The following is a 42,244-nucleotide window of genomic DNA, read 5'->3' on the forward strand; positions in this document are numbered from 1 at the left end:
CGTGACCGGCAAGACACGCTTTAGGGTGAGCCCTGTGACGAGGGGGATCATGGGGGAGCGCTGGGCGAAGGGCCCGCGTGCGGTGCTGCGCGCCCTGCGCGAGGACCTGCTGACGGCGGACCCGGAAGGACTGCCGGGTGCCCGGGCCCCGCGCTGGCTCGACTGGCGGCCCGCGCTCGTGGTGCCGCTGATGCTGATCGCCGGGACGCTGGTCATCCTGGGCACCGAGGAGTACGGCGAGGACTACGGACTGGGCGACGGGCTGGGCCTGCTGCTCGCCTCCGTCCAGGCTGCGGCGCTCATCGCCGGGCTGTACTTCCCCGTCCCGGCCTGGTGGGCGGCGACACTCGTCATGATCATGGCCACGCAGCCGGTGGCCGACGGCGCCGTCGCCCCGCACTCCTGGATACCGGGCCCGCTCCCGGCCCACGCGGGGGTGCCGTACCCCTGGACGTCCGGCGGGCTGGTGGTGCAGGCGGGCGTGCTGTTCCTGCTCGCCCTGCGGGTGCGGCTGCGGGCCGCGGCCACGGCACTGGTCCTCACCCTCCTGGCGGGCCTCCTTCTGCTGCTGGACGCCGTGGGCTCCGGATACCACCTCGGGAGTGTCAGCCTGGCCGTGCCGGTCCTCGTGGGCACGACCGTGCTCGGCTCGGCCCTGCGCGGCCGCCAGGTGGCCCGTACCGAACTGGTCGCCCAGGCGGAGCTCACCGCCGGGGAACGGGCCCGGCGCACCCTGCTGGAGGAGCGCCACCGGATCGCGCGCGAGCTGCACGACGTGGTCGCCCACCACATGTCGGTCATCTCCATCCAGGCGCAGGTCGCCCCGCACCTCGTCGCCGACCCGTCCGACGAGCTGCGCGAGAACCTCGCCGGCATCCGGCAGAACGCCGTCGAGGCCCTCACCGAACTCCGCCGCGTCCTCGGCGTCCTGCGCTCCGAGGAGGCCCTCGCCGAGGGCGCGCGCCACGCCCCGCAGCCGACCCTCGCCCAGCTGGACGAGCTCGTCGCGGGCGTGCGCGGCGCCGGTGTCACCGTCACGGCCCGCACCACCGGAACCCCGCGTCCGCTGCCGCCGGGCGTCGAGCTGTCGGCGTTCCGTATCGTGCAGGAGGCGCTCAGCAACGTGATGCGGCACGCGCCCGGGGCGGAGGTGCGCGTGGAGACGGGGTACCACCCCTCCGGGCTCACCGTCCGCGTCACCAACACCCCGCCGCTCCACCCCGCCCAGCCCTCGCCGGGCACCGGTCACGGACTGCTCGGCATGCGGGAGCGCACGGCGATGCTCGGCGGCGACCTCGCCACCGGGCCCACCCCGGACGGCGGTTACGAGGTGACCGCGGTCCTGCCGGCGCACGCGACGAACCCGACCACCGAGGACCCCGTATGACGACCCCCATCCGCGTCCTGATCGCCGACGACCAGATGATGGTCCGCCAGGGCTTCACGGTGCTGCTCAACGCCGAACCGGGCATCGAGGTCGCCGGCCAGGCCGTGGACGGTCTCGACGCCGTCGCCAAGGTCGCCGAACTCGCCCCGGACGTCGTCCTGATGGACATCCGCATGCCCGGCCTCGGCGGCATCGAGGCCACGCGCCGCATCACCGCGGCACCCGGCGCCACCGCGCGCGTCCTGGTCCTGACCACCTTCGACCTCGACGAGTACGTGTACGAGGCGCTGCGCGCGGGCGCCTCCGGCTTCCTCCTCAAGGACGCGTCGGCCGACGAACTCGCCCAGGCGGTACGGGTCGTGGCCGGGGGCGAGGCACTGCTCGCGCCGAACATCACCAAGCGGCTCATCGCCGAGTTCGCCCGCGTGACCCGCACCGCCACCGTCCGCACCCCGCGCCAGGGCCGCGCCGGCGACCTGACGGAGCGCGAGACCGAAGTGCTGGCGCTGATCGCGCAGGGCCTGTCCAACGCGGAGATCGCCGAGCGTCTGGTCGTCGCCGAGCAGACCGTGAAGACCCACGTCGGCCGGATCCTCGTCAAACTGGGCCTGCGCGACCGCACACAGGCGGCGGTCTTCGCGTACGAGACGGGCCTGGTCCGCCCGGCCGGGTACTGAGCCGGTCGGGCGCCCTCACCGGCGTACGGCGCCGGCGAGGACCGCGGTCACGACCTTGGCGACGGCTCCGTCCTCCGGCGGCGCGCCTTCCCGGTCGGCGAACAGCAGGTGCACGGCGCCGATGAGCGTGGGAGCCAGGGTGTCGACGTCGGCGTCGGCGTCGACGCGGCCCCGTTCCCGCTCGGCGGTCAGGTACGAGGCGATCATCGCGGCGGCTTCCGCCAGGACCGGGACGCCGGCCGGCCCGTCCCGGCGCAGCCGGGCGCGCAGCTCGTCGCGGGAGATGACGAGGGCGACGATGGACACGGCGACCGACCGGAACAGGCCCGTCAGCGCGCCGGTGAGGTTGTCGGTGACCGAACCGCTCCCGGCGCAGGCGCGCAGGGCCCCGGCCTGGTCGTCGATGCGCCGGACCCGGTCGCGTACGAGCTCGGCGAGGAAGTCGTCGAAGTCGGCGAAGTGCCGGTGCAGGACGCCCTTGGCGCAGCCCGCCTCCGTGGTGACCGCCCGGCTGGTCAGCGCGTTCGGCCCGTCCCGGAGCAGGACGCGCTCGGCGGCGTCGAACAGCTGCTCGCGGGGGTCGCGGAGGGCCACTCCCGTCGGCATCAGGCCCCGCCTCGAGTTCCGGCCCCGCCTCGGATTCCGGCCTCGCCGCGCACCGCGGTGACCGCCACCGTGACGTAACGCATCGTGAAGCCGCCGCCCCGCGCGTCGATGGCGGCCCCGACACCCTCCAGGACCTCCGCCAGCTTGTCCGGCGGGAGGCGGGTGAAGGCGCCCTGGGTGGGCATCTGATCCAGCCACGCGTCCCGCGTGTAGGACCACTCCCAGTCGAAGCGCCACTGCTCCGGGGCGCCGAAGCCGCCCGCCTCGCGCATGCCGTCGGCCGCCTTGGCGAAGACCGTCCGGTACGCGTCCAGGGCGCCCCGCGCCATCGCGTGGGGGTCGAACGGCGCGTCGGGCAGCGCCCGCCGGCAGACCTCGGCGACGGCTTCGGCCAGGTCGGGCGGGAACTCGAAGGCGCTCCAGAACGGGGCCAGCAGCCCGCCGGGGCGCAGCACGCGCGCGGCCTGGGCCGCTCCCGCGGCGGGGTCGATCCAGTGCCAGGCCTGGCCGGCGACGACCGCGTCGAAGGCCCGGCCCGCCGGATCCCACGCCTCGAACGTCGCCACCTCCACCTCGGTTCCCAGCCGCCGCGCCCGGTCGGCCATACGCGGGTCGGGCTCGACCCCGAGGACCCGGCAGCCGGCCTCCTGGAACTGCCGGGCGGCGATGCCGGTACCACACCCGACGTCGAGGACGCCGGGGCCCGGGCTGCCGGCGACGATCCGCTCCACCAGGGCCTGGGGATAGCGGGGCCGGGCCCGGTCGTAGCGCTCGGCGTCCGTGCCGAACGACTCGGCCACCCGGCGGTGTCGGTGAGGCTCGTGCGCGGAGGAGCGACCTCGCTCCGGTGGAGTGGGCATGTGCCCACCTTTAGTGGGCGCATGCCCACTCGTCAAGGTCCACGACGCCTCGCCCGCCCCGGTGCCCCGGCCGCGTGCCATGCTGGTGCGTATGGCGACCCTGGATGATCTGGTACGGCTGCGACGTGCCCGGGACGTGATGGACCGCGACTACGCGCAGCCGCTGGACGTGCCCGCGCTGGCCAGGGTCGCCCACATGTCGGCCGGGCACTTCTCGCGCAGCTTCCGCGCCGCGTTCGGGGAGACGCCCTACAACTACCTGATGACCCGCCGCATCGAGCGGGCGAAGGCGCTGCTGCGGCGGGGCGACATGAGCGTGACCGAGGTCTGTTTCGCGGTGGGATGTACCTCGCTCGGCTCGTTCAGCTCGCGCTTCACCGAGCTCGTGGGCGAGAGCCCGAGCGCCTACCGGGCCCGCCCCCACGAGGCCGGTGCCGGGATCCCGGCGTGCGTCGCCAAGGTCCTCACCCGACCGGCCAGGAACCGGAACCGTGAACCGGTCGGGGCCGGGGAACAACCAGCCGGGGCCGGAGAGGGATCGGTCAGGATCGGAGAAGCGGAAGCCGCCGCCGCCTCGTAGCGTCGAGGGCATGGACATCAAACTCTCCCAGTGCTTCATCGCCGTCGACGACCATGACAAGGCGCTCGCCTTCTACCGCGACGTCCTCGGCTTCGAGGTGCGCAACGACGTCGCGTTCGAGGGGATGCGCTGGGTGACCGTCGGCTCGCCCGCGCAGCCGGACGTGGAGATCGTTCTGGAGCCGCCGCTCGCCGACCCCAACGCCTCGCCCGCCGACCGGCAGGCGATGGCCGAACTGCTGGCCAAGGGCATGCTGCGCGGCGTGATCTTCACCACCGACGACTGCGACGCCACCTTCGAACGCGTCCGGGCCGCCGGCGGCGAGGTGCTGCAGGAGCCGATCGACCAGCCGTACGGCGTGCGCGACTGCGCCTTCCGCGACCCGGCCGGCAACATGCTCCGCTTCAACCAGCCCCGCAAGCGGTAAGGGCGGCCCCGCAGGCCGCGGTAAGGGCCGACCTCGGCCGGGTCCGGCCCCCGCCGCGGAGCGCTCCAACTCCCCGGCGGGGCAAGCGACTCGGCCGTTCCACCGGGGAACGCGGCCGGCGGTGGTCGCGCTCCCCGGCAGGAGGGATACTTCCCCGACGCCGCAAGATCGCCGGCCGCATCGGCCGCACAGAGACACCGGCCCCGCCCGCAGAGGGAGAGACGATGAGCATGGCCACGACGACGGACACGCAGTCGCCCGTGCCGCCGCACACCGCCGACAGCCACGACCTGATCCGCGTGCACGGCGCGCGCGTGAACAACCTCAAGGACGTCAGCCTGGAGATCCCCAAGCGCCGGCTGACGGTGTTCACCGGAGTCTCCGGTTCGGGCAAGAGCTCGCTGGTGTTCGACACGATCGCCGCGGAGTCGCAGCGGCTGATCAACGAGACCTACAGCGCCTTCGTCCAGGGCTTCATGCCGACGCTGGCGCGGCCCGACGTCGACGTACTCGAAGGCCTGACGACCGCGATCATTGTCGACCAGCAGCGGATGGGCGCCAACCCCCGCTCCACGGTGGGCACCGTCACCGACGCCCACGCGATGCTGCGCATCCTCTTCAGCCGGCTCGGCCGCCCGCACATCGGCTCGCCGCAGGCCTTCTCCTTCAACGTCGCCTCCATCAGCGGAGCGGGCGCGGTCACCTTCGAACGCGGCGGGAAGACGACGAAGGAGCGGCGCGACTTCAAGATCACCGGCGGCATGTGCCCGCGCTGCGAGGGCATGGGCAGGGTCTCCGACGTCGACCTGACCCAGCTGTACGACGACACCAAGTCGCTCAACGAGGGCGCGCTCACCATCCCCGGCTACACCGTGGACGGCTGGTACGGCCGCATCTACAGCGGCTGCGGCTTCTTCGACCCCGACAAGCCGATCCGCGACTTCACCGAGAAGGAGCTGGACGCCCTCCTCCACAAGGAGCCGACCAAGATCAAGGTCGAGGGCATCAACCTCACCTACGAGGGGCTGATCCCGAAGCTCCGCAAGTCGATGCTGTCCAAGGACCGGGAGGCGCTCCAGCCGCACATCCGGGCGTTCGTGGACCGGGCCGTCACCTTCACCACCTGCCCCGACTGCGACGGCACCCGGCTCACCGAGGCGGCCCGGTCCTCCAAGATCGGTGGCATCAGCATCGCCGACGCCTGCGCGATGCAGATCAGCGACCTCGCCGCATGGGTCCGCGACCTCGACGAGCCCTCGGCGGCGCCGCTGCTCGCCTCGCTGCGGCAGACCCTGGACTCCTTCGTGGAGATCGGTCTCGGCTACCTCTCGCTCGACCGGCCGTCGGGCACGCTGTCGGGCGGTGAGGCGCAGCGGGTCAAGATGATCCGCCACCTCGGCTCCTCGCTCACCGACGTCACCTACGTCTTCGACGAGCCGACCGCGGGCCTGCACCCCCATGACATCCAGCGGATGAACGACCTGCTGCTGCGGTTGCGCGACAAGGGCAACACCGTGCTCGTCGTGGAGCACAAGCCCGAGGTGATCGCCATCGCCGACCACGTCGTCGACCTCGGCCCCGGCGCCGGCACGGCGGGCGGCACGGTCTGCTTCGAGGGCACCGTAGAGGGGCTGCGGGCCGCCGACACCGTCACCGGCCGCCATCTCGACGACCGGGCCGCCCTCAAGGAGGCGGTGCGCAAGCCCACCGGCACGCTGGAGATCCGCGGCGCGACGACGAACAACCTGCGGGGTGTCGACGTCGACGTCCCGCTCGGGGTGCTCTGCGTGGTCACGGGCGTGGCCGGCTCCGGCAAGAGCTCCCTCATCCACGGGTCGATCCGCCCGGACGACGGCGTGGTCTCCATCGACCAGACCCCGATCCGCGGCTCGCGGCGCAGCAACCCGGCGACGTACACCGGGCTGCTCGACCCCATCCGCAAGGCCTTCGCCAAGGCCAACGGCGTCAAGCCGGCGCTCTTCAGCGCCAACAGCGAAGGCGCCTGCCCCACCTGCAACGGCGCCGGCGTCATCTACACCGACCTGGCGATGATGGCGGGCGTCGCCACCGTCTGCGAGGAGTGCGAGGGCAAGCGGTTCCAGGCCTCCGTCCTCGACCACCACCTCGGCGGCCGGGACATCAGCGAGGTGCTCGCGATGTCGGTGACCGAGGCCGAGGAGTTCTTCGGCGCCGGCGAGGCGCGCACCCCGGCGGCCCACAAGATCCTGACGCGGCTCGCCGACGTCGGGCTCGGCTACCTCACCCTGGGCCAGCCGCTCACCACGCTCTCCGGCGGCGAGCGGCAGCGGCTCAAGCTCGCCACGCACATGGCGGAGAAGGGCGGTGTGTACGTCCTCGACGAGCCGACCACCGGCCTCCACCTCGCCGACGTCGAGCAGCTGCTCGGCCTTCTCGACCGGCTTGTCGACTCCGGCAAGTCGGTCATCGTCATCGAGCACCACCAGGCGGTCATGGCGCACGCCGACTGGATCATCGACCTCGGCCCGGGCGCCGGCCACGACGGCGGCCGGATCGTCTTCGAAGGCGCCCCCGCCGACCTCGTCGCCGCCCGCTCCACCCTCACCGGCGAGCACCTCGCGGCGTACGTCGGGGCCTGAGCGGGACGGCCGGCGGGACTCCTTTGCATAAAGCTGCATAGCTGCGTATAGTCATGCCATCACCGAGGAGGACCGATGGCAGTACGAGCAGCAGTGGCGGGCGCGAGCGGATACGCGGGCGGAGAGCTCCTCCGCCTGCTTCTCGCCCACCCCCGCGTCGAGATCGGCGCCCTGACCGGCAACTCCAACGCCGGCCAGCGCTTCGGCGGGCTCCAGCCGCACCTGCTGCCGCTCGCCGACCGGGTGCTGGAGCCGACCACCGCGGAGGTCCTCGCCGGGCATGACGTCGTGTTCCTGGCGCTGCCGCACGGGCAGTCCGCCGCCGTCGCCGAGCAGCTCGGCGACGACGTCCTCGTCGTCGACATGGGCGCCGACTTCCGGCTGGAGGACGCCGCCGACTGGGAGAAGTTCTACGGCTCCCCGCACGCCGGAACCTGGCCCTACGGTCTTCCCGAGCTGCCGGGCGCCCGCGCCGCGCTGGAGGGGTCCCGGCGCGTCGCGGTGCCCGGCTGTTACCCCACCGCCGTATCGCTCGCGCTCTTTCCGGCGTACGGCAGCGGGCTCGTCGAGCCGGACGCCGTGATCGTCGCGGCCACCGGCACCTCCGGCGCGGGCAAGGCGCTCAAGCCGCACCTGCTCGGCTCCGAGGTCATGGGCTCCATGTCCCCGTACGGCGTGGGCGGCGGGCACCGGCACACCCCCGAGATGAGCCAGAACCTCAGCGGTGTGGCGGGCGAGAAGGTCACCGTCTCCTTCACCCCGACCCTCGCCCCCATGGCCCGCGGCATCCTCGCCACCTGCAGCGCCAAGGCGAAGCCGGGCACCACGGCCGAGGACGTACGCGCCGCGTACGAGAAGGCGTACGCCGACGAGCCGTTCGTCCACCTCCTCCCGGAGGGGCAGTGGCCCGCGACCGCCTCCGTCTACGGCTCGAACGCCGTCCAGGTCCAGGTCGCGTACGACGAGACGGCCGGCCGCGTCATCGCGATCAGCGCCATCGACAACCTCACCAAGGGCACCGCCGGCGGCGCGGTGCAGAGCATGAACATCGCCCTCGGTTTCCCGGAGGAAACCGGACTTTCCACGATCGGAGTGGCACCGTGAGCGTCACGGCAGCGAAGGGATTCACGGCGGCGGGCATCGCCGCCGGGATCAAGCAGAACGGCAACCCGGACCTGGCCCTCGTGGTCAACACCGGGCCCCGCCGCGCCGCCGCGGGCGTCTTCACCTCCAACCGCGTCAAGGCCGCGCCCGTCCAGTGGTCCGAGCAGGTCCTGAAGAGCGGCGAGCTGACCGCCGTCGTCCTCAACTCCGGCGGCGCCAATGCCTGCACCGGCCCGCAGGGCTTCCAGGACACCCACGCCACCGCCGAGAAGGTCGCCGCCGTCTTGAATGAGAGGGGTCTTGGCATCGGCGCGGGCGAGGTCGCCGTCGCGTCGACCGGCCTCATCGGCGTACTCCTGCCCATGGACAAGCTGCTGCCCGGTGTCGAGAAGGCCGCCGAGGCGCTCAGCGAGCACGGCGGCGAGAAGGCCGCCATCGCGATCAAGACGACCGACACCGTCCACAAGACGTCCGTGGTGACCAAGGACGGCTGGACCGTCGGCGGCATGGCCAAGGGCGCGGGCATGCTCGCCCCCGGCCTCGCCACCATGCTCGTCGTCCTCACCACCGACGCCGACCTCGACGCCCCGACGCTCGACAAGGCGCTGCGCGACGCCACCCGCGTCACCTTCGACCGGGTCGACTCCGACGGCTGCATGTCCACCAACGACACCGTCCTGCTCCTCGCCTCCGGCGCCTCCGGCACGACGCCCGCGTACGAGGAGTTCGCCGACGCCGTACGCACCGTCTGCGACGACCTCGGCCGGCAGCTCATCGGCGACGCGGAGGGCGCGTCCAAGGACATCCGTATCGAGGTGATCAACGCGGCGAGCGAGGAGGACGCGGTCGAGGTGGGCCGCTCCATCGCCCGCAACAACCTCCTCAAGTGCGCCATCCACGGCGAGGACCCCAACTGGGGCCGCGTCCTGTCCGCCATCGGCACCACCAAGGCCGCCTTCGAGCCGGACCGGCTCAACGTCGCCATCAACGGCGTCTGGGTCTGCAAGAACGGCTCGGTCGGCGAGGACCGCGACCTCGTCGACATGCGCTACCGCGAGGTGACGATCACCGCCGACCTCGCCGCCGGGTCCGAGTCCGCCGTCATCTGGACCAACGACCTCACCGCCGACTACGTCCACGAGAACAGCGCGTACTCCTCCTGAGGACTCATGAGCACCCGTAAGCACACCGCCCTGCCCAAGGCCCAGATCCTCATCGAGGCGCTGCCCTGGCTGACCCGCCACCGCGGCAAGACCGTCGTCATCAAGTTCGGCGGCAACGCCATGATCGACGAGGACCTGAAAGCCGCCTTCGCCCAGGACGTCGTCTTCCTGCACCACGCCGGCCTCAAGCCGGTCGTCGTGCACGGCGGCGGCCCGCAGATCAGCGCCGCGCTCGACCGTCACGGCATCGTCAGCGAGTTCAAGGCGGGCCTCCGGGTCACCACCGAGGACGCGATGGACGTCGTACGGATGGTCCTGGCCGGACAGGTCCAGCGCGAGCTCGTCGGGCTGCTCAACCAGCACGGCCCACTCGCCGTCGGCCTCACCGGCGAGGACGCCCACACCATCACCGCCACCAAGCACCAGCCGCGCATCGACGGTGAGCTCGTCGACATCGGGCGCGTCGGGGAGATCACCGGGATCGACACCGGCGCCATCGAGGCCCTGCTCGCCGACGGCCGCATCCCGGTCGTCTCGTCGATCGCCCGTTCCCAGGACGACGGACATGTCTACAACGTCAATGCTGATACGGCGGCTGCGGCACTCGCTGCGGCGCTGGGCGCCGAGACGCTGATGGTCCTGACCGATGTCGAGGGCCTGTACGAGGACTGGCCCCACTCCGACGAGGTCATCAGCCGGCTCACCGCCACCCAGCTGGAGAAGCTGCTGCCCGAGCTCTCCAGCGGCATGGTCCCCAAGATGGAGGGCTGCCTCCACGCCGTACGCAACGGCGTGACGACCGCGCGCGTCATCGACGGCCGCGTGCAGCACTCCATCCTGCTGGAGATCTTCACCGACGAGGGCATCGGCACGATGGTCGTGCCGGACGGACAGGGGGAGTCATGACCGCGAACGAGCAGCTGACCCAGCGGTGGCAGGGCGCGCTGATGGACAACTACGGCACGCCCCGGCTCCCTCTCGTACGCGGTGAGGGCGCGAAGGTCTGGGACGCCGACGGGACCGAGTACCTCGACTTCGTCGGCGGCATCGCCGTCAACGCCCTCGGCCACGCCCACCCCGCGATCGTGGACGCCGTCTCCACGCAGATCGCGTCCCTCGGCCACGTCTCCAACCTCTTCGTCGCCGAGCCGCCCGTCGCGCTCGCCGAGCGGCTGCTCCAGCTCTTCGGCCGGCCCGGCCGGGTCTTCTTCTGCAACTCCGGCGCCGAGGCCAACGAAGCCGTCTTCAAGATCGGCCGGCTGACCGGGCGCACCCACATGGTCGCCACCGACGGCGGCTTCCACGGCCGCACCATGGGCTCGCTCGCCCTCACCGGCCAGCCCGCCAAGCAGCAGCCGTTCCTGCCGCTGCCCGGCGACGTCACCCACGTGCCGTACGGAGACGCCGACGCGCTGCGCGAAGCCGTCACCGAGGAGACGGCGTTCGTCGTCATCGAGCCCATCCAGGGCGAGAACGGCGTCGTCGTCCCGCCCGCCGGCTACCTGAAGGCGGCCCGGGAGATCACCCGCGCCACCGGCACGCTCCTCGTCCTCGACGAGGTGCAGACGGGCATCGGCCGGTGCGGCCACTGGTTTGAGCACCAGGCGCACGGCGTCGACCCGGACATCGTCACCCTCGCCAAGGGCCTCGGCGGCGGCCTGCCCCTCGGAGCGACCGTCGCCTTCGGGCCTGCGGCCGACCTGCTGAAGCCCGGACACCACGGCACCACCTTCGGCGGCAACCCCGTCGCCTGCGCCGCCGGACTCGCCGTGATCGACACCCTCGCGGCCGACGGGGCCCTCGACCAGGTCAAGCGCGTCGGCGAGAAGCTGCGCGACGGAATCGAGGCCCTGGGCCACCCGCTGGTCTCCCACGTCCGTGGTGCCGGCCTCCTGCTGGGTATCGTGCTCACCGAGCCCCTCGCACCGCGGGTGCAGCAGGCGGCTCAGGACGCCGGCCTCCTGGTGAACGCGCCCGCCCCCGATGTCGTACGGCTCATGCCCCCGCTGATCATCGGCGACGACGTGGTGGACGCCTTCCTCCGGGCCCTGCCCGGCGCCCTCGACGCAAGTGCCAACGGGGACGGACGATCCGGAGAATGAGACGACGATGAGCGAGGCCCAGGACAACGAGCACGGCGGGCCGTCCGTTCCGCAGACGCGCACCGCACGCCACCGCCGGATCGTGGACATCCTCAACCGGCAGCCGGTCCGCTCCCAGAGCCAGCTGGCGAAGCTCCTCGCGGACGACGGGCTGAGCGTCACCCAGGCGACGCTCTCCCGCGACCTTGACGAGCTCGGCGCGGTGAAGATCCGCAACACGGGCGGCGAACTGATCTACGCGGTCCCCAGCGAGGGCGGCTTCCGCACCCCGCAGGCGCCCCTCGGCGAGTCCGCCAAGGAGGAGCGCATGCGGCGCCTCTCCGCCGAACTGCTGATCTCCGCCGAGGCCTCCGCCAACCTGGTGGTGCTGCGCACCCCGCCGGGCGCGGCCCAGTTCCTCGCCTCCGCGATCGACCAGGCCGAGCTCCACGCGGTCCTCGGCACCATCGCGGGCGACGACACCCTGCTCCTCATCTCCCGCGACCCGTCGGGCGGCCAGGCGCTCGCGGACCATCTGCTGCGGCTGGCGCAGAAGGAGCGGTAGGGGGCGGGGGCCCGGTCGGCAACGGCCCCGGTCAGCAACCGCTGACCGGGGTGAGGGACACCAGGGCCGTGTGCGGAACGGTGTGGAGCGCCTTCGCGGCGCCCCGCCCGGTCCGCACCACGACACCGGCGCGATCCGCCTTCACCAGATCGCCGCACAGCTCGGCCGACGGCGTGGTGACCCGCACGGGATGCCCCGGCGGCGCGGCGGCCGCCGTCCACACCACTCCGGTGGCCCCGGCGGCGAGCGCCAGCCCCGAGACGCAGCACACGGCGGCCCACCGCAGCGAGCGGGTGACGCGGACGACTTCGGCCGCCGTCCAGCGGCGAAGATTCTGGCCGCTGAGAACGATCCGCTTCCCCGGGCGCCCGTGCGCGGCCCGCACGGCGAGCAGGGCGCCGCACACCAGCGCCGCGAAGGCCGCCGCGGCCAGTCCGGCCGCCCACCGACCGGTGGCGGCGGGCAGCCCGGACAGCTGGTCCTGCCCCTTGACCACCGTGAGGACGGCGAGCAGGGCCGTCAGACCCGCCAGCCCGTTCCTCCAGCCCTCGGCCTGGCGGCGCAGCTCGGGAAGCTGGGTGAACTCGAGCTCCCGCGCCAGCTCCGCCCAGCGCCGGTCCGACCGCGTACTCACGAGCCGCCGTCCGCGGCCGCTGCCGCGCCGGCCGACCGCCAGCTCGCACCGCAACCGACGAAGGCGGCGTCCGAGGGCAGGGACGGATGCGGATGGCCGCACTCGCAGAAGTGGACCTCGTCGGCGAGGAGATCGGGGGCACGGTCCACCGCGCGGGCCCGGAAGGGCCATGGGCTCTTCGTACCCACACCGGGCAGGCCGTACGGATACTCGGTGACCGTGGGCCCGTAACAGCGTGGGCAGACGCCCTCGACCACCATGCGCAGGCCGTCCGCCGTGGTGCGCTGGGAGAGGGGTGTCACGGCACGCCCCATGTCGGTCTCCAGGTACGGAAGGCCGACGTCGTGCGCGGCGGGGTGGTCAGTCAACCTCGTCCTCCAGGTTCAGCTCGAACAGCGGTGCGTACAGGCGCAGGCGTTCCCTCACCCACGCCTCGGTCTCGCCGGTGGTGTGGGCGGCGAAGCGCACCTGGTGCGCGCTCACGGGCCCGTGCAGGGCGGGCAGCATGCCGTCCCCGTGCGCGGACAGCAGGATCAGGTCCTGCCACAGGGGCAGCACCTCCGGCACGGTCGGCTCGGGCCATCCGGGCAGGCGGGGCGTCTCCTCCATGCAGAGGTACGGCGACACGCGCCGCCAGGTGTGACGCACGTCCTCGCCGAGCCGCGCCGCGATACCGACCAGGTCGAGCGGTACGAGCGGGGACCCCGCAGCGGAGACGCGGAGTTCGGGCTTGAGCGCCCAGTGGTCCTCGGCCTCCGGCCTCTCCCCGGGAAGGCACCCCACCTCCTCCTCGGACAGCTCCGGCACGAGCGCTCCGATGGGCCTCAGCCGCGACAGGCGGCGGTAGGCGTCGCGGGGCCCGATGTGGAGCGCGCGGGCGTACTCGGCGAGCCTGTCGGCCGTCAGCGGTGCCCACCGCGGCGGCTCGAACCACTCGCCGTCGCGCAGGGGGTCGTCATCGTCGTCGCCCCACCCCAGCAGGGCACCCGCCTCCTCACGGCCGGGGCGCAGGTCCGCCAGTTCCGCCGGCAGCGGAGGCACGGTGAGGCCGAGGCCCTTCGCACACCGCCGGGCCCGCTTCCACGTCTTGCCCAGGGACGACCTCAGCAGGAGGGCGGCGGAGTAGAGCACGTCCCCGGTGGGCAGGACGGGGTAGTCGGCCGCGTCGAACGACGTGTCCTGACCCGAGAACAGGTACTGATCCGTCAGCGGCAGGTCAGTCCATGACCGCAGCAGGGCGCCGGCTGGGGGAACATCCAGTCCGGCGGTTTGCAGCTCCTCGACCGCGTACGACAGCACCTCCCAGTCCATGTCATGGGGCCGTGCGTACGCCAGGTCGCGCAGCGTCAGCCCGTTCTCGGGCCGGATGCCGCAGGCATAGGCGCTGCTCAGGAGCATGGCGGTGTCCGCCTCCACATAGACGCCCTTGCCGGTCCCTTTCCGGTAGCGCCGCGTGTGGCGCAGGCCCAGGAGCGCGGCCCAGCGCGACAGTTCCTTCTCCGCCTTGCGCAGGGAGACCTCCCACTGCGCCGCGAGCTCGACGGTCGCTCCCCAGGCCAGCTCCACGCCCCCGTCGTCGGTGGTGTGCAGGTAGTCCACGACCACGTTCAGGATGTCGAACGGAAGGCGATCCCACCGCTCGACGGACCGCTCGCTGGGAGCCGTCCATCCCAACCAGTCGAAGAGCGCCAGGCGTTCCCGTACGGAGTGCGGATCGAGGCGCAGTCGGCGCGCGATGCGCACCACGTCCCACGGCCACCGTGTCCGACGCCATTCGCCCTTCTCCTCCAGGTAGAGGATCTGGAGATCGCCGTTGTCGCACACGTGCCGTTCATGGTGCTCCGGTACGGCGGCGATTGGTGCCCGCAGGAAGGGCGCGTAGCGCTCGGCCGCCCGCGCCAGGTCGCCGAGGGGGAGGTACGCGGCGGCGGAGGCCCGGACGAGGCCACCGAGGTCGTCGGGGGAGTGGCGGTAGTCGTTGCCCTCGCGCTTCTGCCAGGGTTCGGCCTCCGGCCCCAGCAAGCCTTCCATGACCTGGGAGTCACGCTTGTCGGGCACCCACTCCAGGTCCCCGGGCCGGCGCACGGCCGGCGGCGCCAGCCGCGGATGGGCGACGCGCAGGGCGCGTGCCGCCCGCAGCACCGCGGCCACGGTGACGCCCTGTGCGTACGCCGCCGCCACTGCCGTACGCCAGTCCTGCGTGACCGCCGACACGATGCCCGCCCAGCCGGGCTCCGGCACGGGGTACCCCGCCAGCGACGCCGGAGCGGGCTCCTGGCGTGCCAGATGGCGGTTGCCGAGGGCAGCCGCCCGCCATGCCCTGGTGTAGGCCCAGCGGCTCTCGTTCCGGTACGGCGCGGGACTGCTCCTCATGACGTTCGCGTCCCAGTGGAACCAGCCGACGGTGTCGAGGTCCTTCGGCGCGCCCCACGCGTCCATCCGCAGACCCTTGCCCTGCCAGTCCCGCCAGAGCTGCCGGGCCGCGGAGGGGTTCCGGCTCTCCAGGGTCCACAGCCACTCGAACGACAGCCCCGACGACGACGCCAGCGCGCCGGCACCTTCCCGCCACATCGCCGTCGCCCAACGGTGGTCGTACGACTGGAGCTTCTTGCGGTTGACGCTCAGCTCACCGGCGTGCGGCCCGGTGAGGTTGAGTACGTACCCGAACGGCTTCTTGTCCGTGCGGATCCCGTCGCACAGCACCGCACCGCCGTCGGCCACCCACCACAGCACACCGGGAACGGCCTCCACCGCCCAGGTGCCGTCGGCCTCGGCCGGCGGCTGGAGCTCTCCCGCGCGCCAGTGCCGCTCCCGTCCGGACGCGTCGGACACCCGCAGGTCGAACTCGCTGACCAGCACGAGTTCGCGCAGCGTGGCCAGACACGACACCGCCCGGGCGGAGTCGCGCAGATACAGCCGCACGCGTGTCCCGCCCTCGGCGCAGCCCCCCTCCCCGCGGCCGCACTCCTGGATCCGGAACAGGCTGCCGCTGCTGGAGATGTCGACCCTCAGGCCCCTGCCCGCCACCGAGCCGTCGGGGGCGACGGGCCTCGTGACGATGGACATCTCGTCGGCCAGCATGAAATAGCTGAACACGCCGATGCCGAAACGGCTGTTGGGGTAGAGCCGCAGGCGCTGGTCGTGCCGCAGCCAGGCGGCCTGCTCCTGCCGGAACGAACGTGTCTGCCCGAACCGGCGGCCGGCTTGCGTGAAGGTGCTCTTCAGCTGCTCCACACTCATGCCCACACCGTTGTCCAGGCACTCGATGTAGCGCCCGCGCTCGTCCTCGCCCTCGGTGAGCGAGATGCGGCCCGACCACCTCGCCGGTGCGCTGCCCCTGCTGTCCAGGTAGCGCCAGCGCATCGCCCGGTAGCGGCAGGCGTCCATGGCGTTCTGGTACAGCTCCCGCACGGCCAGCGCCGACTCGCCCTCGTAGAGCCGCTCTCCCATGAGGAGGTCCCGTACCTCGGTCTGCGCGAGAGTGAAACGCAGCAGCGGGACGTCGTAGGCGTTGCGGCCGTTGTCCCCGGAGGGCCGCAGCCCCCGGTCCGTCACCCGGGCCGGTACCCCGGCCAGCAGGTCGGCGCGCGACGGCGGCAGCTGCTGCGCGGACTCCCTCAGGGCGCGCGCGAGCTCGTCCGCGTGCTCGACGACGCCCGCGAGCGCGGCGTGGAGTGCGGGATGGGAGCACTCCAGGTCCAGGTGGGCGCCGTGGTCATCGGTGTCCCATGCCGCTCGCCGTACGCCGTCGACCACGTCCTGCGGCAGGACCGGGTCCGAGACGGCGAGGTGTTCGGCGATGACGTCGGGCAGGGTGCGGGCATCGAGCGCGAGGACGGCGGCGAGGCGCAGCAGCCCCGCCAGTTCGCGCAGGCGCAAGGTCTGGTGTCCGCCGGGCAGCAGGATCCGGCCGGAGGCGAGGCCCGGCGGGTCCTCCTCGGGAGCACCGACGGCGATGCCCGCGGCGACCGCCCGCAGAGCCGCCGACAGTGCGGGCGCCCGGCCGCCCCCGTCACCCTGCCCGCCCATCAGGGCCGCGGCGAACGGTCCGGCCTCCACGTCCGGGACGGGGTCCTCGTCGGTCTCGAACCGCTCCTCGATCCACCGGTGCACCAGCCAGAGCGCCACACTCATGGCCTCCTCGCGCGAACCGTTCAACCAGCACGCCGACACCTTCTGCGCGATGTGCGGATGGTGCTCGGCCACCTGTTCGTAGTGCCTGCGCCAGGCGTCGCCGTCCTCCCGGCGCCACACCGTGTACGCCTTGATGTCCCGCGCCTGGCTCAGCAGCCGGGCCCGGGCCGCCTCGTACAGGAACGGCGCGGCGATCAGCGCGGCGGCTTCGACGGGGTCGAGCCTCACCGCCTTGTGCAGCAGCCCCGGCAGCCGGTCCCGCAGGAGCCGGACGGGGAAGGCGTCGTCCGCCCAGGGGTCCGGCATGCGCTTCTGGGCGAGGTGGACCACGGAGGCGCAGGTCTCGGCCAGCGTGGCCAGGTGCTCCTGGAGCGCCCGCACGCCGAGCCCTTCCCGGTCGGTGACCCGTTCCCACAGGGCGGTGTCCACCACGGCACTGCGCCAGGCGTCCAGCAGCGGCCGCCCTTCGCAGACGACCGCGGTACGGGCCTCCTCGCTCAGCTCGGTGCCGTAATAGACCTGCGGCTCCTGGCGTGCTCCCGCCCGCCGGCGGGCCATCCGCACGGTGCGCTGCTTGGCCGCCTCGTACACCTCCTGGACGGTGCGTGCCCGGGTCAGGGGGCCGAGGGCCTCCGCGAGGGCGAGGGTGAAGAAGCTGCCCTCGGCCGTGAACCCGGCCTGCTGAGCGGGGCCGCACGCGGTCATCACCGCGAAGCGGCCCGAGGGCTGGCCTCTGAGGATGCGGCTGCCGAACGGCTCCGTGCCGTCGGCGTCGCCGCTGCGGCACGCGTCGATCAGCCAGAGCACCGTTCCGGCCGCGGAGGCGGCGAGAGACGGGCTGATGTCGGCCGGGACGAGCGTGTCGAGGTACGGCTGCCGCCACGCGTCGCCGGCCGTGTGCGGCGCGCGGGCGTCGGCCGGGACGAGGTAGTCGGTGTCACCGACCCGGATGCCGTGCCCGGAGAAGTGGATCAGGAGGGTGCCGTCGGGCGGTACACGCCGGGACACCTCGTGGATGGTGGTGGTGATCTCGGCCCGGGTCGCGTGGGGCAGCGTCTCGACCGCGTAACCGGCGGCTCGGAGCGAGTCGCCCAGAGCCCGCTGGTCGGCGGCGACCGCTTCTTCGAGGCGGCCGAACCTGTGCTCGGCGTCCGGTGTGGACGCCACTCCGATGAGCAGCGCGACGCGGGTTTCCGCCATGGTCTCTCCCCCCCGAACAGAGCCCCGTGATCGTACCGGCCGGCCGTCAGACCACGTCCGCGCGCGGCGGCAGGGGCAACGGCAGCGCCGGCAGGCCGTCCAGGCTCACACCGACATGGTCCTTCTTCTCGCAGTACGCCGCGAACTCCTCGTCCGTCTTGCGGCCGAAGTGCTCGGCGTGCTGGGTGCGTTCCTCGCGGTAGTCCATGTACGGCACGGCGAAGCCGCACGCGTCGCTGATCCGCTTCGCGCGGACGACGATGACGGCGCGGGCCGACGGGCCGTCAACATCCTTGAAGTACGGGATGTACTCCGCCCAGCGCGGATCGTCCCGGAAGACCGCCTCGCCCGTCCCGTGCACCCGCAGCACCTTCGGGGGACCGCTGAACGCACACCACATCAGCGTGATCCGGCCGTTGCCCTCCTCGCGCAGGTGGGCGATGGTCTCGGCGCCGCTGCCGCCGAAGTCCAGGTAGGCGACCGTCAGTTCGTCGATGACGACCAGGGTGCCCTTGCGGCCCTTGGGGGAGAGGCTGACATGGCCGTCGCCCGTCAGCGGGGCGGTGGCGGTGAAGAAGACCGGCTGCTGTTCGATGAAGTCGCGTATCCGGCCTTCGATGCGTTCATATCGTTGTCCCATGGGCTCATTATCGACTCACCCGTTGCCCCCGGGACAGAAAACGATAATGGTCGCTCGCGGACGGCAACTCGTCGTGCGTGCCCGCCGCGACGGCCCGTCCGCCCTCCGGGGCGACGATGACGTCCGCCGCCCGGATCGTGGAGTAACCGGTGCGCGATGACCAGCAGCGCGCACTCGCGCGACACGCGCCGGATCGAACGGCGCAGCGCCTCCTCGCTCACCGCGTCCAGGTGCGCCGTCGGCTCGTCGAGCAGCAGCAGCCGGGCCGCGTCAGCAGGGCGCGGGCCAGGGCGATCCGCTGACGCTCAGGTCCCCGATGCGGCGCCCTGCCTTGATGTGGCCCGCGTCACCCCCGGGGGTCGAGATTGACGAATCATACGGACCCCTGCATACTTATACCCATCACCGCATGCACTGTAAGGAGAAACCCGTGACCGAGCGCGTCGTACTCGCCTACTCGGGCGGACTGGACACCTCCGTCGCCATCGGCTGGATCGCCGAGGAGACGGGTGCCGAGGTCATCGCCGTCGCCGTGGACGTCGGCCAGGGCGGCGAGGACCTGGACGTCATTCGCAAGCGCGCGCTCGCCTGTGGTGCGGTCGAGGCGGAGGTCGCGGACGCCAAGGACGAGTTCGCCGACGAGTACTGCCTCCCGGCGATCAAGGCCAACGCGCTGTACATGGACCGCTACCCGCTGGTCTCGGCCCTGTCCCGCCCCGCGATCGTCAAGCACCTGGTCGCCGCCGCGAAGAAGCACAACGCCGGCATCGTCGCGCACGGCTGCACCGGCAAGGGCAACGACCAGGTCCGCTTCGAGGCCGGCATCCAGGCCCTCGGCCCCGACCTGAAGTGCATCGCCCCGGTCCGGGACTACGCGATGACCCGGGACAAGGCCATCGCCTTCGCCGAGAAGGCGGAGCTGCCGATCGCCACCACCAAGAAGTCCCCGTACTCCATCGACCAGAACGTCTTCGGCCGCGCCATCGAGACCGGCTTCCTCGAGGACATCTGGAACGCGCCGATCGAGGACATCTACGAGTACACCTCGAACCCCGCCACCCCGCGCGAGGCCGACGAGGTCGTCATCACCTTCAAGGAAGGCGTCCCGGTCGCCATCGACGGCAAGCCCGTCACCGTCCTCCAGGCCATCCAGCAGCTCAACGAGCGCGCCGGCGCCCAGGGCATCGGCCGGATCGACATGGTCGAGGACCGTCTCGTCGGCATCAAGTCCCGCGAGGTCTACGAGGCCCCCGGCGCGATCGCCCTGATCACCGCCCACCAGGAGCTGGAGAACGTCACCGTCGAGCGCGAGCTGGCGCGCTACAAGCGGCAGGTCGAGCAGCGCTGGGGCGAGCTCGTCTACGACGGCCTCTGGTTCTCCCCGCTCAAGCGGGCCCTGGACGGCTTCATCGACGAGGCCAACCAGCACGTCTCCGGCGACATCCGGATGACCCTGCACGGCGGCCGCGCCGTCGTCACCGGCCGGAAGTCGGAGCAGGCGCTGTACGACTTCAACCTCGCCACGTACGACACCGGCGACACCTTCGACCAGTCGAAGGCGCAGGGCTTCATCGACATCTTCGCCCTGTCGGCGAAGATCGCCGCCCGGCGTGACCTGGCCTGACGCCGACTCGTTCGACAGCCGCCTCCCCGTCCGCGCCCGGAGGGGGAGGCGTCGTCCTTCCGTAGCCGTTCCACAGCCTTGAGGAGCTTGAGCAAGTGAGCAGCAACACCGGTGACGTCCGGCTCTGGGGCGGCCGTTTCGCCGACGGCCCCGCCGAGGCCCTGGCCAAGCTGTCGGCGTCCGTGCACTTCGACTGGCGCCTCGCGCCGTACGACATCGCCGGCTCCCGCGCCCACGCGCGCGTGCTCCACAAGGCGGGGTTGCTCACCGAGGACGAGCTGACGCGCATGCTGGCGGGCCTCGACCGGCTGGAGGCGGACGTCGCCGACGGCTCCTTCACGGGCACCATCGCCGACGAGGACGTCCACACCGCCCTCGAGCGCGGCCTGCTGGAGCGGCTCGGTCCGGACCTCGGCGGCAAGCTGCGGGCCGGCCGGTCCCGCAACGACCAGGTCGCCACGCTCTTCCGGATGTACCTGCGCGACCACGCCCGGATCATCGGCGGCCTCCTCGCCGACCTCCAGGACGCCCTCGTCGGCCTCGCCGAGGCGCACCCGGACGTCGCCATGCCGGGCCGGACGCACCTCCAGCACGCCCAGCCGGTGCTCTTCGCCCACCACGTCCTCGCGCACGTGCAGTCGCTCTCCCGGGACGCCGAGCGGCTGCGCCAGTGGGACAAGCGCACGGCCGTCTCCCCGTACGGCTCCGGCGCCCTCGCCGGCTCGTCGCTCGGGCTCGACCCGGAGGCGGTCGCCAAGGACCTGGGCTTCGAGAACGGCAGCGCGGGCAACTCCATCGACGGCACGGCGTCCCGCGACTTCGTCGCCGAGTTCGCCTTCATCACCGCGATGATCGGCGTCAACCTCTCGCGCATCGCCGAGGAGATCATCATCTGGAACACGAAGGAGTTCTCCTTCGTCACCCTCCACGACGCCTTCTCCACCGGCTCCTCGATCATGCCGCAGAAGAAGAACCCGGACATCGCCGAGCTGGCGCGCGGCAAGTCGGGCCGCCTGATCGGCAACCTCACCGGGCTCATGGCCACCCTCAAGGCCCTGCCCCTCGCCTACAACCGCGACCTCCAGGAGGACAAGGAGCCGGTCTTCGACTCCTGCGACCAGCTGGAGGTCCTGCTCCCCGCCTTCACCGGCATGATGGCCACGCTCACCGTCAACCGGGAGCGCATGGAGGAGCTGGCCCCGGCCGGCTTCTCGCTCGCCACCGACATCGCCGAGTGGCTGGTCAAGCGGGGCGTGCCGTTCCGTGTGGCGCACGAGGTCGCGGGCGAGTGCGTCAAGGAGTGCGAGGCGCACGGCATCGAGCTGCACCAGCTCACCGACGAGCAGTTCGCCAAGATCTCCGAGCACCTCACCCCCGAGGTCCGCACGGTCCTCAACGTCCGCGGCGCCCTCGCCTCCCGGGACGGCCGCGGCGGCACGGCCCCCTCGGCCGTCGCCACCCAGCTCGCCGAGGTCAAGGCCGACCTGGTGATCCAGCGCGCCTGGGCCACCGCCAAGCAGTAGTCCCCGCCAAGCCGTAGTCCCCGCCTTCCGCACCAGCGCCGTCGTCCGGTCCCTCCGGGCGGCGGCGCTGTGGCGTTTCCGATGAGGCGCCCACATACCGCATGAGACATTGATGTCTCACATGGTCTATGGTTGTCTCATGACAGTCGATCGTGAGCAGGTGCTGCGCACCGCCGCCGCCCTCCTCTCCCGCAAGGCGACCGCCACCATGGACGAGGTCGCCCGCGCCGCGGGCATCGGCCGGGCGACCCTCCACCGGCACTTCGCCGGGCGGGACGCGCTGGTCAGGGCGCTGGAGGCGCTCGGCATCCAGGAGTTCGAGGCGGCCATCGACGCCGCACGGCTCGACGACGGCCCCGCCGAGGCGGCGCTGCGCCGGCTCATCGCCGGAGTGGAGCCCGTCGCGGGGCTGCTCGCGTTCCTCGTCACCGAGAACCAGCTCTTCGAGGGCGACCAGATGAACGAGGGCTGGGCCCGCCTCGACGCCCGCGTGGCCGCGCTCTTCCGGCGCGGCCAGGAGGAGGGCGCGTTCCGGATCGACCTCACGCCCGCCTGGCTGACCGAGGCGCTCTACGGCCTCATCGGCACCTGTGCCTGGGCCGTGCAGGACGGCCGGGTCGCCGGCAAGGACTTCCAGTACATGATCGCCGAGTTGCTGCTCGGCGGAGCACGCAGGAGCGTGGAGAGATGACCCGTACAGAACAGCTCACCAAGGGATCGGAGGTTGTACGCCGCCCCGGGCGGTGGCTGGCACTCGCCGTACTCGTCCTGGCCGTGCTGCTCGTCGCGGTCGACGCCACCGTGCTCGGCCTGGCCACCCCCTTCCTCAGCGAGGATCTGCGCCCCACCGGCACCCAGCTGCTGTGGATCGGTGACGTCTACTCCTTCGTCATCGCCGGCCTGCTCGTCTCCATGGGCAGCCTCGGCGACCGCATCGGCCGCAAGAAGCTGCTGCTGACCGGTGCCGCCGCCTTCGGCGCGGTGTCCGTCCTCAACGCGTACGCCACCACCCCCGAGCTGATGATCGTCGCCCGCGCGCTGCTCGGCGTCGCCGGCGCGACCCTCATGCCGTCCACGCTGGCGCTCATCCGCAACCTCTTCCACGACCCGCGCGAGCGCAGCCTCGCCATCGGCATCTGGGGTGCCATGGCGTCGGCCGGCGCGGCCGTCGGCCCGGTCGTCGGCGGCTTCCTGCTGGAGCACTTCTGGTGGGGCTCGGTCTTCCTGATCAACCTGCCCGTGATGGTGGTCCTGGTCGTCGTCGGCGCCAAGTTCATCCCCGAGTCCAAGAACCCGGCGCCCGGCCCCTGGGACCTGACCAGCGTCGCGCTCTCGCTCGTCGGCATGATCGGTGTCGTGTACGCCGTCAAGGAAGCGGCCGCGCACGGCCTGCGCCTCGACATGGCCGTCGCCGCCGTGATCGGTGTCGCCGCGCTGACCTGGTTCGTACGGCGCCAGCTCCGGCTCGAGTCGCCCCTGCTCGACATGCGGCTCTTCCACCACCGGGGCTTCTCCGGGGCGGTCCTCGCGGACCTGCTGACCATCCTGGGCCTGTCCGGGCTGGTGTTCTTCCTCTCGCAGTTCCTCCAGCTGGTCCAGGGGCGCCACCCGCTGGAGGCGGGCCTCGCCGAACTGCCCGCCGCCATCGGCGCCGTGACGGCCGGTCTGATCGCGGGCACCGTGGCCCGCCGCTTCACGGTGCGGTCGGTCGTCTCCGGCGGCCTCGCCGCCGTGGGCCTGGCGCTCGCCACGCTGACCCTGCTGGACCGCTCCACCGGCTACCCGCTGCTCGGCGCGTCGCTGCTCGTCGTGGGCGTGGGCGCGGGCTTCGCGTTCACCGTCACCGCGGACGTCATCCTCTCCAGCGTCCCCCGGGAGCAGGCGGGCGCCGCGTCCGCGGTCTCCGAGACGGCGTACGAACTCGGCGCGGCGCTCGGCATCGCGCTCCTCGGCTCCGTCGTCACCGGCGTCTACAGCGACTTCGTCACGCCGGACGGCGTGCCCGCCGGTACCGCCGCGGCCGCGCACCAATCGCTGGGCGGCGCGGTGGAGGCGTCCGCCGGCCTGCCGGACGCCACGGCCACCGCGCTCGTCACGGCCGCGCAGGACGCCTTCGTCGACGGCCTGCGCATCGCGGCGGGCGCCGGCGCGGTGGTCCTGCTGGCGACGGCGGTCGCGGCGTGGTTCCTGCTGCGGGGCCAGAAGCTGGCGGAGGGCGTCGAGCACCCGTAAAACCCACACCGGGCAACACCGCCCAACACCGAAAAGAAGGGCCGCACCCACGCCGGGTGCGGCCCTTTTCGTATACGTCCGGCTACGCCGCCCTACGCGGCCTTCGCCTTCGTGGCGTACATGTCCACGTACTCCTGGCCCGACAGCCGCATGACCTCCGCCATCACGGAGTCCGTCACCGCCCGCAGCACATACCGGTCGCGGTCCATGCCCTCGTACCGCGAGAACTCCATCGGCTCGCCGAAGCGCACCGTCACCCGGCCGGGGCGCGGCAGCCCGGCGCCGCCCGGCTGGAGCTTGTCCGTGCCGATCATCGCGAACGGCACCACCGGCGCGCCCGTCATCAGCGTCAGCCGCGCGATGCCCGTACGGCCCCGGTAGAGCCGGCCGTCGGGGGAGCGGGTGCCCTCCGGGTAGATGCCGAAGACCCGGCCCTCCTCCAGGATCCGGCGGCCGGTCATCAGCGCGGCGACGCCGCCGTTGGCGCCGTCGCGGTCCACCGGGATCATGCCGACGCCGGTGAAGAACCAGGCCATCAGGCGGCCCTTGAGGCCCTTGCCCGTGACGTACTCGTCCTTGCCGATGAAGCAGACCTGCCGGTCGCAGACGATCGGCAGGACGATCGAGTCGATGAAGGTCAGGTGGTTGCCCGCGAGGATGACCGGCCCCGAGCCGGGGATGTTCTCCGCGCCCTCCACCTGAGGGCGGAACATCAGGCGCATGACGGGGCCGAGCACTGCCTTGATGAGGGCGAAGCGGGACAACGAGTCCTCCGACGAAGTAGCCGAAAAGCCAACCGAGTACGTGACCAGTATGTGCGGGTGAGGACGATACTCGCGGGTCACCCCGCGCCGCACATCGGGTTGACATACCCGATACACGACGTTGACCTGTGTTTTCCACACGTTCGTCGGGGGTCTCCCGTACGTAAGGCGTAACTACCTACGATCGGGCCTCGCTCATTCGTCCGAAAGGGCGATCACGCTGACGTAAGGAGCCTTCATGACACACGGTGCGCGCAGGCGAGCCGTCATCGGAGCGGCGGTGCTCGGCTCGGCCGCCGTCCTCTCGGCGGGGAGCGCCGGTACGGCGCAGGCCAGGCCATCCGCCCCGCACCGGCGGCTGCCCGTCCCCACGGTCATCGCGCACCGCGGCGCCAGCGGCTACCGGCCGGAGCACACCCTCGGCTCCTACCAGCTGGCCCTCGACATGGGGGCGCACGTCATCGAGCAGGACCTCGTCCCGACGAAGGACGGCCACCTGGTCTGCCGCCACGAGAACGACATCACCGGCACCACGGACGTCGCCGACCGCCCCGAGTTCGCCTCCCGCAAGACGACCAAGACCGTCGACGGGACCTCCCTCACCGGCTGGTTCACCGAGGACTTCACGCTCGCGGAGCTGAAGACGCTGCGCGCCAAGGAGCGCATCCCGGCCACCCGCCAGGAGAACACCCTCTACGACGGGCGCTGGACCGTCCCCACCTTCGAGGAGGTGCTGCGCTGGGCCGAGAAGGAGGGCCGCCGGCGCGGCCGGCCGGTCTGGCTGTACGTCGAGACCAAGCACCCCACCTACTTCCGCAAGCTCGGCCTCCCCCTGGAGGAGCCGCTCGCCCGGCTGCTGCGCCGGTACGGGCGCCACGGCGCCGACTCGTCGACCTTCCTCCAGTCCTTCGAGCCGACCAGCATGGAGCGCATGGCGAAGCTCGTCTCCACGCCGCGTGTCGTGCTGCTGTGGACCCCGGACGACCGCCCGTGGGACTTCCGCGAGACGGGCGACCCGCGCACGGTCGCCGACCTGATCACGCCCGAGGGCCTGAAGGGCATCGCGTCGTACGCGCAGGGCATCGGCCCGCTGCTCGACCTGGTCATCCCGAAGGACAAGGACGGCACGCTGGGCAGGCCGACCACCCTGGTGCGGGACGCGCACGCGGCGAAGCTGCTGGTCCACCCGTACACGCTGCGCAACGAGAACACCTTCCTGCCCGCCGACTTCCGGCGCGGCACGGACCCGGCGGCGTTCGGGGACGTCTTCGGCGCCTACGAGACGTACTTCGCCACGGGCATCGACGGCATCTTCACCGACCACCCGGACACGGCCCTGCTGGCGGCGGAGGACGCCCGCACCCGCTGACCCGAGGTCACCCTCACGGGCGGTTTGGGCGGCACGCGGAAACCGCCGCCCGAACCGCCCGAGTCATGCCCGGCATGACGACGACACCGACCGGGACGCCCGGCACCCCCGGCATTCCCGGCACCCCCCACCTCCCCGAGCCCTTCCGCGCCCTCGCGCCCCTCCTCGCCGCCGAGTGCCACGCCGAGGCCACGGCGGCCGGGGTCGAGCCGGGCGACCTCGAACAGGCGGTGTGGCTCCGACTCCTGGAGCGGCTGGACGGCTCCGGCCCCGCCTCCCGGCCCGGCGTGCCGGACGACCCCGCCGACTGGCTGCGCCGCGCCGTACGCGCGGAGGCCCGCCGCGCCCGCCGTACGGCCGTACGGGAGCACCCGTACGGCGGCGAGGAGCCGTCCCCCTCCCCGTTCCCGGACGCCGGGCGCGAGCCCGAGCCCGAGAGCGCCGCGCTCACCGCCGAACGGCGCCGCGTCCTGGAGAAGGCGATCGACCGCGCGCCCGCCCACTGTCGAAGGCTGCTGGCTGCGATGTTGTCCCCAAACGACCCGACCTACCGCGAAATCGCAGGAGAGTTGGGTATCTCACAGGGGAGTCTAGGGCCCATGCGTTCCCGTTGCCTGGGATGTCTGCGCAGAATGCTGCCGGCAGAGGTTGCCGCTCCCGCCCATCGGGGAAGGGTGCGGTAGACCGACAGGGCGTATCAGGTGAGCCGGAGGCATGCACACATGGGCATGAGCGTGACCATCTCAGCGGCGGACGAGCACGACGCGGAACACATCCTCAAGCTGCAGTACCTCTGCTACCAGAGCGAGGCCGAGCTCTACGGCGACTACACCATCGAGCCCCTCACCCAGACCCTCGACGACCTGAAGGCCGAGATCGCCCGCGGCCACGCCCTCGTGGCGCGGCTCGGCGGCGAGGTCGTCGCCTCCGTGCGCGGCGAGATCGACGACACCGGCACGGCCCGCATCGCCAAGCTCATCGTCCACCCGCGCATGCGCCGCCACGGCCTCGGCAGCCGCCTCCTCGACGCCATCGAGCAGCACTTCGCCGCCGACCCCGCCGCCAAGCGCTACCAGCTCTTCACCGGCCACCGCAGCGACGGCAACCTGCGCCTCTACCGCAAGAAGGGGTACGAGGCGGTCGCCACCCGGCAGGTGGGCCCGCGCCTCACGCTGGTCACGCTGGAGAAGGCCGCGTAGCCGCCTTCCGCAGCCACAGGATCCCGGTCACCGGCAGCAGCACCGGGATGAAGACGTAGCCGTACCCGTACCGGGACCACACCGTGGAGTCCGGGAACGCACCGGGGTCCAGCAGGGTCCAGGTGCCCACGGCCAGCACGCCCACGAGCTCGGCGGCGCAGCACACCAGCGCCGCCTTGCGGGCCGTCTCCCCGCCCCGTACGAGCGTGTACGTGATGAAGACGTACACCAGGGCCGCGAGCGCGGACAGCGTGTACGGCAGCGGCGCGCGGTCGAACTCGGTCGCGATCTGGTACGCCGACCGCGACACGGCGCCGACCGACATCACCCCGTACAGCCAGACCACGAGCATGCCCGGGCCCTGGACCAGCCTGCGTCCCGCCGCGCCCGCCGCCATGTCAGGCCCCCCAGATGTCGAAGAGGCGCACTTCCAGCACGGCCAGCACCACCGCGCCCGCCGCGACGGTCGCCGACCCCCAGCGGGTGCGCTCCGCCAGCGACATGAAGCCGGCCGCCGGTACCGCGCAGAAGGCGCCCAGCAGGTACGCCACGAAGATGGCCGTGCCCTCGTCGGCCTTCTCGCCGCGCGCCAGCTGCACGATGCCGAAGACCAGCTGAGCCAGCGCCAGGACCGTCACCACCGCCATGCCGATGAAGTGCCAGTCCTTCGTGGGCTGGTCCCGGTAGGCGGCGAAGCCGCACCAGGCGGCGAGGGCGAGCGCGGCCACGGAGACCGCGACCGTCAGGGCGTCGAGCATGCGCCGAGACTAATACGGGCCAAAAAGCCCGGTGCGACCGGCCCCGGCGGCGGCGCCCGGCTCGGTCCGCCGCTCCGGCAGCCGTGGTCTTGACCACAACATGCCACCGGGCGGAGGCCGCCACCGAAGCCGCCGCAGCGGTCGTCACACGGCATCCGCGCAGGTCACCGGGGCGCTGCCGCCGCGCGGCGAGCGGAACGCCGCCGTCCGGATGGCGCGACGCGACAGTCCGCTATACGGACAACCGTCCGAAGCCCGCAGGGGTCTCTGCTTTACTGGCACGCATGACCACGACGAGCAGCCGCACCCTTGCGACCGAGGCGATGATGACGCCCGGTGCTCGTTGTATGTGTCGAATGTGCGCCTTCTGAGGGCCCCCGCGTGAGCCTCGCGCCCCGAAGCGAGACCGACAGCCGAGCCGGCCGCCGCGTCCGTACGCAAGCGGAACCCACACCGCGACCGCCGGACCACGCCGCCCGCCCCGCGCACGTGCCACCCCCGGCCACCCGCCGAACCAGCCGTGCCACGCGTCCGATTGACGAATGCCCCGTGCCCGGCGGACACCGCGCCGCGCACTCGACAGTGACGGAAACCCCTGTGATCACCACCTCGGGCCTGACCAAGGTCTACGAGACGAGAGGCCGCCAGGTCACCGCTCTGGACGGCGTCGACCTCCACGTCCGCGAAGGCGAGGTCTTCGGCGTCATCGGACAGAGCGGCGCCGGCAAGTCCTCGCTCATCCGCTGCGTCAACCTCCTGGAGCGCCCCACCTCCGGCACCGTGACGGTCGACGGCACCGACCTCACCGCGCTGGCCGGCCGGGGCCGCCGCGCCGGCAAGGAACTGCGCCGCGCGCGCAGCCGCATCGGCATGGTCTTCCAGCACTTCAACCTGCTGTCCTCGCGCACCGTCCAGGACAACATCGAGCTGCCCCTGGAGATCCTCGGCGTCTCCGCCGCCAGGCGCTCGGCCCGCGCGCTCGAACTCCTCGACCTCGTCGGCCTCGCCGACAAGGCCAAGGCGTACCCCGGCCAGCTCTCCGGCGGCCAGAAGCAGCGCGTCGGCATCGCCCGCGCGCTCGCCGGCAACCCGAAGGTGCTGCTCTCCGACGAGGCGACCAGCGCACTGGACCCGGAGACCACCCGCTCCATCCTCCAGCTGCTGCGCGACCTCAACCGGCAGCTCGGCCTGACCGTCCTGCTCATCACGCACGAGATGGACGTCGTCAAGCAGATCTGCGACTCCGCCGCCCTGATGAGGAAGGGCCGGATCGTCGAGTCCGGCACGGTCGCCGAGCTCCTCGCCACCCCCGGCTCCGAGCTCGCCCACGAGCTGTTCCCGGTCACCGGCACCGCCACCGGCCCGGACCGCACGGTCCTCGACGTCACCTTCCACGGCGAGGCGGCCACCCAGCCGGTGATCTCCCAGCTGTCGCGTACGTACAACGTCGACATCTCGATCCTCGGCGCCGCCATGGACACCGTCGGCGGCAAGCAGATCGGGCGCATGCGCATCGAGCTGCCCGGCCGTTACGAGGAGAACGTCGTGCCCGTCGGCTTCCTGCGCGAGCAGGGCCTCCAGGTCGAGGTCGTCGACGCCACCGAAGAGCCGCTGCTGGTCAAGGAGATCGCGAAGTGACCTGGGAAGAGATGCGGCCCCTGCTGGAGCAGGGCACCGTCGACACGCTCTACATGGTGCTGTGGTCCACCGTCGTCACCGTCATCGGCGGTCTGCCGCTCGGTGTCCTCCTCGTCCTCACCGACAAGGGCGGCCTGCTGCAGAACCGTCCGGTGAACAAGGTCATCGGCGCGATCGTGAACGTCGGCCGCTCGCTGCCGTTCATCATCCTGCTCGTCGCGCTGATCCCCTTCACCACCTTCGTGGTCGGCACCTTCATCGGCCCGAGCGCGATGATCGTGCCGCTCTCCATCGGCGCCATCCCCTTCTTCGCGCGCCTGGTCGAGACGGCGATCCGCGAGGTTGACCACGGACTGGTCGAAGCCGTCCAGTCCATGGGCGGCTCCATCCCGACGATCGTGCGGAAGGTGCTGCTCCCGCAGGCCCTGCCGTCCCTGATCGCCGCCCTCACCACCACGGTCATCACGCTGATCAGCTACTCGGCGCTGGCCGGCGCGGTCGGCGGCGAGGGGCTCGGCTCCAAGGTCATCACCTACGGCTACCAGCGCTTCGAGACCGAGTTCATGCTCATCACCGTGGTGCTGCTGATCGTCATCGTCACCGTCGTCCAGCTCATCGGCGACCTCGCCGTACGGCTCCTCGCCCGCCGGGGGCGTACCGCTTCCTGACTTTCCCCCACACAGCCCGCACTCCTTGTCCGGGCGTTGTCCGCACCACCAGAAAGAGGCACTTTTCGTGCGTAAGAACATCAAGCTCACGTCCGCGTTCGCCGGCATCACCGCCCTCGCCCTCGGCCTCACCGCCTGCGGCACGGCCTCCGACCCGGGCGCGAAGTCCGACTCCGGCAAGGCCGACCCGTCGAAGGCGCTCGTCGTCGCAGCGTCCCCGACGCCGCACGCCGACATCCTCACCTTCGTCAAGGACAACCTGGCCGAGAAGGCCGGCCTGAAGCTGGAGGTGAAGGAATTCACCGACTACGTCCTGCCGAACACCGCCACCGAGCAGGGCCAGGTCGACGCGAACTACTTCCAGCACAAGCCGTACCTCGACGACTTCAACAAGAAGAACGGCACGCACATCGTCCCGGTGGTCAACGTCCACCTGGAGCCGCTCGGCTTCTACTCCAAGAAGGTCAAGGACCTGAAGGAGCTGAAGGCCGGCCAGACCATCGCCGTCCCCAACGACACCACCAACGAGGGCCGCGCGCTCAAGCTGCTCGCGGACCACGGTGTCATCACCCTCAAGGACGGCGTCGGCGCCGACGCCAAGCTCTCCGACATCAAGGACAAGAAGGGCCTGGAGTTCAAGGAGCTGGAGGCCGCCACCGTGCCCCGCGCCCTGAACGACGTCGACGCCGCCGTCATCAACGGCAACTACGCCATCGAGGCCAAGCTCAACCCCGCCAAGGACGCCCTGGCGCTGGAGAAGGCCGACGGCAACCCGTACGCCAACTTCCTCGCCGTCAAGAAGGGCAACGAGAACGACGCCCGCGTGCAGAAGCTCGTCAAGCTGCTGAACTCGCCCGAGGTGAAGAAGTACATCGAGGACACCTACAGCAACGGCGCCGTCATCCCCGCCTTCGGCGCCGCGAAGTAACACCCCTGAACCCCGCAGGCCCCGCGCACCCCGTCCGGTACGCGGGGCCTGCGGCGTCACAACGGTGACGTAACGACGCGGCCGTACCGACCCGCCCATGCGTACCGCGTGCCCCATGCTGCATGCTGTGCGTTCATGGCTTTACGGACGGCTTTACGGACGGTCTTCGGCATGGAGCAGCGCATGACATCCACCTTTCCGGACATCTCCATCAGCACGGAGCGGTTGGTGCTGCGCCCCTACGACGAAGCGGACATTCCCGCCCACACCGAGATGATGAACGACGAGCTGATCGTCGCCTGGACCTCCGTCCCCCACCCCTACACCACCGCCCACTCCGAGGAGTGGGTCAGCAGGATCGCTCCTGCGGAGCGCACCGAAGGCCGCGGCATCGTCCTCGCCGTCACCGAGTTCCTCACCCAGCGGCTCGTCGGCACCGTCCACCTCCGCAACACCAACTGGCACACCCGCGCCACCGAGGCCGCCTACGTCACCGCCCCCTGGGCCCGCGGCGAGGGCTACGCCACCGAATCCCTCCTCGCCGTCGCCCAGTGGCTCTTCCGCGACCGGCACTTCGAGCGCCTCGAACTGCGCACCGCGGCCGGCAACACCGCCTCGCAGCAGGTCGCCCAGAAGATCGGCTGCATCAGCGAGGGCGTGCTGCGCAACGCGTGGATAGCCCGCAGCCGGACGGAGGACGGCGGCTGGACCGACATCCGCACCGACCTGATCGTCTGGAGCCTGCTCCCCGAGGACCTCGAAGGCGCCGCCGACCAGCACGCCGACGCCGGCTACTCCGGCTTCACCGACTGGAACTGACCGCCGCCCCGCGCGGTACCCTCAGGCTGCCCCCACCTGCACCAACACCCCAGGAGACAGACGAAGATGGCCGACCGGGTCACGGTGATCGGCTGGGACGGCTCGCCCCTCACCGCGGCCGCGCGCTCCGCCCTCTCGGCCGCCACCCTGGTGGCCGGAGCCGCCCACCACCTGGCGCTCCCCGAGGTGCCGCCGAACGCCGAGCGCATCCGGCTCGGCAGCCTCGACCTCGCCGCGCGCCGCATCGCCGGCCACCGCGGCACCGCCGTCGTCCTCGCCGACGGCGACCCGGGCTTCTTCGGCGTCGTCCGCACCCTGCGCGCACCCGAGCACGGGCTGGAGGTGGAGGTCGTGCCCGCCGTCTCCTCCGTCGCCGCCGCCTTCGCCCGGGCCGGCATGCCCTGGGACGACGCGCAGGTCGTCGTCGCCCACAGCCGTACGCTGCGACGGGCCGTCAACGTGTGCCGCGCCCACACCAAGGTCGCCGTCCTCACCTCCCCGGGCGCCGGCCCCGCCGAACTCGCCCTGCTCCTCGACGGCGTGCACCGCACCTTCGTCATCTGCGAGGAGCTCGGCACCGAGCGCGAACAGGTCACGGTCCTCACCTCCGACAAGGCCGCCGACCACGCCTGGCGCGACCCCAACGTCGTCATCGTCATCGGCGGCACCACGCCCCCCGCCTCCACCGGGCCCTGGCTGATGGGCCGCGACCCCGGCCCCGTACGCGGCTGGGCGCTGCCGCCCGGCGCGTACGACGGCGAACCCTCCCGCGGCGAGTCCGCGGACCTGCGCGCCGCCCAGCTCGCCCGCCTCGGCCCCCGCCCCGGCGACCTGGTCTGGGACATCGGCTGCGGCTCCGGCGCGCTCGCCGTGGAGGCCGCCCGCTTCGGCGCCGCCGTCATCGCCGTCGACTCCGACCCGGACGCCTGCGCCCGCACCGAGGCCGCCGCGCGCCGCTTCGGCGTCCAGCTCCAGACCGTCGCGGGCCGCGCGCCGCACGTCCTGGAACGGCTGCCCGAGCCCGATGTCGTACGCGTCGGGGGCGGGGGAGTGCCGGTCGTGGCCGCCTGCGCCGACCGCCGCCCCGAGCGGATCGTGGCGCACGCCACCACCAGGGACGAGGCCGAGGCGATCGGCGCCGCCCTGGCGGAGGGCGGATACGCGGTCGAGTGCGCGCTGCTCCAGAGCGTCGAACTCGACACCTCCGCCTGGCGGGAGCGCGACCGCTCCGTGGTGTTCCTGCTGGCAGGGACCAGGTCGGCACCGGCCCCGTGACCATGCCGCTACGGCACGGGAGGTAGGCTGGCCGATTGTTGTACCGCAGCCGGGCGTTCAGTACTTCGTACGCCAATGTCCGGAAAAGGAGCCCCGTTTGGGGTGGCCTCTGTGGTATGGCGCGATCGGGGGGTGCGCGACGTGGCGCAGTCCACAGCCAACGGTGGCGGAACCCGCTGCCATGCCTGGCCGAAGCCCGCGAGAATACGTGGTGTCCCGCGGGCCCTTCGTGCCGCGCGGCGCGCACGCTCGTTCTCTTCGATGAGGGCGGGCGAAGGTCTGAAGGAGCACAACCGATGGGCGAGGGGTACGCATGACTGACACCGGCCAGGTCCCGGGCGAGGGACAGCCGGAGAGCCCGGGCATGGTGGAGCAGCCGGGCATCCCCGCTCCGGACGCGTACACCTTCCTGGACCCTGCCGACACCGCCGCCGAGGACGACGACCTGCTGCTGATGCCGGGCGCCCAGGGCGCGTGGGGCAGCGACCCGCAGGCCGCCGCCGTGGCGCCCCCGCCCCCGCAGATGCCCGCTCAGGCGCAGGCGATGCCGGTGCACGAGACCCCGGTCGCGGAGGCACCCCAGGCGCCGGAGGCGTACGAGGCGTACGAACCGATCGCCCCCGAGCAGCCGCAGCCGCCGCAGCCGCAGGCGGCGTACGAACCGGCCGCCCCGGAGGCGGACGCGCACGTGGCGGGCGGCCGTGACTCGGGGTCGGTCGACCTCGGCGCCGTACGGATGCCGCCGCAGGCTCCCGCGCCCGCGCCCGCGCCCATGCCCGCCCCGGCCCCGGCGCCGGCCCCGGCTGTCCAGGGTCCGCCGTCCGCGCGGCGTCCGCTGCACATGGGGCCGCCGGTGTCGGACGCGCCGTCCGGTGTGGTCCGCTCCCTCGCCGACCGCGGCCCGGCCGCCGCTCCGTCGGCTCCCGCTCCCGCTCCCGCCCCTGCTCCGGCCCCGGAGCCGGTGCCGGTGCAGCACCCGGGCCCGGCGGCGACCGGCCCCGAGTACTTCGAGGCGGCCCACGAGGAGCCGGCGCCCGTCGTGGCCGCGCCGCAGCTCACGGAGATCCCGCCGCAGGGCGCGGAGCCGTGGTCCCCGCAGCCCGTGGAGGCGGTGGAGCCTGTCGAGACCGTTCAGCCGTCGCCCGCGGCACAGGAGCCCCAGCCGGAAGTCCCGGTCCCAGCAGAAACGGTCGTTCCGGAGCCGCCGGTGGAGCCGTCCGCCCCGGAGCCTGCCGCCGAGCCCGCCGCAGAGCCCGCTCCGGAGCCGGTCGCGACCGTACCGGCGCAGCGCGCGGCCGCCCCTGAGCCCGTGGCGCCGGCGGAGGCCCCGGCTCCCGTCGAGGTGGCCCCGCAGGAGCCCGAGGCCCCGCCGGTGGCCGAGGCGCCTGCGGCGCCCGAGGTGCCCGAGGCCCCTGAGGCCCCCGAGGTGCCCGAGGCCCCTGTGGCCCCCGAGGTGCCTGTGGCGCCTGTGGCCCCCGAGGCGATCGAGCAGCCGGTGACCGAGGCCCCTGTGACCGAGGCCCCCGTGGCCCAGGCCCCGGCCGTCGAGGAGCAGCCCGTCGAGGCCCCGGTGGCTGAGGCCCCGGTCATCGAGGAACCGGTCGCTGAGCCTCCGGTCGCCGAGCCTCCGGTCGCCGAGCCTCCGGTCATCGAGGAACCGGTCCAGGAAGCCCCGGAGCAGGTCGAGCAGCCCGAGGCCCCCGCCGCCGAGGCGCCCACGGCCGACACCGCTCAGGAGACCGAAACGGCCCCGGCTACCGGCACGGCCCCGGAGACGGCCCCGGCCACCGACACGGTCCTGGAGACGGCCCCAGCGACCGAAGAAGCGGTCCCGGAGACGGCCCCGGCCACCGAAGCCGCCACCCCGCCCGCCCCCGGCTACGACGACGCCGAGCGCGAGGCGGTCCTGCGCGTGATGCGGGAGCGCCGCGACATCCGCAACGGCTTCCGCAGCGACCCGATCCCGCACGAGGTCCTGCTCCGGGTCCTCGAAGCCGCCCACACGGCCCCGTCCGTCGGCCACTCGCAGCCGTGGGACTTCGTCGTCATCCGCTCCGCCGAGACCCGGCGCACGATGCACGAGCTCGCCCAGCGCCAGCGCGACGCGTACGCGAAGTCGCTGCCCAAGGGCCGGGCCAAGCAGTTCAAGGAACTGAAGATCGAGGCGATCCTCGACACCCCGGTCAACATCGTCGTCACCGCCGACCCGACCCGGGGCGGCCGCCATACGCTGGGCCGCCACACGCAGCCGCAGATGGCGCCGTACTCCTCGGCCCTCGCGGTCGAGAACCTCTGGCTCGCCGCCCGCGCCGAGGGCCTCGGCGTCGGCTGGGTCAGCTTCTTCGACGAGCGCGAGATGGTCCGCGCCCTCGGCCTGCCCGAACACCTGGAAGTCGTCGCGTACCTCTGCGTCGGTTACGTCGACGAGTTCCCGGAGGAGCCGGAGCTGATGCAGGCGGGCTGGTCCAAGCGCCGCCCGCTCTCGTGGGTCGTCCACGAGGAGACGTACGGCCGCCGCGCGCTGCCCGGCGAGGAGCCGCACGACCTCCTCCAGGAGACCGTCGCCAACATCCGCCCGCTGGACGCGAAGGCGCTCGGCGAGGCGTGGGAGCGGCAGAAGCGCATGACGAAGCCCGCCGGGGCGCTCGGCATGCTGGAGATCATCTCCGCCCAGCTCTCCGGCCTGTCCCGGATGTGCCCGCCGCCGATCCCGGAGCCCGCCGCCGTGGCCATCTTCGCGGGTGACCACGGCGTCCACGCCCAGGGGGTCACCGCCTGGCCGCAGGAAGTGACGGCCCAGATGGTCGCCAACTTCCTCGGTGGCGGCGCGGTCTGCAACGCCTTCGCCAACCAGGTGGGTGCGGAGGTCTGCGTCGTCGACGTCGGCGTCGCGGGCGACCTGCCCGCCACGCCGGGCCTGCTGCCCCGCAAGGTGCGCCCCGGCACGGCCGACTTCACCATCGGCCCCGCCCTCAGCCGCGAGGAGGTGCTCGCCGCGATCGAGGTGGGCATCGAGACGGCCCGCGACCTGGTCGCGGCCGGCAACAAGGGCCTGCTCACCGGCGAGATGGGCATCGCGAACACCACCTCGTCCGCCGCGCTGATCTCCGTGTACACGGGGGTCGACCCGGCGGAGGTCACCGGTCGCGGCACGGGCATCAACGATGAGATGCACGCCCGGAAGGTGGACGTCGTCCGCCGGGCCTTGGAGCTGCACCAGCCGGACCCGGCCGACCCCATCGGCGTCCTCGCGGCCGTCGGCGGCCTGGAGCACGCGGCGCTGGCCGGCTTCATCCTCGGCGGGGCGTCGCTGCGTACGCCCGTCATCCTGGACGGCGTCAGCGCGGGCGCCGCGGCGCTCGTGGCCCGCGCCATCGCGCCCGAGGCCCTGGCGGCGTGCATCGCGGGCCACCGCAGCGCGGAGCCGGGCCACGTCGCGGCCCTCAACAAGCTGGGCCTGCGCCCGCTGGTCGACCTGGACCTGCGTCTCGGCGAGGGCACGGGCGCGCTGCTGGCCCTCCCGGTGGTCCAGAGCGCGGCGCGCGCGATGCACGAGGTCGCGACGTTCGACTCGGCGGGCGTCACGGAGAAGTAGGGGACGCCCCCCCACAGCTCGGAGCACGACCTTGGGGCCACCCACTCACGTGAGGGGGACGGGGTCGGAGCGTGGGAGGTGCTCGGGCGTAAAACGACTGAACCCGCGCGAAGCGCGGTGAACGAGAGCCCGAGCACCCCCCACCGAAGACCCCGGCCCCCGCCCGGGCCCACCGGCACAAGCGCCCTGGCCGCAAGCGACCACCGACCGCAAGCGCCCCACCGGCGCAAGCCACCCCCACCCCCACGGGCCCTCCACGGCGAAAGCCCCCGGACCACCCGGCCGGGCCGCACCGTAAGGTGGTCGCAAGCGCCCCACCGCCGCGCGCCTCCCGCGCCACCCCCTGCCCCACCAGCCGCTTCACCGTCGCAGCGGCCTCGCAGACAGCACATCGCAGACCGCACACCGCACCACGCCCCCGCCGAGGAGCCGCACCCTCATGGTCGAGTACGCCGAGCAGCCCGCCTACCCCGTCGGACTTCGCCTCTCCGGGCGCCGGGTCGTCGTCATCGGCGGCGGCCAGGTCGCCCAGCGCCGCCTCCCCGCCCTCATCGCGGCCGGCGCCGACATCACCCTCGTATCGCCGTCCGCGACCCCGTCCGTCGAGGCCATGGCGGAGGCGGGCGAGATCACCTGGGTGAGGCGGCGTTACGAGGACGGCGACCTCGCCGACGCCTGGTACGCGCTGGTCGCGTCCACCGACCCCGAGGCCAACGCCCGCGCCTCCGCCGAGGCGGAGCGCCACCGCGTGTGGTGCGTGCGCTCGGACGACGCCGAGGCGGCCACGGCCTGGACCCCGGCGACGGGCCGCGGCGAGGGCGTCACCGTCGCGGTCCTCACGGGCCACGACCCGCGCCGCTCCGCCGCCGTGCGGGACGCGATCCTCGAGGGCCTGCGGGACGGCTCGATCGGCGCGCCGCACCACCGCGCCCGTACGCCGTTCGTCGCCCTGGTCGGCGGCGGCCCCGGTGACCCGGACCTGATCACGGTCCGCGGCCGCCGCCTGCTCGCGGAGGCGGACGTCGTCATCGCGGACCGCCTGGGCCCGCGTGACCTCCTCGACGAGCTGCCGCCGCACGTCGAGGTGATCGACGCGGCGAAGATCCCGTACGGCCGCTTCATGGCCCAGGAGGCGATCAACAACGCGCTGATCGAGCACGCGAAGGCGGGCAAGTCCGTGGTCCGCCTCAAGGGCGGTGACCCGTTCGTCTTCGGCCGGGGCATGGAGGAGGCGCAGGCGCTCGCGGAGGCGGGCATCGCGTGCACGGTGGTGCCGGGTATCTCCAGCTCGATCAGCGTGCCGGGCGCGGCGGGCATCCCGGTGACGCACCGCGGTGTGGCGCACGAGTTCACGGTGGTCAGCGGCCATGTGGCGCCCGACGACCCCCGCTCGCTCGTGGACTGGGAATCCCTCGCGAAGCTGCGCGGCACCCTGGTGATCCTCATGGGCGTGGACAAGATCGGCGCGATCGCGCGGGCGCTGGTCGCGTACGGCAAGGACCCGCGGACGCCGCTGGCGCTGATCCAGGAGGGTACGACGGCCACGCAGCGGCGCGTGGACGCGACGCTCGCGACGGTGGCGGAGAAGGTCGAGGCGGAGGACGTACGCCCGCCGGCGGTCATCGTCATCGGAGACGTCGTCCACGAGGGCCCGCACAAGCACCTCGCGCCTTCCGCGTAACTTTCCTCCCGACGACGACAAGGCAGCATTCCCGTGGCGGAACTCCTCACCCTCGACGACCCCGACGACCCGCGCCTGCGCGACTACACGGGCCTGACCGACGTCGAGCTGCGCCGCAGGCGCGAACCGGCCGAGGGACTGTTCATCGCCGAGGGCGAGAAGGTCATCCGGCGGGCCGCGGAGGCCGGTTACGCGATGCGGTCGATGCTGCTGTCGGCGAAGTGGGTCGACGTCATGCGGGACGTCATCGAGCGGTCCGAGGCGCCGGTGTACGTGGTGAGCCCGGACCTCGCCGAGCGGGTGACCGGCTACCACGTGCACCGCGGCGCGCTCGCCTCGATGCAGCGCAAGCCGCTGCCGACGGCGGGCGAGCTGCTGTCGGACGCCCGCCGCGTAGCCGTTATGGAGGGCGTGAACGACCACACCAACATCGGCGCGATCTTCCGCAGTGCCGCCGCGCTCGGCATGGACGCGGTCCTGCTGTCGCCGGACTGCGCGGACCCGCTGTACCGCCGCTCGGTGAAGGTCTCGATGGGCGCGGTGTTCTCCGTGCCGTACGCCCGTCTGGAGTCCTGGCCCCAGGGCCTGGAGACGGTACGGGAGGCGGGCTTCCGGCTCCTCGCGCTGACGCCGCACGAGAAGGCGTTGGTGATCGACGAGGTGGCCCCGCACCGCATGGAGCGGGTGGCGCTGATGCTGGGCGCGGAGGGCGAGGGCCTGTCGGCGAAGGCACTGCGGGCGGCCGACGCATGGGTCCGCATCCCGATGGCGCACGGGGTGGACTCGCTGAACGTGGGCGCGGCGGCCGCGGTCGCGTTCTACGCGGTGGCCACCGGCCGCCCCGCGTCCTGACCGCCGGCCCTCAACGCCTGGCCCTGAGCGCCTAGCCCTGAAGGCCCTGCGCGGCCGCGATCCCCAGCAGCACGATCAGCGTCACGACGACGAAGACGACGATCCGCTGGCGCAGCAGCCGCGGGTTCGCGGGCCGGCGCCCGCCGGGCGAGGTCCGCACACCGGGGCGGGACCCCGCGGGTCGGGCCCCGGCGCGGCCGCCGCCGGTACGCGCGCCGCCGGTACGCGCGCCACCACGCGAGGGATGCGGCGCCGGCGTACGCGGCCCGCCGCGCCCCTGCGTCGTACGCGCCCCGCTGTTCCGGCCGGTGTTGCGTTCCGTGTCCCGCCCGGGAGCCCGTTCCCCGTTCCGCTCCGTGTACTGCTCGGTGAGCCGGTCCGTGGGCCGCTCGTCCAGGGCCCGCCCCGCCGACCGCTGGGCGAGCGGCCGCTCCGACAGGCCCTGCGCCTCCCGCGCGGCGATCTCCTTGAGCCGCATGGACAGCTGCAGCGTGCTGGGCCGCTCCTCCGGATCCTTCGCCAGGCAGGCCCGTACGAGCGGGGCGAGCGCGTCCGGTACGCCGCGCAGCTGCGGCTCCTCGTGCACCACCCGGTAGAGCATGACCTCGGAACTGCCGTGCCCGAACGGCGAGTCGGCCATCGCCGCGTACGCCAGGGTCGCGCCCAGCGAGAAGACGTCCGTGGCGGGTGTGACCGCCGCGCCCCGCACCTGCTCGGGCGCGAGGAAGCCGGGGGAGCCGACCGCCGTGCCGACATGCGTGAGGGTGGAGGCGCCGGTCGCCCAGGCGATGCCGAAGTCGATGATCCGGGGACCCTTGGGGGATAGCAGGATGTTCGACGGCTTGAGGTCCCGGTGGACGACCCCGGCCTCGTGGACGGCCACCAGTCCCTCGGAGAGCGCGGCGCCGATGGCGGCGACGTCGGCCGCCGACAGCGGCCCCTCCTCGGCGACCTTGTCGTGGAGGGAGGGGCCGGGTACGTACTGGGTGGCGAACCACGGGCGGTCCGCCTCCAGGTCCGCCGCCACGAGCCGCGCCGTGCATCCGCCGCGGATGCGCCGCGCGGCCGACACCTCGCGGGCGAACCGCGACCTGAACTCCTGGTCCTCGGCGAGATCCGGCCGGATCACCTTCAGGGCCACCCGCTGTCCACGCCGGTCGGAGCCCAGGTACACGACCCCCATGCCGCCGGCGCCCAGCCGCCGGTGCAGCCGGAACGAGCCGACGACACGCGGATCCTCGCGCCGGAGCCGCATCATCGCCATGTCCGTCCCCTACCTACGGTGGGGAGCCCCCACCCCGCAGCCGCGGTTATCCGTTTGACGGGCACAGCTTACGTACCCGCGCCCCGGTGTGCTCATAGGCCGCGCCCTGGCAGCCGGATTGAGGAGGGGTCAGGAAGCCGCCCGGAGACGGCTTCCGGCGGGCGCGCGTCTCACGACCCGCCGTGCGAGCGGGAGTTGGGACGTGACCGGGAAACGTCCCGCGCCGGCGCCGGACGGGGTGATCGACGTCACCCCCGGCCCCCGCCCCCCGAGGGACTCCTACCGCCCCCTCGGGGATGTCCCCCACCGCCGGGCCCGCGTCTCCACCCAGGGGAGTACGCGCCGGGCCCGCGGCTCATCCTCCGGGAGGCCTGGCAATCGGTACGCGGGCATGACGCCCTCGACCCGCCGCGTCCCTAATGTTGAGGTCAAGCGGCGGGTGCGGTACTCGTCCCCCGAGGTCGGACGCCCGCCGCTGCCAGATCGACAGGAGAGGAACCATGGCGGACACGGCACCGCGGACGCTGGTCCGCACGCGGGGACGGAAGGCCTACGCCACGTTCGGCGACCGCCCGTCCGGCAGGCGCCACCCGCTGGTGGCGACGGTGATGGTTCTTCCCCTGGCGGCACTGCTGGTGGTCGCCTTCGGCGGCTGGGACGCGGTGCTCACACAGGCGTCGTCCGTGGGCGTGATGCTGGGGCGCTGAGCGGCGCCCCGGATCCGGGAGAGCGGCCCGGGTCGGGGACATCCGGCCAACAACCCCGTGGGGACGGGGGTGCGGCGGACGGCTATGGGTGGCCGGCAGCTGGGGAGCTGCCGGCCACCAGGTTTTTCCCGGGCCGTAGGGTCGGCGCATGGAGACCGGGAAGGCACTCGTCCAGGAACTCGCCGGGGTCGCGCGGCGCGCCGCGCATCCACGCGGGCCGGCGCGCGCGGGGTGCCCCGCGTGCGGCCGGGTCGCGCCCGCCGTGCTGGCCGACCGGGCGGACGGGACCGTCGTACGGCACGGGCACGCCGTCGCCAAGGCGCACGCGCCCGGCACCGACGAGGCCGCGCACCGCACGCGCCTGGCGGTCGCCGCGCATCCGCGGCTGTCCGGCATCCTGCTGCCGCCCCTGCCGGTGACCGCCGCCGAGGTGCGGGGCCGCCCCGTGACGGCCTGGCCGTACGGCACGCCCGTCGACCCCGCCGACCCGGACGCCGCTCCCTGGGAGGAGGCGGCGACGCTGCTGGCCCGCCTCCACGCCGTACCGCCCGCCGAGCTCCCCGGCCCGCTGCCGCCCATGCGCGGCCCGGCCAAGGCGGCCGCCGACTCCGTACCGTAAGCGCCCTTTCCGGCGCCGCGCACGCGGATATCAGCGTCCGCGTTCCCAGGTGT

Annotated in this window: 37 protein-coding genes and 2 pseudogenes (1 of these 39 only partly in view); 28 read left to right on the top strand and 11 right to left on the bottom strand. The window is 72.8% G+C overall.

Features of this window, described 5'->3' with window-relative positions:
• The 3 genes in view from ABZX67_RS21315 to ABZX67_RS21325 are tightly spaced (at most 25 nt apart) and all read left to right on the top strand, a layout consistent with a single transcriptional unit that may run on beyond the window.
• Positions 1–24, top strand: the final stretch of a protein-coding gene (locus tag ABZX67_RS21315) for an acyltransferase (protein ID WP_355362429.1). The gene continues 1,167 nt to the left of window position 1, outside the view; the window shows 24 of its 1,191 coding nt (coding positions 1,168–1,191); its start codon lies beyond the left edge, outside the window; the stop codon is at positions 22–24.
• A 25-nt stretch (positions 25–49) separates the two neighbouring features.
• Complete coding sequence (locus ABZX67_RS21320) at positions 50–1,387, top strand: sensor histidine kinase (protein WP_355362505.1); 1,338 nt, start codon at positions 50–52, stop codon at positions 1,385–1,387.
• Positions 1,384–2,064 carry a response regulator transcription factor gene (locus tag ABZX67_RS21325; RefSeq protein ID WP_355362431.1) on the top strand — a complete coding sequence of 227 codons (681 nt, stop codon included), beginning with the start codon at positions 1,384–1,386 and terminating at the stop codon, positions 2,062–2,064. The genes ABZX67_RS21320 and ABZX67_RS21325 overlap by 4 nt, the downstream gene beginning before the upstream one ends.
• A gap of 15 nt (positions 2,065–2,079) precedes the next feature.
• Here the strand turns inward: ABZX67_RS21325 and ABZX67_RS21330 are convergent, their stop codons facing one another.
• Both ABZX67_RS21330 and ABZX67_RS21335 read right to left on the bottom strand, forming a co-directional pair.
• Positions 2,080–2,670, bottom strand: coding sequence for a TetR/AcrR family transcriptional regulator (locus ABZX67_RS21330; protein WP_355362433.1), 591 nt, complete (start codon positions 2,668–2,670; stop codon positions 2,080–2,082).
• Positions 2,670–3,530 (bottom strand): class I SAM-dependent methyltransferase, encoded by an 861-nt coding sequence (locus ABZX67_RS21335; protein ID WP_355362435.1) that lies wholly within the window; start codon positions 3,528–3,530, stop codon positions 2,670–2,672. The genes ABZX67_RS21330 and ABZX67_RS21335 overlap by 1 nt, the downstream gene beginning before the upstream one ends.
• Before the next feature lie 91 nt (positions 3,531–3,621).
• On the opposite strand from ABZX67_RS21335, the gene ABZX67_RS21340 reads away from it, so the two are divergent.
• The 8 genes from ABZX67_RS21340 (at position 3,622) to ABZX67_RS21375 (ending at position 12,068) form a co-directional block, all read left to right on the top strand.
• A complete protein-coding gene (locus tag ABZX67_RS21340; protein ID WP_355362437.1) occupies positions 3,622–4,110 on the top strand; it encodes a helix-turn-helix transcriptional regulator in 489 nt (162 codons plus the stop codon).
• A gap of 10 nt (positions 4,111–4,120) precedes the next feature.
• Positions 4,121–4,537 (top strand): VOC family protein, encoded by a 417-nt coding sequence (locus ABZX67_RS21345; protein ID WP_355362439.1) that lies wholly within the window; start codon positions 4,121–4,123, stop codon positions 4,535–4,537.
• Between the two features lie 224 nt (positions 4,538–4,761).
• Complete coding sequence (locus ABZX67_RS21350; protein ID WP_355362441.1) at positions 4,762–7,155, top strand: excinuclease ABC subunit UvrA; 2,394 nt, start codon at positions 4,762–4,764, stop codon at positions 7,153–7,155.
• Between the two features lie 75 nt (positions 7,156–7,230).
• Positions 7,231–8,259, top strand: coding sequence for an N-acetyl-gamma-glutamyl-phosphate reductase (gene argC / locus ABZX67_RS21355; protein ID WP_355362443.1), 1,029 nt, complete (start codon positions 7,231–7,233; stop codon positions 8,257–8,259).
• Positions 8,256–9,422: a bifunctional glutamate N-acetyltransferase/amino-acid acetyltransferase ArgJ gene (gene argJ, locus ABZX67_RS21360; protein WP_355362445.1), complete on the top strand. Its 1,167-nt coding sequence runs from the start codon at positions 8,256–8,258 to the stop codon at positions 9,420–9,422. Before argC ends, argJ begins: the two co-directional genes overlap by 4 nt.
• Before the next feature lie 6 nt (positions 9,423–9,428).
• A complete protein-coding gene (argB, locus tag ABZX67_RS21365) occupies positions 9,429–10,328 on the top strand; it encodes an acetylglutamate kinase (RefSeq protein WP_355362447.1) in 900 nt (299 codons plus the stop codon).
• On the top strand, positions 10,325–11,524 hold the full coding sequence (locus ABZX67_RS21370) for an acetylornithine transaminase (RefSeq protein ID WP_355362449.1): 1,200 nt from the start codon (positions 10,325–10,327) through the stop codon (positions 11,522–11,524). The genes argB and ABZX67_RS21370 overlap by 4 nt, the downstream gene beginning before the upstream one ends.
• Before the next feature lie 7 nt (positions 11,525–11,531).
• Entirely contained in the window at positions 11,532–12,068 is a 537-nt protein-coding gene (locus tag ABZX67_RS21375; protein WP_355362451.1) for an arginine repressor, read from the top strand.
• Positions 12,069–12,099: 31 nt separating this feature from the next.
• On the opposite strand, the gene ABZX67_RS21380 is transcribed toward ABZX67_RS21375, so the two are convergent.
• The 5 genes and pseudogenes from ABZX67_RS21380 to ABZX67_RS21400 form a co-directional block, all read right to left on the bottom strand.
• Entirely contained in the window at positions 12,100–12,702 is a 603-nt protein-coding gene (locus tag ABZX67_RS21380) for a hypothetical protein (protein ID WP_355362453.1), read from the bottom strand.
• Entirely contained in the window at positions 12,699–13,070 is a 372-nt protein-coding gene (locus tag ABZX67_RS21385; protein WP_355362455.1) for a hypothetical protein, read from the bottom strand. The genes ABZX67_RS21380 and ABZX67_RS21385 overlap by 4 nt, the downstream gene beginning before the upstream one ends.
• The gene (locus ABZX67_RS21390; protein WP_355362457.1) at positions 13,063–18,036 is read right to left on the bottom strand and encodes a caspase family protein; all 4,974 of its coding nucleotides are present in this window, start codon (positions 18,034–18,036) and stop codon (positions 13,063–13,065) included. The genes ABZX67_RS21385 and ABZX67_RS21390 overlap by 8 nt, the downstream gene beginning before the upstream one ends.
• A gap of 46 nt (positions 18,037–18,082) precedes the next feature.
• A complete protein-coding gene (locus ABZX67_RS21395) occupies positions 18,083–18,676 on the bottom strand; it encodes a pyridoxamine 5'-phosphate oxidase family protein (protein WP_355362459.1) in 594 nt (197 codons plus the stop codon).
• A gap of 7 nt (positions 18,677–18,683) precedes the next feature.
• Positions 18,684–18,989: pseudogene (locus ABZX67_RS21400) on the bottom strand (ABC transporter ATP-binding protein); the annotation flags it as partial.
• Positions 18,990–19,106: 117 nt separating this feature from the next.
• Here ABZX67_RS21400 and ABZX67_RS21405 point away from each other — a divergent pair.
• From ABZX67_RS21405 to ABZX67_RS21420, 4 genes are all read left to right on the top strand, one after another.
• Positions 19,107–20,300, top strand: a complete 1,194-nt coding sequence (locus ABZX67_RS21405; RefSeq protein WP_355362461.1) for an argininosuccinate synthase — start codon at positions 19,107–19,109, stop codon at positions 20,298–20,300.
• A 95-nt stretch (positions 20,301–20,395) separates the two neighbouring features.
• The gene (gene argH, locus ABZX67_RS21410; protein ID WP_355362463.1) at positions 20,396–21,823 is read left to right on the top strand and encodes an argininosuccinate lyase; all 1,428 of its coding nucleotides are present in this window, start codon (positions 20,396–20,398) and stop codon (positions 21,821–21,823) included.
• 139 nt (positions 21,824–21,962) lie between these two features.
• Positions 21,963–22,514, top strand: a complete 552-nt coding sequence (locus tag ABZX67_RS21415) for a helix-turn-helix domain-containing protein (protein ID WP_355362465.1) — start codon at positions 21,963–21,965, stop codon at positions 22,512–22,514.
• A complete protein-coding gene (locus ABZX67_RS21420) occupies positions 22,511–24,055 on the top strand; it encodes an MFS transporter (RefSeq protein ID WP_355362467.1) in 1,545 nt (514 codons plus the stop codon). The genes ABZX67_RS21415 and ABZX67_RS21420 overlap by 4 nt, the downstream gene beginning before the upstream one ends.
• A gap of 92 nt (positions 24,056–24,147) precedes the next feature.
• Here the strand turns inward: ABZX67_RS21420 and ABZX67_RS21425 are convergent, their stop codons facing one another.
• Complete coding sequence (locus tag ABZX67_RS21425) at positions 24,148–24,777, bottom strand: lysophospholipid acyltransferase family protein (RefSeq protein ID WP_355362507.1); 630 nt, start codon at positions 24,775–24,777, stop codon at positions 24,148–24,150.
• A 280-nt stretch (positions 24,778–25,057) separates the two neighbouring features.
• Between ABZX67_RS21425 and ABZX67_RS21430 the strand changes: the two genes are divergently transcribed.
• From ABZX67_RS21430 to ABZX67_RS21440, 3 genes are all read left to right on the top strand, one after another.
• The gene (locus ABZX67_RS21430) at positions 25,058–26,188 is read left to right on the top strand and encodes a glycerophosphodiester phosphodiesterase (protein WP_355362469.1); all 1,131 of its coding nucleotides are present in this window, start codon (positions 25,058–25,060) and stop codon (positions 26,186–26,188) included.
• 74 nt (positions 26,189–26,262) lie between these two features.
• Positions 26,263–26,871, top strand: a complete 609-nt coding sequence (locus tag ABZX67_RS21435; protein WP_355362471.1) for a sigma-70 family RNA polymerase sigma factor — start codon at positions 26,263–26,265, stop codon at positions 26,869–26,871.
• A gap of 39 nt (positions 26,872–26,910) precedes the next feature.
• The gene (locus ABZX67_RS21440) at positions 26,911–27,387 is read left to right on the top strand and encodes a GNAT family N-acetyltransferase (RefSeq protein ID WP_355362473.1); all 477 of its coding nucleotides are present in this window, start codon (positions 26,911–26,913) and stop codon (positions 27,385–27,387) included.
• On the opposite strand, the gene ABZX67_RS21445 is transcribed toward ABZX67_RS21440, so the two are convergent.
• Positions 27,365–27,784, bottom strand: a complete 420-nt coding sequence (locus ABZX67_RS21445) for a hypothetical protein (RefSeq protein ID WP_355362475.1) — start codon at positions 27,782–27,784, stop codon at positions 27,365–27,367. The genes ABZX67_RS21440 and ABZX67_RS21445 overlap by 23 nt on opposite strands.
• A 1-nt stretch (position 27,785) precedes the next feature.
• Entirely contained in the window at positions 27,786–28,145 is a 360-nt protein-coding gene (locus ABZX67_RS21450; protein WP_355362477.1) for a hypothetical protein, read from the bottom strand.
• Between the two features lie 549 nt (positions 28,146–28,694).
• On the opposite strand from ABZX67_RS21450, the gene ABZX67_RS21455 reads away from it, so the two are divergent.
• The 8 genes from ABZX67_RS21455 (at position 28,695) to ABZX67_RS21490 (ending at position 39,601) form a co-directional block, all read left to right on the top strand.
• Positions 28,695–29,783, top strand: a complete 1,089-nt coding sequence (locus ABZX67_RS21455) for an ATP-binding cassette domain-containing protein (RefSeq protein WP_355362479.1) — start codon at positions 28,695–28,697, stop codon at positions 29,781–29,783.
• Positions 29,780–30,451, top strand: a complete 672-nt coding sequence (locus tag ABZX67_RS21460) for a methionine ABC transporter permease (RefSeq protein WP_355362481.1) — start codon at positions 29,780–29,782, stop codon at positions 30,449–30,451. The genes ABZX67_RS21455 and ABZX67_RS21460 overlap by 4 nt, the downstream gene beginning before the upstream one ends.
• Positions 30,452–30,518: 67 nt before the next feature.
• The gene (locus tag ABZX67_RS21465; protein ID WP_355362483.1) at positions 30,519–31,379 is read left to right on the top strand and encodes a MetQ/NlpA family ABC transporter substrate-binding protein; all 861 of its coding nucleotides are present in this window, start codon (positions 30,519–30,521) and stop codon (positions 31,377–31,379) included.
• Positions 31,380–31,550: 171 nt separating this feature from the next.
• Positions 31,551–32,198, top strand: coding sequence for a GNAT family N-acetyltransferase (locus ABZX67_RS21470; RefSeq protein ID WP_355362485.1), 648 nt, complete (start codon positions 31,551–31,553; stop codon positions 32,196–32,198).
• A 66-nt stretch (positions 32,199–32,264) separates the two neighbouring features.
• Positions 32,265–33,473, top strand: a complete 1,209-nt coding sequence (gene cbiE / locus ABZX67_RS21475; RefSeq protein WP_355362487.1) for a precorrin-6y C5,15-methyltransferase (decarboxylating) subunit CbiE — start codon at positions 32,265–32,267, stop codon at positions 33,471–33,473.
• A 313-nt stretch (positions 33,474–33,786) separates the two neighbouring features.
• Positions 33,787–37,068: a nicotinate-nucleotide--dimethylbenzimidazole phosphoribosyltransferase gene (cobT, locus tag ABZX67_RS21480; protein WP_355362489.1), complete on the top strand. Its 3,282-nt coding sequence runs from the start codon at positions 33,787–33,789 to the stop codon at positions 37,066–37,068.
• A gap of 439 nt (positions 37,069–37,507) precedes the next feature.
• Complete coding sequence (gene cobA / locus ABZX67_RS21485; protein ID WP_355362491.1) at positions 37,508–38,749, top strand: uroporphyrinogen-III C-methyltransferase; 1,242 nt, start codon at positions 37,508–37,510, stop codon at positions 38,747–38,749.
• A gap of 33 nt (positions 38,750–38,782) precedes the next feature.
• Positions 38,783–39,601: an RNA methyltransferase gene (locus tag ABZX67_RS21490; protein WP_355362493.1), complete on the top strand. Its 819-nt coding sequence runs from the start codon at positions 38,783–38,785 to the stop codon at positions 39,599–39,601.
• 31 nt (positions 39,602–39,632) lie between these two features.
• Here the strand turns inward: ABZX67_RS21490 and ABZX67_RS21495 are convergent, their stop codons facing one another.
• Complete coding sequence (locus ABZX67_RS21495; protein WP_355362495.1) at positions 39,633–40,865, bottom strand: serine/threonine-protein kinase; 1,233 nt, start codon at positions 40,863–40,865, stop codon at positions 39,633–39,635.
• A 500-nt stretch (positions 40,866–41,365) separates the two neighbouring features.
• Here ABZX67_RS21495 and ABZX67_RS21500 point away from each other — a divergent pair, with 500 nt between their 5' ends.
• Both ABZX67_RS21500 and ABZX67_RS21505 read left to right on the top strand, forming a co-directional pair.
• Positions 41,366–41,572, top strand: coding sequence for a hypothetical protein (locus ABZX67_RS21500; RefSeq protein ID WP_355362497.1), 207 nt, complete (start codon positions 41,366–41,368; stop codon positions 41,570–41,572).
• A gap of 148 nt (positions 41,573–41,720) precedes the next feature.
• Positions 41,721–42,173, top strand: a pseudogene (locus ABZX67_RS21505) (aminoglycoside phosphotransferase family protein); the annotation flags it as partial.
• Between the last annotated feature and the right edge of the window lie 71 nt (positions 42,174–42,244).

Source organism: Streptomyces sp. NPDC003036, from assembly GCF_040611175.1.
In the GTDB taxonomy this organism is placed as follows: domain Bacteria; phylum Actinomycetota; class Actinomycetes; order Streptomycetales; family Streptomycetaceae; genus Streptomyces.

Excerpts from the sequence above, each read along its gene's own strand:
- ABZX67_RS21320 (WP_355362505.1), top strand. The coding sequence starts at position 50 with ATGGGGGAGCGCTGGGCGAAGGGCCCGCGTGCGGTGCTGCGCGCCCTG.
- ABZX67_RS21325 (WP_355362431.1), top strand. The coding sequence starts at position 1,384 with ATGACGACCCCCATCCGCGTCCTGATCGCCGACGACCAGATGATGGTC.
- ABZX67_RS21330 (WP_355362433.1), bottom strand. The coding sequence starts at position 2,670 with ATGCCGACGGGAGTGGCCCTCCGCGACCCCCGCGAGCAGCTGTTCGAC.
- ABZX67_RS21335 (WP_355362435.1), bottom strand. The coding sequence starts at position 3,530 with ATGCCCACTCCACCGGAGCGAGGTCGCTCCTCCGCGCACGAGCCTCAC.
- ABZX67_RS21340 (WP_355362437.1), top strand. The coding sequence starts at position 3,622 with ATGGCGACCCTGGATGATCTGGTACGGCTGCGACGTGCCCGGGACGTG.
- ABZX67_RS21345 (WP_355362439.1), top strand. The coding sequence starts at position 4,121 with ATGGACATCAAACTCTCCCAGTGCTTCATCGCCGTCGACGACCATGAC.
- ABZX67_RS21350 (WP_355362441.1), top strand. The coding sequence starts at position 4,762 with ATGAGCATGGCCACGACGACGGACACGCAGTCGCCCGTGCCGCCGCAC.
- argC (WP_355362443.1), top strand. The coding sequence starts at position 7,231 with ATGGCAGTACGAGCAGCAGTGGCGGGCGCGAGCGGATACGCGGGCGGA.
- argB (WP_355362447.1), top strand. The coding sequence starts at position 9,429 with ATGAGCACCCGTAAGCACACCGCCCTGCCCAAGGCCCAGATCCTCATC.
- ABZX67_RS21370 (WP_355362449.1), top strand. The coding sequence starts at position 10,325 with ATGACCGCGAACGAGCAGCTGACCCAGCGGTGGCAGGGCGCGCTGATG.
- ABZX67_RS21375 (WP_355362451.1), top strand. The coding sequence starts at position 11,532 with ATGAGCGAGGCCCAGGACAACGAGCACGGCGGGCCGTCCGTTCCGCAG.
- ABZX67_RS21390 (WP_355362457.1), bottom strand. The coding sequence starts at position 18,036 with ATGGCGGAAACCCGCGTCGCGCTGCTCATCGGAGTGGCGTCCACACCG.
- ABZX67_RS21395 (WP_355362459.1), bottom strand. The coding sequence starts at position 18,676 with ATGGGACAACGATATGAACGCATCGAAGGCCGGATACGCGACTTCATC.
- ABZX67_RS21415 (WP_355362465.1), top strand. The coding sequence starts at position 21,963 with ATGACAGTCGATCGTGAGCAGGTGCTGCGCACCGCCGCCGCCCTCCTC.
- ABZX67_RS21420 (WP_355362467.1), top strand. The coding sequence starts at position 22,511 with ATGACCCGTACAGAACAGCTCACCAAGGGATCGGAGGTTGTACGCCGC.
- ABZX67_RS21425 (WP_355362507.1), bottom strand. The coding sequence starts at position 24,777 with ATGCGCCTGATGTTCCGCCCTCAGGTGGAGGGCGCGGAGAACATCCCC.
- ABZX67_RS21430 (WP_355362469.1), top strand. The coding sequence starts at position 25,058 with ATGACACACGGTGCGCGCAGGCGAGCCGTCATCGGAGCGGCGGTGCTC.
- ABZX67_RS21435 (WP_355362471.1), top strand. The coding sequence starts at position 26,263 with ATGACGACGACACCGACCGGGACGCCCGGCACCCCCGGCATTCCCGGC.
- ABZX67_RS21440 (WP_355362473.1), top strand. The coding sequence starts at position 26,911 with ATGGGCATGAGCGTGACCATCTCAGCGGCGGACGAGCACGACGCGGAA.
- ABZX67_RS21445 (WP_355362475.1), bottom strand. The coding sequence starts at position 27,784 with ATGGCGGCGGGCGCGGCGGGACGCAGGCTGGTCCAGGGCCCGGGCATG.
- ABZX67_RS21450 (WP_355362477.1), bottom strand. The coding sequence starts at position 28,145 with ATGCTCGACGCCCTGACGGTCGCGGTCTCCGTGGCCGCGCTCGCCCTC.
- ABZX67_RS21470 (WP_355362485.1), top strand. The coding sequence starts at position 31,551 with ATGGAGCAGCGCATGACATCCACCTTTCCGGACATCTCCATCAGCACG.
- cbiE (WP_355362487.1), top strand. The coding sequence starts at position 32,265 with ATGGCCGACCGGGTCACGGTGATCGGCTGGGACGGCTCGCCCCTCACC.
- cobT (WP_355362489.1), top strand. The coding sequence starts at position 33,787 with ATGACTGACACCGGCCAGGTCCCGGGCGAGGGACAGCCGGAGAGCCCG.
- cobA (WP_355362491.1), top strand. The coding sequence starts at position 37,508 with ATGGTCGAGTACGCCGAGCAGCCCGCCTACCCCGTCGGACTTCGCCTC.
- ABZX67_RS21495 (WP_355362495.1), bottom strand. The coding sequence starts at position 40,865 with ATGGCGATGATGCGGCTCCGGCGCGAGGATCCGCGTGTCGTCGGCTCG.
- ABZX67_RS21500 (WP_355362497.1), top strand. The coding sequence starts at position 41,366 with ATGGCGGACACGGCACCGCGGACGCTGGTCCGCACGCGGGGACGGAAG.